The organism is Pedobacter sp. UYP30, from assembly GCF_040547165.1.
Taxonomy (GTDB): Bacteria; Bacteroidota; Bacteroidia; order Sphingobacteriales; family Sphingobacteriaceae; genus Pedobacter.
Map to the genome: position 1 here is coordinate 1 of NZ_JBEPPD010000019.1, position 57,671 is coordinate 57,671.

The 57,671-nt window shown below is 38.3% G+C and carries 51 protein-coding genes (1 of these 51 running past the window's edge); 16 read left to right on the forward strand and 35 right to left on the reverse strand.

Annotation, left to right across the window (positions count from 1 at the left end):
- Positions 1–641 precede the first annotated feature (641 nt).
- The 3 genes from secDF to ABIB40_RS17045 all read left to right on the forward strand — a co-directional run bounded on the left by secDF (position 642) and on the right by ABIB40_RS17045 (position 6,129).
- Positions 642–3,632, forward strand: coding sequence for a protein translocase subunit SecDF (gene secDF, locus ABIB40_RS17035; protein ID WP_354360599.1), 2,991 nt, complete (start codon positions 642–644; stop codon positions 3,630–3,632).
- A 288-nt stretch (positions 3,633–3,920) separates the two neighbouring features.
- Entirely contained in the window at positions 3,921–5,279 is a 1,359-nt protein-coding gene (locus tag ABIB40_RS17040) for an NAD(P)/FAD-dependent oxidoreductase (RefSeq protein ID WP_354360600.1), read from the forward strand.
- On the forward strand, positions 5,266–6,129 hold the full coding sequence (locus tag ABIB40_RS17045; RefSeq protein WP_354360601.1) for a hydroxymethylglutaryl-CoA lyase: 864 nt from the start codon (positions 5,266–5,268) through the stop codon (positions 6,127–6,129). The genes ABIB40_RS17040 and ABIB40_RS17045 overlap by 14 nt, the downstream gene beginning before the upstream one ends.
- Here the strand turns inward: ABIB40_RS17045 and ABIB40_RS17050 are convergent.
- From ABIB40_RS17050 to fbaA, 3 genes are all read right to left on the reverse strand, one after another.
- Positions 6,126–6,548 carry a GNAT family N-acetyltransferase gene (locus tag ABIB40_RS17050; protein ID WP_354360602.1) on the reverse strand — a complete coding sequence of 141 codons (423 nt, stop codon included), beginning with the start codon at positions 6,546–6,548 and terminating at the stop codon, positions 6,126–6,128. The genes ABIB40_RS17045 and ABIB40_RS17050 overlap by 4 nt on opposite strands.
- Complete coding sequence (locus ABIB40_RS17055; protein ID WP_354360603.1) at positions 6,545–7,015, reverse strand: low affinity iron permease family protein; 471 nt, start codon at positions 7,013–7,015, stop codon at positions 6,545–6,547. The genes ABIB40_RS17050 and ABIB40_RS17055 overlap by 4 nt, the downstream gene beginning before the upstream one ends.
- A 128-nt stretch (positions 7,016–7,143) precedes the next feature.
- Positions 7,144–8,223 (reverse strand): class II fructose-bisphosphate aldolase, encoded by a 1,080-nt coding sequence (gene fbaA, locus ABIB40_RS17060; RefSeq protein ID WP_354360604.1) that lies wholly within the window; start codon positions 8,221–8,223, stop codon positions 7,144–7,146.
- Between the two features lie 153 nt (positions 8,224–8,376).
- Between fbaA and accD the strand changes: the two genes are divergently transcribed.
- Complete coding sequence (gene accD / locus ABIB40_RS17065; protein WP_354360605.1) at positions 8,377–9,222, forward strand: acetyl-CoA carboxylase, carboxyltransferase subunit beta; 846 nt, start codon at positions 8,377–8,379, stop codon at positions 9,220–9,222.
- A 265-nt stretch (positions 9,223–9,487) separates the two neighbouring features.
- Here the strand turns inward: accD and ABIB40_RS17070 are convergent, their stop codons facing one another.
- From ABIB40_RS17070 to ABIB40_RS17080, 3 genes are all read right to left on the reverse strand, one after another.
- A complete protein-coding gene (locus tag ABIB40_RS17070) occupies positions 9,488–9,724 on the reverse strand; it encodes a DUF1456 family protein (protein ID WP_354360606.1) in 237 nt (78 codons plus the stop codon).
- 96 nt (positions 9,725–9,820) lie between these two features.
- Positions 9,821–11,125 carry a DEAD/DEAH box helicase gene (locus tag ABIB40_RS17075; protein ID WP_354360607.1) on the reverse strand — a complete coding sequence of 435 codons (1,305 nt, stop codon included), beginning with the start codon at positions 11,123–11,125 and terminating at the stop codon, positions 9,821–9,823.
- Positions 11,126–11,161: 36 nt separating this feature from the next.
- On the reverse strand, positions 11,162–11,377 hold the full coding sequence (locus ABIB40_RS17080; RefSeq protein ID WP_354360608.1) for a hypothetical protein: 216 nt from the start codon (positions 11,375–11,377) through the stop codon (positions 11,162–11,164).
- Between the two features lie 223 nt (positions 11,378–11,600).
- On the opposite strand from ABIB40_RS17080, the gene ABIB40_RS17085 reads away from it, so the two are divergent.
- Genes ABIB40_RS17085 through ABIB40_RS17095 form a run of 3 tightly spaced genes read left to right on the forward strand, consistent with a single transcriptional unit; the run spans position 11,601 to position 13,117 of the window.
- On the forward strand, positions 11,601–12,074 hold the full coding sequence (locus tag ABIB40_RS17085; protein WP_354360609.1) for a ribonuclease H-like YkuK family protein: 474 nt from the start codon (positions 11,601–11,603) through the stop codon (positions 12,072–12,074).
- Between the two features lie 15 nt (positions 12,075–12,089).
- On the forward strand, positions 12,090–12,614 hold the full coding sequence (locus ABIB40_RS17090) for a TlpA family protein disulfide reductase (protein ID WP_354360610.1): 525 nt from the start codon (positions 12,090–12,092) through the stop codon (positions 12,612–12,614).
- Between the two features lie 32 nt (positions 12,615–12,646).
- Complete coding sequence (locus tag ABIB40_RS17095) at positions 12,647–13,117, forward strand: SRPBCC family protein (protein WP_354360611.1); 471 nt, start codon at positions 12,647–12,649, stop codon at positions 13,115–13,117.
- 39 nt (positions 13,118–13,156) lie between these two features.
- Here ABIB40_RS17095 and ABIB40_RS17100 read toward each other — a convergent pair whose 3' ends face one another.
- From ABIB40_RS17100 to mnmL, 6 genes are all read right to left on the reverse strand, one after another.
- On the reverse strand, positions 13,157–13,738 hold the full coding sequence (locus ABIB40_RS17100) for a DUF4468 domain-containing protein (protein WP_354360612.1): 582 nt from the start codon (positions 13,736–13,738) through the stop codon (positions 13,157–13,159).
- Positions 13,739–13,828: 90 nt separating this feature from the next.
- Positions 13,829–14,851 (reverse strand): porin, encoded by a 1,023-nt coding sequence (locus ABIB40_RS17105; RefSeq protein WP_354360613.1) that lies wholly within the window; start codon positions 14,849–14,851, stop codon positions 13,829–13,831.
- A 47-nt stretch (positions 14,852–14,898) separates the two neighbouring features.
- A complete protein-coding gene (locus ABIB40_RS17110) occupies positions 14,899–16,275 on the reverse strand; it encodes an ammonium transporter (RefSeq protein WP_354360614.1) in 1,377 nt (458 codons plus the stop codon).
- A gap of 231 nt (positions 16,276–16,506) precedes the next feature.
- Complete coding sequence (gene nhaA / locus ABIB40_RS17115) at positions 16,507–17,727, reverse strand: Na+/H+ antiporter NhaA (RefSeq protein ID WP_354360615.1); 1,221 nt, start codon at positions 17,725–17,727, stop codon at positions 16,507–16,509.
- A gap of 57 nt (positions 17,728–17,784) precedes the next feature.
- Positions 17,785–19,314 (reverse strand): ammonium transporter, encoded by a 1,530-nt coding sequence (locus ABIB40_RS17120; protein ID WP_354360616.1) that lies wholly within the window; start codon positions 19,312–19,314, stop codon positions 17,785–17,787.
- A gap of 343 nt (positions 19,315–19,657) precedes the next feature.
- Positions 19,658–20,602 carry a tRNA modification radical SAM protein MnmL/YtqA gene (gene mnmL / locus ABIB40_RS17125; protein ID WP_354360617.1) on the reverse strand — a complete coding sequence of 315 codons (945 nt, stop codon included), beginning with the start codon at positions 20,600–20,602 and terminating at the stop codon, positions 19,658–19,660.
- 227 nt (positions 20,603–20,829) lie between these two features.
- Between mnmL and ABIB40_RS17130 the strand changes: the two genes are divergently transcribed.
- Positions 20,830–21,027: an alanine:cation symporter family protein gene (locus tag ABIB40_RS17130; protein ID WP_354360660.1), complete on the forward strand. Its 198-nt coding sequence runs from the start codon at positions 20,830–20,832 to the stop codon at positions 21,025–21,027.
- Positions 21,028–21,092: 65 nt separating this feature from the next.
- On the opposite strand, the gene ABIB40_RS17135 is transcribed toward ABIB40_RS17130, so the two are convergent.
- Positions 21,093–22,511 (reverse strand): APC family permease, encoded by a 1,419-nt coding sequence (locus ABIB40_RS17135; protein WP_354360618.1) that lies wholly within the window; start codon positions 22,509–22,511, stop codon positions 21,093–21,095.
- A gap of 258 nt (positions 22,512–22,769) precedes the next feature.
- On the opposite strand from ABIB40_RS17135, the gene ABIB40_RS17140 reads away from it, so the two are divergent.
- Both ABIB40_RS17140 and ABIB40_RS17145 read left to right on the forward strand, forming a co-directional pair.
- The gene (locus ABIB40_RS17140) at positions 22,770–25,031 is read left to right on the forward strand and encodes a sodium-translocating pyrophosphatase (RefSeq protein ID WP_354360619.1); all 2,262 of its coding nucleotides are present in this window, start codon (positions 22,770–22,772) and stop codon (positions 25,029–25,031) included.
- A 149-nt stretch (positions 25,032–25,180) separates the two neighbouring features.
- Complete coding sequence (locus tag ABIB40_RS17145) at positions 25,181–26,701, forward strand: amino acid permease (RefSeq protein WP_354360620.1); 1,521 nt, start codon at positions 25,181–25,183, stop codon at positions 26,699–26,701.
- A gap of 51 nt (positions 26,702–26,752) precedes the next feature.
- Here ABIB40_RS17145 and ABIB40_RS17150 read toward each other — a convergent pair whose 3' ends face one another.
- The 6 genes from ABIB40_RS17150 to ABIB40_RS17175 all read right to left on the reverse strand — a co-directional run bounded on the left by ABIB40_RS17150 (position 26,753) and on the right by ABIB40_RS17175 (position 33,382).
- A complete protein-coding gene (locus ABIB40_RS17150) occupies positions 26,753–26,980 on the reverse strand; it encodes a hypothetical protein (protein WP_354360621.1) in 228 nt (75 codons plus the stop codon).
- A gap of 289 nt (positions 26,981–27,269) precedes the next feature.
- On the reverse strand, positions 27,270–28,436 hold the full coding sequence (locus ABIB40_RS17155; RefSeq protein WP_354360622.1) for an RsmB/NOP family class I SAM-dependent RNA methyltransferase: 1,167 nt from the start codon (positions 28,434–28,436) through the stop codon (positions 27,270–27,272).
- 37 nt (positions 28,437–28,473) lie between these two features.
- Positions 28,474–29,712 (reverse strand): ABC transporter substrate-binding protein, encoded by a 1,239-nt coding sequence (locus ABIB40_RS17160; RefSeq protein ID WP_354360623.1) that lies wholly within the window; start codon positions 29,710–29,712, stop codon positions 28,474–28,476.
- Between the two features lie 53 nt (positions 29,713–29,765).
- The gene (guaA, locus tag ABIB40_RS17165; protein ID WP_354360624.1) at positions 29,766–31,295 is read right to left on the reverse strand and encodes a glutamine-hydrolyzing GMP synthase; all 1,530 of its coding nucleotides are present in this window, start codon (positions 31,293–31,295) and stop codon (positions 29,766–29,768) included.
- A 146-nt stretch (positions 31,296–31,441) separates the two neighbouring features.
- A complete protein-coding gene (locus ABIB40_RS17170; protein ID WP_354360625.1) occupies positions 31,442–31,897 on the reverse strand; it encodes a deoxycytidylate deaminase in 456 nt (151 codons plus the stop codon).
- Between the two features lie 51 nt (positions 31,898–31,948).
- A complete protein-coding gene (locus ABIB40_RS17175; RefSeq protein ID WP_354360626.1) occupies positions 31,949–33,382 on the reverse strand; it encodes an MFS transporter in 1,434 nt (477 codons plus the stop codon).
- Positions 33,383–33,522: 140 nt separating this feature from the next.
- Here ABIB40_RS17175 and ABIB40_RS17180 point away from each other — a divergent pair, with 140 nt between their 5' ends.
- Positions 33,523–34,143: a LysE family translocator gene (locus ABIB40_RS17180; RefSeq protein ID WP_354360627.1), complete on the forward strand. Its 621-nt coding sequence runs from the start codon at positions 33,523–33,525 to the stop codon at positions 34,141–34,143.
- Between the two features lie 583 nt (positions 34,144–34,726).
- On the opposite strand, the gene ABIB40_RS17185 is transcribed toward ABIB40_RS17180, so the two are convergent.
- From ABIB40_RS17185 to ubiE, 14 genes are all read right to left on the reverse strand, one after another.
- Positions 34,727–36,628, reverse strand: coding sequence for an amidophosphoribosyltransferase (locus ABIB40_RS17185; protein ID WP_354360628.1), 1,902 nt, complete (start codon positions 36,626–36,628; stop codon positions 34,727–34,729).
- A 229-nt stretch (positions 36,629–36,857) separates the two neighbouring features.
- A complete protein-coding gene (gene murI, locus ABIB40_RS17190; RefSeq protein WP_354360629.1) occupies positions 36,858–37,685 on the reverse strand; it encodes a glutamate racemase in 828 nt (275 codons plus the stop codon).
- Between the two features lie 146 nt (positions 37,686–37,831).
- Complete coding sequence (locus tag ABIB40_RS17195; RefSeq protein WP_354360630.1) at positions 37,832–38,407, reverse strand: OmpH/Skp family outer membrane protein; 576 nt, start codon at positions 38,405–38,407, stop codon at positions 37,832–37,834.
- 55 nt (positions 38,408–38,462) lie between these two features.
- Positions 38,463–38,990 carry an OmpH/Skp family outer membrane protein gene (locus ABIB40_RS17200; protein WP_354360631.1) on the reverse strand — a complete coding sequence of 176 codons (528 nt, stop codon included), beginning with the start codon at positions 38,988–38,990 and terminating at the stop codon, positions 38,463–38,465.
- A 92-nt stretch (positions 38,991–39,082) separates the two neighbouring features.
- A complete protein-coding gene (gene bamA / locus ABIB40_RS17205; protein ID WP_354360632.1) occupies positions 39,083–41,638 on the reverse strand; it encodes an outer membrane protein assembly factor BamA in 2,556 nt (851 codons plus the stop codon).
- A 155-nt stretch (positions 41,639–41,793) separates the two neighbouring features.
- The gene (uppS, locus tag ABIB40_RS17210) at positions 41,794–42,534 is read right to left on the reverse strand and encodes an undecaprenyl pyrophosphate synthase (RefSeq protein WP_354360633.1); all 741 of its coding nucleotides are present in this window, start codon (positions 42,532–42,534) and stop codon (positions 41,794–41,796) included.
- Between the two features lie 21 nt (positions 42,535–42,555).
- Positions 42,556–43,359 carry a type IX secretion system protein PorG gene (gene porG, locus ABIB40_RS17215; RefSeq protein WP_354360634.1) on the reverse strand — a complete coding sequence of 268 codons (804 nt, stop codon included), beginning with the start codon at positions 43,357–43,359 and terminating at the stop codon, positions 42,556–42,558.
- A gap of 1 nt (position 43,360) precedes the next feature.
- Positions 43,361–44,242 (reverse strand): NAD kinase, encoded by an 882-nt coding sequence (locus ABIB40_RS17220; RefSeq protein ID WP_354360635.1) that lies wholly within the window; start codon positions 44,240–44,242, stop codon positions 43,361–43,363.
- A gap of 9 nt (positions 44,243–44,251) precedes the next feature.
- Entirely contained in the window at positions 44,252–44,914 is a 663-nt protein-coding gene (locus tag ABIB40_RS17225) for a CBS domain-containing protein (protein WP_354360636.1), read from the reverse strand.
- Entirely contained in the window at positions 44,914–45,678 is a 765-nt protein-coding gene (locus ABIB40_RS17230; RefSeq protein WP_354360637.1) for an alpha/beta fold hydrolase, read from the reverse strand. The genes ABIB40_RS17225 and ABIB40_RS17230 overlap by 1 nt, the downstream gene beginning before the upstream one ends.
- Positions 45,679–45,846: 168 nt before the next feature.
- On the reverse strand, positions 45,847–46,290 hold the full coding sequence (locus tag ABIB40_RS17235; protein WP_354360638.1) for a GatB/YqeY domain-containing protein: 444 nt from the start codon (positions 46,288–46,290) through the stop codon (positions 45,847–45,849).
- A gap of 32 nt (positions 46,291–46,322) precedes the next feature.
- Complete coding sequence (locus tag ABIB40_RS17240; RefSeq protein ID WP_354360639.1) at positions 46,323–47,087, reverse strand: SDR family oxidoreductase; 765 nt, start codon at positions 47,085–47,087, stop codon at positions 46,323–46,325.
- A 60-nt stretch (positions 47,088–47,147) separates the two neighbouring features.
- Complete coding sequence (porT, locus tag ABIB40_RS17245) at positions 47,148–47,924, reverse strand: type IX secretion/gliding motility protein PorT/SprT (protein ID WP_354360640.1); 777 nt, start codon at positions 47,922–47,924, stop codon at positions 47,148–47,150.
- A complete protein-coding gene (ubiE, locus tag ABIB40_RS17250; RefSeq protein ID WP_354360641.1) occupies positions 47,921–48,652 on the reverse strand; it encodes a bifunctional demethylmenaquinone methyltransferase/2-methoxy-6-polyprenyl-1,4-benzoquinol methylase UbiE in 732 nt (243 codons plus the stop codon). Before ubiE ends, porT begins: the two co-directional genes overlap by 4 nt.
- Positions 48,653–49,178: 526 nt before the next feature.
- Between ubiE and yihA the strand changes: the two genes are divergently transcribed.
- The 3 genes from yihA to ABIB40_RS17265 are packed head-to-tail and all read left to right on the forward strand — an operon-like array spanning position 49,179 to position 52,442.
- Positions 49,179–49,796: a ribosome biogenesis GTP-binding protein YihA/YsxC gene (gene yihA / locus ABIB40_RS17255; RefSeq protein WP_354360642.1), complete on the forward strand. Its 618-nt coding sequence runs from the start codon at positions 49,179–49,181 to the stop codon at positions 49,794–49,796.
- Between the two features lie 49 nt (positions 49,797–49,845).
- Positions 49,846–50,712: a UbiA-like polyprenyltransferase gene (locus ABIB40_RS17260; protein WP_354360643.1), complete on the forward strand. Its 867-nt coding sequence runs from the start codon at positions 49,846–49,848 to the stop codon at positions 50,710–50,712.
- A gap of 23 nt (positions 50,713–50,735) precedes the next feature.
- The gene (locus ABIB40_RS17265; RefSeq protein ID WP_354360644.1) at positions 50,736–52,442 is read left to right on the forward strand and encodes a M3 family oligoendopeptidase; all 1,707 of its coding nucleotides are present in this window, start codon (positions 50,736–50,738) and stop codon (positions 52,440–52,442) included.
- Between the two features lie 176 nt (positions 52,443–52,618).
- Here ABIB40_RS17265 and ABIB40_RS17270 read toward each other — a convergent pair whose 3' ends face one another.
- On the reverse strand, positions 52,619–53,383 hold the full coding sequence (locus ABIB40_RS17270; RefSeq protein WP_354360645.1) for a response regulator transcription factor: 765 nt from the start codon (positions 53,381–53,383) through the stop codon (positions 52,619–52,621).
- 92 nt (positions 53,384–53,475) lie between these two features.
- On the opposite strand from ABIB40_RS17270, the gene ABIB40_RS17275 reads away from it, so the two are divergent.
- Positions 53,476–54,126: a DUF1349 domain-containing protein gene (locus ABIB40_RS17275; RefSeq protein WP_354360646.1), complete on the forward strand. Its 651-nt coding sequence runs from the start codon at positions 53,476–53,478 to the stop codon at positions 54,124–54,126.
- A gap of 301 nt (positions 54,127–54,427) precedes the next feature.
- Here the strand turns inward: ABIB40_RS17275 and ABIB40_RS17280 are convergent, their stop codons facing one another.
- Positions 54,428–55,633, reverse strand: coding sequence for an MFS transporter (locus tag ABIB40_RS17280; protein WP_354360647.1), 1,206 nt, complete (start codon positions 55,631–55,633; stop codon positions 54,428–54,430).
- 292 nt (positions 55,634–55,925) lie between these two features.
- On the opposite strand from ABIB40_RS17280, the gene ABIB40_RS17285 reads away from it, so the two are divergent.
- Positions 55,926–57,671: the 5' portion of an amino acid permease gene (locus ABIB40_RS17285; RefSeq protein WP_354360648.1), read on the forward strand. 210 nt of this gene lie beyond the right edge of the window; 1,746 of the gene's 1,956 nt are visible here — the first part of the coding sequence; its start codon is at positions 55,926–55,928; the stop codon falls past the right edge of the window.

The window sequence follows — 57,671 nt, forward strand, 5'->3', positions numbered from 1 at the left end:
TTTTTTTCGTCCAAATCGTCATGCAGAAACCTGCCCCTCTTCGATGTTTTTTGCTCTATTCCCCGCCCATATCCCTGAGCGGAGTGCAAAGATAGGGGAAAAATAGATACCGCTAAAATAAATCAACAATTATTTTTATATCAATAGCATAAAGACCTGAATTACAATATAAAAAAGACCAGTTCGTCAAAATTAGTCGAATGTATTAGACAAGAGTTGGCTGACAAAGATGAAAAATCGCACCTCACATTTTAATATAGCTATAAAATCCTACGAAAAAAAAACGCTCCTGAAATCCTTTCATTTCGATATTCGAAAAAACGAGCTAAATTCTACTACGTATATATATACTACCAACAGCGTCTTCATAAAAGCAAGTTCCGCTAAATAGAATAATATTGCCGTTCTAATTTCGAGATTAAAAAAGTCAGACCAAGAAAGCTATATATACTAAAGTAAGTCATAAACTCAAAGGCTAGATTCCATAGATTTTGCTGAAAAACAACTAATTATCAGCTCGGAAAATTACAGTCGGCCAATTCTTTTTAAATTAATATCCTATGAGCTGCTAAAAATTAAAAAATTGGTTAGCTTTGCCGAATTGTTGAAAACCAAAGAAAAAAATTATTTTATAACAAACTATGCAAGGAAAAGGTTTTATTAAGTTTATAGCGATAGTATTGGCTATAGTTTGTGCCTATGCACTATCATTTACGCTAGTATCCCAGAGCGTAGAAAAAGATGCCAGAAATTTCTCTAAAGGCGATTTATTAAAAGAAAAAGCCTATTTGGACTCGATGAGTGGGGAGAAAGTTTACCCTTTGTTAGGTTTTACCTACCAAGATGTAAAAGCGAAAGAGATTAATTTAGGCTTGGATCTAAAAGGCGGGATGAATGTTACAATGGAAATTTCGCTGGCAGAGCTGGTAAAATCCCTTGCCGATAACCCAGCAGACGCAAATTTCAACAAAGCAGTTCAGCAAGCCCAAGTGCAATTAAATGCGGGTGGCAAAGACTTTATTAAGCTCTTTGTTGACGATTTTGAAAAGTTAAGCCCTGGTGTAAAACTTGCAGAATTTTTCTCAAACCAAGATAACGCGACTAGGTTAAAGCTTAATGCGAGCAACTCTGATGTACAAAAATTCCTATCAGACGAAGCGAAAAGTGCTATTGACAGATCATTTGTTATCCTAAGATCTAGGATTGATGGTTTTGGGGTGGTAAGTCCAAATATGCAGAAACAAGAAGGCAGCAATAGAATTTTGATTGAGATGCCTGGTGTACAAGATAAGGAACGTGTTTACAAACTGTTGCAGGGATCTGCAGAACTTCAGTTTTGGCAAGTATTCCAAGTACAGGAAGTGGCTCCCTTGTTACAAAATATTGATAAAATAATCGCTGCAACTGTAAAAGATACAACGGCTGCCAAAAAAGATACCTCGACAGTTGCAGCTGTTGCTGGCGGAAAATTGGCCGGCTTAGAGAAAGCGGCCAAAGACACAAGTAAACAAGACAGCAAAATTGCGGGCTTAGGCAAAAAAGATTCTACTGCATTACTTGCACAACAAGCAAAATCAAATCCGTTATTCTCTGTATTAAGTGTCCCGACGTATCAAGGACAGAATGGTCAACAACAACTTAGGCCAGGGCCCATTGTTGGTTGGGTGTTGCAAAAAGATACTGCAAAAGTAAACGCCTATTTCAAAATGCCGTTGGTAGCTGCCGCTATTCCTTCTAACATGAAGTTTATGTGGAGCGTTAAACCAATGGAAAAAAGTAAGGTGTTTGAACTTTACGCCATTAAGGTAACTAACGCAGATGGAAAACCAGATTTAAGTGGAGACGCTGTAAGTGATTCCAGGGCAGATTTTGACCAGAAAAACCAGCCAGAGGTTACCATGTATATGACAAGCGAAGGCGCGGCAAAATGGAAAAAGATTACCGCAGAGGCTTCTGCAGATGCACAAGACAAAAAAGCAATTGCCATTGTATTGGATAACGCAGTTTACTCTGCACCTACCGTCCAGAACGAAATTCCAAATGGTGTTTCCTCTATTACAGGAAACTTTACGCAAGACGATACCAAAGATTTAGCAAACATTTTAAAAGCGGGTAAATTACCTGCACCGGCTCGTATTGCAGGTAGCTTTATTGTTGGGCCGACGTTGGGCGCACAAGCCATACACGATGGTTTAATTTCATTTATTATTGCCTTTGTGGTGATATTGATTTTCATGGCATTATATTATCATAGAGCAGGTTGGGTGGCCAACTTTGCCTTGCTGGTCAACTTATTTTTCATCATGGGTATTTTGGTGTCGCTTGGTGCGGTGCTTACCTTGCCTGGTATTGCAGGTATTGTGCTGGTGATTGGCTTGTCTGTAGATGCAAACATTTTGATCTTTGAACGAGTCCGAGAAGAACTCGCACACGGAAAAACCACCAATATTGCCATAAAAGAAGGCTTTAAGCATGCCATGCCTTCCATTATAGATAGTAATGCAACCTTGTTTATACTTGGTGCAATTTTATATTCGTTTGGTAGTGGCCCTGTTCAGGGCTTTGCAACCACATTGTGTATCGGTATCTTATCCTCGCTTTTTGCAGCAGTTGCAATCTCTAGGGTTGTATTCGATTCTTTGATAAACCGTAAGATTGAGGTAAGTTTCGATAACAAATTTACCCACGATGCTTTTAGACATATTGCGTTTAATTTTGTTGGTCGTAGGAAGATCTATTACATCATATCGACCGTGATCATCATCATGGGAACCATATTTTATTTTAAAAATGGCGGCTTAAACTTAGGTGTAGATTTTAAAGGAGGAAGAACTTATCTAGTTCACTTTGATAAAAATGTAAATACTGAAGATGTTAAAGCAAAGCTTACTCCTGTATTTGACAACGAAACGCCAGAGGTTAAAACAGCGGGAGGCGACGACCAAGTTAAAATTACAACCACCTATCATATTGCAGATCAAAGCACAAAAACAGATAAACTGGTAGAAGACGCTTTAAAGAAAGGTATAGCTGGTTTAGACAACAAATACGAAATTGTAAGTTCGCAGAAAGTTACACCTATTATTGCAAGCGATATTGTAAACGGGGCATTTTATGCGGTGCTGATTTCTGCATTGTTTATGTTCTTGTATATTGTGGTGAGGTTTAAAAAATGGCAATATGGCCTCGGGGCAGTTATTGCGCTCTTCCACGACGTATTGCTGGTGCTTTCGTTTTATACTATCTTAGACGGAATCATGCCATTCTCGTTAGAAATTGGGCAGGATTTTATTGCGGCTATTTTAACGGTAATGGGCTACACCATGACGGAAACAGTAGTGGTATTTGATAGGATTAGAGAGAAATTGAAAGAAGCTGGGAAGGTTGATTTGCATGGCAAGGAACGAGAACATCTTATTAACTTTGCGTTGAACAGTACCTTAAGTCGTACCATTTTAACCTCATTAACGGTATTCTTTGTATTGTTGGTGATTTTTATTTTTGGTGGGGATAGCATCCGCGGGTTTATCTTTGCCTTATTGATAGGCAGAATTATCGGTACTTATTCATCACTTTGTATCTCTACCCCAATCGTTATCGATCTAGGTAGCTCTTCAGAGAAGAGAGAATAAAAACTAAGTATAAATTGAAACTTAAGGCATCCTAAAAATAGGATGCCTTTTTTTTTACCCCGATTACAGTTTTGATCAAAATAATCGGTAGGCGACTTGCTAGCGCTAACGACAGGAGCGGCATCTTTTTTTGGGATTTTCTCCCGAAAAAAATACAGTCCCGCACGTGCGGGATGTTAATAAAGCGCCCAAATTTCTATTATATTAAAATTCGAATACTATTGGTGCTGATTTTATAATCTTTAAACCTTTTAGGTAATTCTTTGTTACCCCCTTAAACACAAATTCATGGATTTAATTTTTCCGAAAACAGAAAACCCCAGGGTTGTAATTGTTGGTGGTGGTTTTGGTGGCGTTGCGCTTGCAAAGAAACTCAATAAGAAAAAATTTCAGGTAGTTATGCTAGATAAGCACAATTACCATACTTTTCAGCCCCTGCTTTATCAAGTTTCTACTGGCGGACTAGAGCCTGATTCTATTGCTTTTCCGATAAGAAAAATATTTAAAGGGCAAGAAAACTATATTTTTAGAGTTACCAAAGTAACCGAAATAGTGGCAAAGGAAAAACGGTTGGTTACAGATATTGGTGTGATAGACTATGACTATTTGGTTATTGCAACTGGATCTGATACAAATTTCTTTGGCAACAAGGAGATAGAGGCGAACGCCGTACCAATGAAATCTGTACCCGAGGCGCTTGATTTAAGGAGCATGATTCTACAGAATTTCGAGAAATCTTTAATAGAAAATGATCTGGAGAAAAAAGATGCCCTCTTAAATTTTGTGGTTGTGGGAGGCGGTCCAACAGGTGTAGAACTTTCTGGTGCAATAGCAGAGTTAAAAAAACATGTGGTTCCGCAAGATTATCCCGAGCTAAATTTAGATAAGGTAAATATATATTTGGTAGAAAATTCTCCGGAACTGCTTGGACAAATGTCGACCCAATCTCAGGAGAAATCTAAGAAATTTCTTGAAAAAATGGGAGTTACTGTAATGAACAAAACTAGGGTTTTGGGTTATGATGGATACAAGCTTACGATAGCAGACAAACCTCCGATTTATACCTATACCGTTGTTTGGAGTGCTGGTGTTAAAGGAGAAATCATTCCTGGCTTAGATAAAGCAGAGGTTGTAAAAGGAGGCAAATTTAAATGTGACGAGTATAATAAAATAGAGGGTTACGATGATATTTATGCAATAGGCGACGTCTCTTCTATCGTTACAGATGCGCATCCACATGGCTATCCGGGCGTTGCGCCAACTGCGATACAACAAGGCAAACACCTGGCAAAAAATTTAATTAAATTGCAACAGCACCAACCTATTGAAAAGTTTAGTTATTTCGACAAAGGAACAATGGCTACTGTTGGAAGGAACAAAGCGGTGGTAGATATTAAAAAGCTACATTTCCAAGGTATATTTGCCTGGTACACCTGGATGTTTGTACACTTGATGACACTTGTAGGTTTTAGAAACAAAATTATAGTTTTTGTAAATTGGGCTTGGAGCTACTTCAGTTACGACAGGGGAACTAGACTTATTATTCGCACCTTTGCAAAAGACCGAAGTATAGATTACCGAGCCAAACAACCAGAAGAAGGCGAAACAAAGGCCGAAAAAGAGAAAGAAGCACATGCACCAGCCTGATAAATATAAACTTGTAGAATGCCCAAGAGATGCTATGCAGGGTATAAAAACTTTTATCCCCACGAAAACAAAGATAGACTATTTAAACCTTTTACTTAAAGTTGGCTTCGACACCCTAGACTTTGGCAGTTTTGTATCGCCTAAGGCTATTCCACAACTGGCAGATACCGCAGAAGTATTGGCTGGTTTGGACTTAAGCACTACCAAAAGCAAGTTATTAGCCATTGTAGCGAACGCGCGTGGCGCAAAAGAAGCCTGTCAGCATCCGGAAATTAATTTTTTAGGTTACCCATTTTCTATCTCAGAAACTTTTCAGCAGAGAAACACACATTCAAGCATCGCTCAATCTGCACAAACCGTGGATGAAATTTTAAATTTGTGCGATAAAACCAATAAAAAAGCTGTTGTGTACATTTCAATGGGATTTGGCAATCCTTATGGAGATGCTTGGAATTATGAAATTATTGAGCAATGGGCAACCGAGTTGATCAAAAAGGGAGTTTCCATTATATCGTTAGCCGACACCGTAGGCTCTTCTACCCCATCGCAAATTACGGACATTTTAACAAGTTTGATAAAAAAATTTACAAGTAGCGAAATAGGTATTCATTTACACTGTACCGAAGCCAATGCTTTGGCTAAAATAGAAGCCACGTATACAAGCGGCTGTACCAGAATAGACGGTGCATTAAAAGGTTTTGGCGGCTGCCCCATGGCCGAAGACCGTTTAACCGGCAACATAGCTACCGAACAACTGATGGGATTCTTGGAAGAGAAAGGCCATCAGTTGACGCTAAACAAAGGTTATTGGAACGAGGCGATGGCTTTTTCGACCAAAATTTTTGGTTAAACTGTCTTTACCATTTTATAATGCGTAATTCCAGCTTCTTCGAATTCCTTACCTTCCGAAACAAAACCGAATTTTGCATATAAACTAGTCGCGTCAAGTTGCGAATGCAAATAGATGTATTTGGCATCCTTCGGCAAATCTGATAAAACTTCGGCAATCAGCGCTCTACCTACCCCATGTTTACGAAATTCCTTCAACACGGCAAATCGCTCTAATTTATAGCCTTTATCTGTTTTACGCCAACGACAAGCGCCAACGGGTCTGCCATCTATCAATGCTATAAAATGAGTTGAGTCATCTTCATGCTCCCATTCTAACTCTGGCGGACAGTTCTGTTCTTTAACAAAAACCACATTTCTAATGGCAAAAACTTGGTCTAATTCTTCTTTTTGGGTTACCCTTTGAACTTGTAAACTCATTTCTTCTGTCTGTATTTTTTATATAAAGTAGCTTTCTTCTGATGAATATCTTGCGCAGCATCTATGGAATGCGAACGGAGAATATCTCCATCTTTTTTTGCAAGTTTTGCAAGAGTTGCATAGAAATTATGCAAATTATCTAATTCCTGTTCGGTTAGGTCTTCTATATTTACCATACGATTGCTGGCTCCATCAATCGCTGCAATTAGTTCATTTAATTTTAATTGTATGGCCTTCCCATCTTTATTTTGTGCTTTTTGAATGAGAAAAACCATTAGAAAAGTAATGATGGTTGTTCCTGTGTTGATTACCAGCTGCCAAGTTTCAGAATATTTAAATATTGGCCCGCTAATGCCCCAAACAATTACAATTAACAGCGCAGAAATAAACGCTATAGAACTTCCGGTAAACGTAGTTGCAGCATTTGCGAACCGTTCAAACAATCCGTTTCTTTTACCTTTTTGCATTATTTTGGCTGTATAGCATAGGAACAATAAAAAGCGCCATAAGTTTTATAATCTTACGGCGCTTTGAAGTTAATTCTGATAAAATAAACCCACAGAACCGAAGGGCTTTTCTCGGTGGGGTTTAACAATTAAAATTTGCTGTTTACGTCAATACAGTTTAAGTCTTCGAAAGCAACTTTTAAACGGGCAACAAACGTTTCTTCTGCTTTCCTCAACCAAACACGAGGATCGTAATATTTCTTATTAGGCTTATCCTCACCGTCAGGATTTCCAATCTGAGCCTGTAAAAATGGTTCGTTTTTCTTATAATAACCTAAAATTCCTTCCCAAAACGCCCATTGCATATCTGTATCGATGTTCATTTTTACGGCTCCATAAGAAATTGCTTCTCTAATTTCTTCTTGCGAAGAACCAGAACCACCATGAAAGACAAAATTTATCGGCTTTTCTGGAGAAAGGTTAAACTTCTCTTTTACAAAATCTTGAGAGTTCTTAAGAATAACAGGCTGAAGCTTAACATTGCCTGGTTTATATACGCCGTGTACATTGCCAAAAGCAGCGGCAATGGTAAACTTGGGCGATACTTCACTAAGCTTTTCGTACGCGTACGCAACTTCACTAGGTTGAGTATATAATTTCGAGCTATCTACATCGCTGTTATCTACACCGTCTTCTTCACCGCCTGTAACACCTAGTTCTATCTCTATCGTCATATTCATTTTAGCCATCCTTGCCAAATATTTTGCAGAGATTTCCATATTTTCTTCGATAGATTCTTCTGATAAATCTAACATGTGCGACGAAAATAACGGCTTACCTGTTTCGGCAAAGAATTTTTCGCCATGATCTAAAAGGCCGTCAATCCAAGGCAATAATTTTTTAGCTGCATGATCTGTATGTAACACCACTGCAACGCCATAGTGCTCTGCAAGTAAGTGAACGTGTTTAGCGGCAGACACCGCACCCAAAATACACGCCTGTAACTGATCGTTATTTAAAGATTTTCCAGCGTAGAATTGCGCACCACCGTTAGATAATTGTACCATTACCGGAGAATTAACAGCTTTTGCAGTTTCCATAACCGCATTTACAGTATTTGTACCGGTTACATTTACCGCTGGTAAAGCAAATTGATGTTTTTTTGCTTCCTCAAACAACTCCTGGAGCGCATCTCCATACACAACACCTTTGTAATCTTTTAAACTCATGTTTTTTTCTATTTTTGTTGAGCCCGAAGTTAAAAAAAATAATAATAATCCGTGAATTTGAGAAGCGAAAACAAGGATGAACCTCAATGTTAACAAATAGTTATGTTAAAATAATTTTTCGTTTCTTTGTAATCCAATTTTTTGCAGAATACTATGACTTGGTTCAAGAGAGAAAATAAGGGCATCATTACCACCACTCAAGAAAAAAAAGAGGCGCCAGACGGCTTGTGGAATAAATGTCCAAATTGTAAAAAGGCACTTCATCTTGGCGAATTACAAGAAAACAAATACGTTTGCCACTATTGCGATTATCATTTAAGAGTTGGTTCTAAAGAATATTTTGAAGTTCTTTTTGATGACAATGCTTACACAGAATTGTTTGAAAATCTAACCTCTGGAGATCCACTAGAATTTAATGACAATAAACCTTATACCGAGCGCATTGCCGAAAGCCAGAAAAAGACTGGGTTGAAAGATGCTTTGCGCGTTGCTACAGGAAAAATAGAACATCAAGACTTGGTGATTGCCTGTATGGATTTTGCCTTTATTGGTGGATCTATGGGCTCTGTAGTTGGAGAAAAAATTGCAAGGGCAATAGATTACAGCATAAAACATAAAGTTCCGTTTTTGATGATTTCTAAATCGGGCGGGGCACGGATGATGGAAGCCGCTTTCTCGCTAATGCAAATGGCCAAAACGTCTGCAAAATTAGCTTTGCTAAGTCAGGCTAAAATTCCTTATATTTCGTTACTTACCGACCCAACAACTGGCGGTGTTACAGCATCTTACGCTATGCTTGGCGACATTAATATTGCCGAGCCAGGTGCGCTGATCGGCTTTGCCGGACCTCGTGTAATTAAAGAAACCATTAAAAAAGACTTACCAAAAGGCTTTCAAACTTCAGAATTTGTGTTGGAACATGGCTTTTTAGATTTTATAGTAGATAGAAGAGCTTTAAAGTCAAAACTGGCATCCTTTCTTAAAATGATAAATAACTAGCTTAATCTAAGTTTGGCAAACCATCCTCAGGACGGAATTCCTTCAAGTTGGCTTGGCGGCAAAATTACCTCTTTTGAATAAAACTTATTCTTTCTGTACTGAAAGGTTTAAGTTTTTGGGGTGGTCAGAAAAAGAAAAGCAACTAGAAAAGGAGAAAACTAGTTATACAACTACGAAAAAAATTAAAAAAGGAGTTTGCCGTGCAAACTCCTTTTTTACTGTTCCTTTTTACGTATAATCAAACTCATACATAACTCTTATTAGACTATTTGTCGCCTTCAACGTCTTTACGGCCGCGCTTGTAAATAACCAATCCGTTTAAGAAATTTCGCAAAATCTGATCGCCACAAAGCTTAAAATTGGGATGATCCTCGCTTCTAAAAATATCTCCCAACTCTGCTTTAGTAACCTTAAATCCCACCAAATCACAAATTTCCATAATTTGATCAGTTCTTAAGGATAACGCCACCCTAAGCTTCTTTAAAATATCGTTGTTGCTCATAATTACTTTAATAAAAAACCTTTCTAAGTGCTTTACGCTGTTTTTTCTGTCTATTTTCTTTTATTTAAAAAATAAGTTGTTGTTGGTTTTGTAAGACTAACTGGCAACTTCGATTTTAACTTTTTTGCCTTTAATCTTTTCTCCGCTCAATAAATCTACCGTTGCTTTAACCTTAGCTTTTTTAACGGCAATATAACTGGCCCTGTCTTTAACATCAATCAATCCCAAATCTAGCTTTTCTAGCTTTCCTTTTTGCAGAAACAACCCTACAATGTCAACCTTATTTACTTTATCCTTTTTCCCTAGCGATAGGTATAAGGTTTGCCATTCAGTTTGAGCAAAAGATCCTAATTCCTTTGGGAGTAAAAATTCTTTGGTATCGCTTGGTAAATAATCAACTTCATTACTTTGTGAAGCAAACACAAATACATTACCGTTAGCATGCATTCTTGCCGTACGGCCATTTCTATGCGTAAAAATACTTTCTGAATGCGGCATTTGGTAATGGATGATGTTCTCGATTTCGGGAACGTCTAAACCCCTCGATGCCAGATCGGTTGTGATAAGCACATTAACGGTGCCGTTCTTAAACTTGAACAATGATTTTTCTCGCTCTATCTGCTCCATTTTACCATGAAATATTTCATGTTCTACATTCACATCGAACAAGAAATCGCTTAAATAAAAAATCGTTTCTCGTTCGTTACAAAATATAAGCGTTGGTTTATCTGCTTTGCATATAAGTAATTTTAGCAGCAAATCTTCCTTGCCAATGGAATTTGCATCTAACTGATAAAAATTAATTTGTGGCGCATAATCCTCAGCCTTAGAAAAATCGAGCGTTTTTGGGTTTGTCAACCTAATAAAGCCCGGCAACTTACCCATTTTAGTGGCAGATGTTAGCATATATTGGCCAAGCATACTTAAACGGCCTACTATATAAGCCATATCTTCCTCAAAACCAAACTCTAAAGATTTATCAAATTCATCTAATACAAGTAGTTTTACGGCAGAAGCATCGAAGTTTTTTCGTTCCAAATGAAAAGCTATTCTACCAGGCGTACCGATTAACACGGCCGGTGGAGCGGCAAAATTATTTTCTTCTGTGCGAACGGAATGACCTCCGTAGCAGCTGTTTATTTTAAAATTACTGCCTAATTTTTTAAATACTTCTTCTATCTGCAACGCCAATTCTCTTGTCGGAACAAGAATTAATGCCTGTGTATGAGCAATTTTTGCGTCTAGATTTGCCAAAAGAGGCAGTAAAAAAGCCAATGTCTTCCCAGAACCTGTGGGCGCATTAAGAATTAAATCTCGCTTTTGGTTTATTACCTCTGCCGCAGCTAGTTGTATATTGTTTAAAGAAGATATGTTTAACTTGGTAAGGGAGAATTGATTCATTTCAATTCAAAGGTAAACATTTATTAATTTTTGCGCCTACTTAAAAGATAGCGCCTTATTTTTTAGCACCAAAAATTTTAGTTTTTGATCCAACATCGCCATCATCTGCCCCTCTTTTGCAATGCCGTTGGTTAACCTTTTTTGCACATACTTTACAGATTGGATAAGCTTTCCTGTCCATTCATCTGTAACTTTATAAGTCCTGCTTTTTTGAAGCAACTTAAATTCCGCAATCATTTCGCTCTTCATCATGGTTCCCGCTTTTTAACTCAGCTCTAATTTAGGCATATTTTTTACTATCAACAAAAACAAACTGGTTAAGCAGCGGTGGTTAACATACCACACTTAATACCGCACTAACCTGTTGACAACTAAACAATTGTTAGAAAAAAAAGACATTACTCACACTAGAATTTATAAACAAATAACTTAAATTTAGCAACACGTTAGGTAAACAGTTTAGAAAATACACAGTATGATCTGGAAAAAATTTAGTGGAGAAACGGTTAAGACCCCAATTTTAGAGGAAGTAGAAAGAGCAATTGTTAGAGAAACCCACAACGGGTATAAATTAAAAGTTTGCATTGGGACAGACTCTCAGGTAAAAGGAAAGATTATAGATTTTGCCACCGTGATTGTATTGGTGCGCGAACATCACGGTGGTTTTATGTACATCAACCAAGATAAAAGCCACTTACACATGAGCATTAAAGAACGCATGCTTATGGAGGTTCAAAAATCTATTGAAACGGCGTATTCTGTCTGCGACTTATTAGATTTGTACGATGTAGCCTTGGAAGTACACGCCGACATAAACACAAATCCATCTTTTAAGTCGAATAAGGCTTTAAATGATGCCATGGGATATATTTTAAGCATGGGCTTTATTTTTAAGGCTAAACCAGAAGCATTTGCCAGTTCTACTTGTGCAGACAAAATGGTACATTAATTAAAAAACAAAACAATGAAAAAAATAATTCTAGTTGCAATATGTGCGTGTTTTGGCCTTGCGGCTATGGCACAACATAATGATGGCACTTATACAAAAGTTGGCGACCAAGTTCCAAACTTTACCTTTCAACTGGAAAAAGCAAAAACCACTTCAATTGAAGCTTATAAAGGAAAATTAGTGCTCATAAATTTATTTGCTACTTGGTGCCCGCCGTGTAATGAAGAATTACCCAGGGCGCAAAAAGAGATTTGGGACAAATACAAGAACAACAAGAATTTTGCGTTTTTCGTATTTGGCAGAGAACAGGGATGGGATGTGCTTACGCCGTATAAGCAGAAGAAGGGATTTACTTTTCCGATTTTACCAGATGCCGACAGGGCCATCTTCAGCAAATTTGCCAAACAGTCTATCCCAAGAAATATTTTGGTTGACGAGGACGGAAGAATCATCTATCAATCTATTGGTTATAGCGCGGATGAGTTTGACGGTTTGTTGAAATTAATTTCAAAAAACCTAGACAAAACATCAACAAAATAACAAGTTCTTTGTTGTAGTCTAAAATTATCATTTTGAAGACTTACCGTTTAGAATTTAACCAGAAAATCCCCGTTGATGTTGATGAGGCTTGGGATTTTTTTTCCTCGCCTTTAAATTTATCAGAAATTACGCCAAAATCTATGGCATTTGATGTAACAACACCAAACATCAAAAATACCAAGATGTATCCAGGCTTAATCATAACCTACAAAGTGTCTCCGCTTTTGGGCATCAAACTAGATTGGGTTACAGAGATTACTCATGTTAAAGAAAAGGAATATTTTATAGATGAACAACGTTTTGGTCCGTTTGCATTTTGGCACCACAACCATCATTTCGAAAAAATTGAGGGTGGAACATTGATGCATGATATTTTGCACTACAGCATTGGCTTTGGCCCCGTTGGGCGATTAGCGAATGTAATAATGGTGCACCAAAAAATTAACGAAATTTTTGATTATAGATTTAAGAAAGTAGAAGAGCTTTTTGGGATAATGAAGTAGGTTGTTGTTTTAGAAAGAACCAAACTTTAAAAATATTGGTTACCAGTCAGCCTTTAAAACCACCTTTGGCGTAACAGATGTTCCAGAGGGCACTTGCTTTGCCTCCATAAATCCCTTAAACTCATCGCCCATTTCCTTCGCTTTTGCTGCCGTTGCAGTTAAAATGGCTTTCCACTCTAGGCTCTTTAATTTACTTGGTATGTTTTCTAATGGCTGTCCGAAATTTGTTTTCGGCACAAAGTTGCCGTATCGATCTCTATTGTAAGGTGTATACACAAAATCGGTAAGCCAAAAACGATAGCGGCCATCTTTAGCGTTAAACGTGAATTGATAAGTGACTTGGCCACTTGGATGACTGGCCACCAAAATTGTTTTATCAATAATAAACAACCCTTTAGCGCCAAGTGTATCTTTTTCTGCCACGGTAATTTTTAAATCTTTAGGGTTCTTCTTTTCTAAAAAAGTTCTAGCTCGCTGCAGTAAGCTGTCTTTAGCCAAACCGGCATCATCAACAACAACTTCATAATAAGTATATTTATGGTCATTGCTCATTGTCAATACCTTTTGCGAATAGGCAACTTGGGCGAATAGTGCGAAACCAATGATTAGAGACAATCTCATTTTTGCTAAATAAAGTAGGTGCTAAGTTAACTTACTAAAAAAAGCCGCCGAACACTCGGCAGCTTTCTTTTTAAATCATAATCAAAAAAACTAAAATGCATATACCGCAGCTACAGAAAATTGCCCTGCGTTAGGAACAGACACGCCGCCCTTATCAACAAAAGGTTTATCGCCATTGTGATCTAGCCGTACTTCTGGTATAAAAGTCAGTCCACCAGATTTTAAGTTTGCAGTTAGCGTAACGCCCGTGTAAGAAGTTCCTGTCACATTTCCAACATCTTTGGTTTTAAAATATTCACCTCTTAAACCTACCGCGATGGCATCGGTAACTGAATATTGGGGATATAGCGCAACGCCAGCATAACCACCTGCATTGTTGTTTGCATCATAATTAGCAGCATTTAATCCCAGTTTAAATTTTGGATTAATTTGATACGCTGTTGTCAAATCTTCTATAGTTCCATAACCATTTGGATCTGCACCAGACAATACATTTAAATAGGCGGTCCAGCCCTCCAATGGAGAAACCGTTAATTGGCCACCCACACTAGAAACGCCTCTGGTTGCTTTGTACACATTCCAATCGTTAAATAGGCCTGCCATTAAACTTATCTTATCAGTGAATTTATACGTGCCCTTAATTCCTGCATTTTGAAAAGGGCCATTTGTAAAAAGATAAGAGGTAGAATAGTTAAAATTGCCTACCGGCGATATCACCTCGTAACCAATAAAAGTGCCCATGTATCCGGCGGTCATCGAAAATTTGTCAGTAAAATCGTAATTCACATACAAATTCTGAATGTGGAAGGATGAGCCATTGTTTGCTGCATCGGGGATAGATTGCGATTGTCCTCTCGGACCGAAAGAAAGTTCGCCCACAAAAGATGCTTTGCCAGTTTTTTTCTTCAAAGCCAAATCTAACATACCTATGGAAACCGAATTATGATCGTTGGCAAAAGAAGTGGAAATATTGTCTCCCCTCTGGGCAAAATCATACTTGTAATAGGTGTCTACGGAGCCAGAAAACTCTAATGGCGAGGGAACTGCTTCTTGTGCGCGGGCAGCATACGTACCGACAAGTGCGGGAATAATAAGTAAAGATTTCAGTTTCATAGATGTTTGTTTTTAGTGTGTAATTGGTTGAATTTATCTGTAATTATCTAATAATTAAAATTTTCGATTTCCCTACCATTTTTAACGATTAACGTCCCTTGAGAATATTTTTCATTATGCTGTGTAGCATCCAAACCTTCTTCTTCGTCTTCTGAACTCACCCTGATTGGCTGTATAAGGTTAATGAGCTTAAAAATTGCAAAAGAAACGGTAAAGCTGAATAGAACTACAATTACAACGCCTTTCAATTGTGTAAAAAAGAAGTCTGAGTTTCCATAAAACCACCCGTCAGCGCCACCGCTATTTACTGTTTTTGTAGCAAAAATTCCGGTAAGCAACATGCCCACTATCCCACCTACACCGTGGCAAGGAAATACATCTAAGGCATCATCTAACCGTGTTTTTTGTTTCCAAGAAACTGCCAAGTTTGAAATTACTGAGGCTATAACGCCGATAAAGATGGAGGAAGGAACGCTTACAAAGCCCGCTCCAGGTGTAATGGCCACAAGACCTACTACCGCACCAATACAAAAGCCCAACACAGAAGGCTTTCTTCCCCTAGCTGCATCAAAAAACATCCATCCTAACCCACCGGCACCTGCAGCGGTGTTGGTTGTTAAAAATGCAGAAACTGCCAAACTATTTGCACCAAGAGCAGACCCTGCATTAAAACCAAACCAGCCAAACCACAACAAGCCGGTTCCAATTAATACATAAGGGATATTTGCTGGTGGAATTTCTCTGTGTTCGATATGAGTTTTTCTACGTTTTAGTACAATTGCTCCTGCAAGTGCGGCCATACCTGCTGAAATGTGCACAACGGTTCCGCCCGCAAAATCTAAAACACCCATTTTAAATAGAAGGCCTTCGGGATGCCATGTCCAATGGGCAAGCGGAGAATAGACAAACAACGCAAAAAGAACGATGAATAAAATATAAGAAGTAAATCTAATACGCTCGGCAACTGCCCCAACTACCAAACCAGGCGTAATAATGGCAAACATCAGTTGAAAAACTGCGAACAATGAAAGTGGAATGGTAGCTGCCAAAGGCCAAGAAGGGCTAGAATTTACTCCATGGAAAAACAGGTAAGTCATCGGGTTGCCTATTAGGCCGTGAATCGAATCGCCAAATGCAAGGCTAAAGCCAACAACCACCCATAATACTGTTATTACACCGGCTGCGACTACACTTTTTATCATGGTAGATAAAATGTTCTTCCTGTGCACCATGCCACCGTAAAAGAAGGCGAGGCCAGGAGTCATAATAAAAACTAGGGCGGTAGCGATAAGCACGAAGGCAATGTCTGGACCACTGTATTTACCCTCATCAAAATTGGGCAATAAGGGCACAAAAAGGGCTGCAACTGCGAAAATAGACAGGATAGCAAACGGACCCCACTGGTTGAATAATTTTTTAGCCATGATTTTTAATTCTGTTTAGTAGTTTTTTAAAATTTCTGCTAAATTATAAATTAATTTCAAAAAATGTTATTAAATAATTCACTAAACACGCAAAAAAATAAAAAAAACAAATTTTTAAAGCGAAATACACTTTAAATTTCAATAAAATATAGAATTCATCTTAAAAAGATAACATTTTAATTAAAATAATACGTGATTTCTATAAAACAACTATAAATCATGAAAATTATTTCAGCCCAATCTAGAAGCCAAATTTTCAGAAAATGCTGATTGATTAATCTTAAATATCCTACCTTTTAAAGCAACTTTCTTAATTCCAAGCACAAAAAAGTAAACGACACTAATTATGAGAGACACTGCAACACCTACAATAATTGCGACTTTGGCAATATTTTGAAATTGCTCATTTTTAAACGCCAGCATACCGGTAAAAATAGACATGGTAAAACCGATACCAGCTAAGACTCCCATACCTATAATTTGATTCCATGAAGTATTCTTCGGCAAATTAGCGAGCTTGAACGCCACCATAAGTCTGCTAAATAAGAAAATGCCAAGAGGCTTGCCTATTACCAACCCGGCAATAATCCCCATAGCTAATGGACTTTCTAGTGATTTGGCAAATTCTTTGGGCAATAATATAGCTGTATTAGCCAAAGCGAACAATGGAAGTATTAAGAAATTTACGTAGCCATGAATAGCGCCCTCTATCTTGGGCAAAATATTTATTGGCAAGGCAAATGCAACCAGAACCCCAGCAATACTTGCCTCGATACCAGAATTAAATATCGCCAGCCACAATAATAGAGACAAAACAACATGAATGGCGCCAAATTTTACCTTTAAATAATTTAAGAACAAAAGACTGCTAAATAATAAACCTGCAATAGAGAGAAATATCAAGTTTAAATGTTCTCCATAAAACAACGCTATAACTAGAATTGCTCCCAAATCATCAATAATTGCTAAAGCCATAAGCAATACTTTTAGAGCAATAGGCACCCGTTTCCCCAGCAAGGAAGCAATTCCAAGAGAGAAAGCAATATCTGTTGCTGTTGGGATTCCCCAACCATTGGCATATTCTGTATGAATGTTGAATGCGAGAAAAACAAGCGCAGGAACAACCATACCGCCCAAAGCTGCGCCAAAAGGTAACGAAGCTTTTTTAAACGTTGATAACTCCCCACTAATTAACTCGCGCCTAATTTCCATTCCTGCCATTAGAAAAAAGAAGGCCATCAAAAAATTGTTAATCAAACTTTTAAAATTCTCAGGCAAACTGATTGTAGAATTTTCTGGCACCCAAGTAGACGACCAAATATTTTTATAGATAGATTCTAAGTTAGCGCTGTTTGCCAAAAACAAAGAAAGCAACGTGCAAACGATTAACATCACGCCCGTAAAGCGGGTATCATTAATTAATAATTTTAAGGGATTCAATATTTTTTTCATCAAGATTTATTTTATTTAAAACACCTGGTGCTTGGAGGCAACCAGGTATTTATTTATCTAATCTACGTAACCTAGAACGCCCATTTCTGGAATATCTAGCCCACCAATCTCATCTTCTGGATTCACTCTGATAGGAGTAATTTTATTTGATATCTTGAAGAAAAAATACATCACAACAAAAACAAAGATGCAGCAGGTAACCACACCTATTAGCTGAGCAAAAAACTGACCTGAATCTCCGTAGAACCAGCCCGTAACATTCCCTTTTACGCCATTCCAACCATCACCGTAAGAACCGTCTGCAAATAAACCTAATGCCAAGCAACCCCATGCGCCATTTGCACCATGCACGGCAAAGGCACCCACAGGATCGTCGATTTTAAGTTTTACATCAAGAAAATTATACACATAGACTACTAGAACACCCGCTACCGCACCAATTATTACAGACGATAACGAATTTACAAAGGCACAAGGCGCAGTTATTGCTACCAAGCCAGCTAACAAGCCATTGCAAAGCATCCCTGGATCTGGTTTTTTACGTTGAATATATAATATAGCAAGGGTGGCCAATGTTGCTGCAGTTCCAGCCATCATGGTATTTACAGCAACTATAGAAATTCTAAAGTCGTTACCCGCTAAAGTGGACCCGGCATTAAAACCGAACCAGCCCAGAGCCAAAATGAATGTACCCAACAAGGCCATAGGTATACTGTGCCCGGGTATGGTGTTGACTTTGCCGTCTTTGCCATATTTACCAATTCTAGGACCTATAACAATTGCACCAGCAAGTGCGGCAACCCCGCCAACTAAATGCACTACAGACGACCCTGCAAAGTCGACATCTCCATGCCCTAAGCCAAAATTTGTTCCCAAAGCTGCTAACCAGCCTCCGCCCCATACCCAGTTACCAAAAATTGGGTACACAAACATGGAAATAAAAAAACCAAAGATTAAGAAGGACTTAAAAGACCATCTCTCTGCCATTGAGCCAGTTGGGATGGTTGCAGTAGTATCCATAAATACCATTTGAAACAAGAATAATGCATACACACCTACGTCATAAACCTTACTATTTAGGAAAAATCCGGCATAACCTATAATCCCAAAATCATGACCGAAAAGCGATATTACATATTCGTGCGGAATAACACCCGGAGCTCCACCCAGACTTGCTGCGTTTAGACCGCCCCCAAACATAAAGGCGAAACCACATATCCAAAAACCCATCATACCCACCGCATAAACTAGAAAATTCATTCCCATGGTATGAGCAACATTTTTCTTTTGGGTAAAACCTGTTTCAACAAGCGCAAAACCAGCTTGCATAAACATTACCAAAAACCCAGCAATAAGAGTCCACATAATATTTGTAGCAATCTTATTGTGCCCAACGGCGGCAGCTACTTCGTTTGAAGTCGGGGATCCAGGTTTGGCAGCAGCAATATCTGCTATACCGCCCGTATGAGCACCGGTGGGATCTTGAGCAAAAATATTGCTACAACTAAAAAGCACAACTACCAAGGTTAAAATCATACCGTAAACCAGGTATGAGGGAATTTTCTTCTTTAGGTTTTTTAATTTCATAGTTTTTTCAGTTTAAATGATTTGATTTTAAAATTTTAACAAGTATTAACCTTAATTTTTGATAAAACTACTAATTATTGTAATTAATTAATAATAAAAAAATATAAATTACATGATTAATAACTTTTTTATAAAAATAATAACAAAAAACTATATTTTTTTACACCAAATCTTATTATTATAATATTTATTTGTGTTTTTTATAATTATTTTAATATTATTTTAGTAAAAATATAAAATAAACTTAATATTTATTACAACAATCAGATAAAAAATGAATAAAAACAAGAAAATCTCACAAATATTGTGAGATTTTAACTAAAATAATATTTATTTTAGGTTTTTATATAAATTTAGAGCCTTGAACGACTCCTCTACGCTCTAACTCCTTATCTATGTAAGATTGAATAGCAGATTTATTTAGTCCCCAGTTCGGTGCAATGAGTAAATCCCAATCGGAGATACCAAATAGACGCTGTATTACAATATCCGGTCGTAGCTTGGGTATTAATTTGCAGAGCAAGTCTGTATATTCTTCGAGAGAGAATAGTTTGAAAGGATTTTTTTTGTATTTGGCGCCCATTATGGAACCATCTACTATATGCAAATGATGAAATTTAACAAACTTAATTTGCGGAAAGCGATTTATCTCATCAATGTAAGCCAACATCATTTCTTCGGTTTCCCATGGAAAACCAAAGATTGTATGCACGCAAAGATCTAACTTAGAATTATCTAAAAGTTTAACGGCCGCTACAAATTCTGCATGACTACATCCTCTGTTTATTTGGTTGAGGGTTTCATCATATATAGATTCCATGCCCATTTCTAAGTCTACATCAAACCTATCAGAATAACTTTCTAAAAGCGCGACTTTTTCGGCATCAATACAATCTGGGCGAGTGCCCACAGAAAAACCGACAACATTTTCTGTGTTTACAGAAAGAGCTTCATCATACATCATCTTTAAATAATGCACTGGTGCGTAGGTATTGGTGTTAGGCTGAAAATAAACGATAAATTTATCTGCCCTGTAGGAGGCCTTAGCTCTCCTCATCCCCTCTTCTAGCTGTTCTTTAATCGTCGGCAATTTTCTAGATGGTTCTGGCGTAAAGGAATCTACATTGCAATAAGTGCACCCTCCAAACCCCTTACTGCCATCACGATTTGGGCATGTAAAACCTCCATCTACAATTACCTTAAATACGCGTTGCCCATTATACTTCTCGCGGAGATGCGCACCGTAACCTTTATACCCTTTTATACCTAAATCTACTTGTGTGCCCATTTGTTGCAAAAGTAAGCAAATACTCTCAGGTATTAAATTAAGTCTACCCCGACGCCTGCATCCGTATATCGTAAATTAGAAAAAAGGTTAACAAGAGAAAAATTCGTTTGTAAAAAACTATCTCAATAGGTAAGAATTAAAGCATGATATTTCTAAAAAATCAAACAAAAGAGCCATAAAACCTTACCAAACGCTGGTTCTTTAATTTTTTTATAGCATCTTGGCAAATTGACCGGAATCAAAAAAAACATAAATTTGTAGAATGTACCCTTGGCGTAAAGTTTAGAGACATAGCGCCAAATGGTACTGTGTATGGCGGGCCGATGTATTATCTTACAAAGGGATTAAAAGAGAAAGGCCTTACAAATCTGGGTAAATTTTTAGCAGTCGTTTTTGCAATCTTCGTTATAGGCGCAACGATGTAAAAAATTTATAGAAACTTAACGCTTGCAAAACTGCATAGTCTCAACTAACGAATGAAACTAATAAATTAAACTTTCTCTACCTTTTTGGTTATATAATAAATAGGAATTCCTGCCAACATAATAGCAACGCCCCAGCCGCAAGTGCTTGTTTTAAAAATAAGCAAAGCGATGCATATTGCTGTGGCAACGACGATGTAGACACTAGGCAGAAATGGATACCCAAAGGCTTTGTAGGGCCTATCTGCATCTGGCATTTTTTTGCGAAGAATAAAGATGCCTATAATTGTTAGTATGTAGAAGATCAATACTATGATGATCACAAAATCTAGCAAATCGCCATATTTACCCGTAAGACAAAGTGCTGAAGCCCAAAAACACTGGATCCAAAGCGCCCATGCAGGAACTTCAAATCGGTTAAGTACACCAGCTTTCTTAAAAAACAGCCTATCTTTCGCCATGGTATAGTATACCCGCGCGCCTGCCATAATTAAGCCGTTGTTGCAAGCAAAGGTAGAAACCATAATCATCACGGCGATAACAATCGTTCCTTGCGCACCAAAAACTGGTTGTGCGGCAGCAACAGCAACCCGATCATCTGCAGCAGTGGCTATTTGTTGAAGAGGCAAAACTGCCACATACATTATATTGGCCAAAATATAAATTAAACTCACTATAAATGTGCCTAAAAATAAACTTAAACCCACGTTACGTTGCGGGTTTTTTATTTCGCCTGCAATAAAAGTTACACCATTCCAAGCATCGCTACTAAATAAAGAGCCAACCATTGCGGCGGCAATCCCCGAGACTAGAGCCTTCCCTCCAATGGCAGACCAAACTCCAGCTTTCAAATCGAAAGATCTTGGACTCCATGCATTTGCCCAATTTGCATTCCAGATATCGGCTTTTGCAGCTAAAGTAAATCCAAAAATAATTAACCCGAATAAAGACAGGATTTTGATGATGGTTAACACCGTCTGTAAAATCTTACTGTCTTTAACCCCCCTACTGTTTATGTAGGTTAACAAAACAATGGTACCGATAGATACCAATTGAGCTGCATTTAAACTGAATGATCCTGCTGAAAATAAAATATGTTTATCGCTAACCGGCGAATAAAGATAGGCGGCGAATTTGGAAAAAGCCACGCCCACCGCAGCAATGGTACCCGTTTGTATCACTGCAAAAAAACTCCATCCAAACAAAAAGGCAACCAATTTATTATAAGCTTCTTTAAGGTAAACGTATTGACCGCCTGCATTAGGAAACATTGCGCTAAGCTCGCCATAGCTAACGGCAGCTATCATGGTTACAATAGCGGTAACAATCCAAATGGCAATTAACCAGCCCGCAGAGCCAACCTGCCTTACAATATCTGAACTCACAATAAATATACCCGAGCCGATCATAGACCCGACTACCAGCATTGTGCCGTCAAAGAGGCCTAACGCACGTACAAAAGAGTGTTCTTCAGATTGCTTTTCCATTGGTTGTTGGTTTGTGCTAAATTATTTAAAAATTTAATCATTTCACTTTTTGGGCAAAAATTTATAAAAAATAATTTATTTTGCCCCTTGTAAGATTTGCTAGCTCTAGTAAAATAATTTATTACCTTGCTAAGCTTTCTTAAAATAACAAACGAGTTACCTTGATCAACGCAATCGTTCTTAAAAAAAGCTTTAATATTTTTTACCTTTTATGATTTCGAAAATAACCTTAACCAAATATTACACAATAATTTAACTATGGATTTTTTACAACAGAATTTAATTTATACCATTCCTGCACTTGGACTTGTAGGTATTCTGGTAATGCTCTTTAAAAGCGCTTGGGTGAGCAAACAAGATGCGGGCGATGCCACTATGCAAGAACTGGCAGGCTACATTGCCGATGGAGCTATGGCTTTTTTGAAGGCCGAATGGCGTGTGCTTAGTATTTTTGTAGTGATTACCGCTGCGCTTTTAGCCTACTCTGGTTCCATTACCGAAATTAAAGGAATAGCTATGCATTCTAGCTGGATCATTTCAATTTCGTTTATCATTGGCGCAGTTTTATCGGCAACAGCCGGATATATTGGAATGAGAGCGGCCACAAAAGCAAATGTGCGCACCACTCATGCAGCAAGAACGAGCTTAAAAAAGGCATTGAAAGTGTCGTTTACTGGCGGCACGGTAATGGGTTTAGGAGTAGCAGGATTGGCTATTTTAGGCTTGGGAAGTTTGTTTATCATATTCTTAAAAGTTTTTAACGTGGTTACCGTAGATAGCAGCGAAATGAGAACTGCTATCGAGGTGTTAACTGGATTCTCACTTGGAGCAGAATCTATTGCGTTATTTGCACGCGTTGGCGGAGGAATTTACACTAAGGCAGCAGATGTTGGTGCCGATTTGGTTGGAAAAGTAGAAGCCGGAATTCCAGAAGATGATGTTAGAAACCCTGCAACCATTGCAGATAATGTAGGAGATAACGTAGGCGATGTGGCTGGTATGGGCGCAGATTTATTCGGAAGCTATGTAGCTACAATTCTAGCAACGATGGTTTTAGGACAAGAGGTTGTCTTAAAATCGGCAGATAAGTTTGGCGGCATGTCGCCGATTCTATTGCCTATGGTAATTTGCGGTCTTGGCATTTTGTTTTCCATTGTCGGAACCTTGTTTGTAACCATAAAAGACGAAAATTCTAGCGTGCAAAATGCCTTAAACCTTGGTAATTGGTCGTCTATTCTAATTACCGCAATTGCCTGCTATTTTATAGTAACCTGGATGTTGCCAGATACACTTGTATTAAGAGGTTATGAATTTTCGAGCATAAACGTATATTACGCTATTCTAGTTGGGCTAGTTGTTGGCACCATAATGAGTGTGGTAACAGAGTATTTCACTGCAATGGGAAAAGGCCCGGTAAATTCAATCATTCAACAATCATCTACCGGGCATGCCACAAATATTATTGCCGGCTTAGCTGTAGGAATGAAATCTACGGTAATTCCAATTTTGGTATTGGCAGGTGGCATTATGGCTTCGTATCATTTTGCGGGCCTGTACGGAGTTGCCATTGCAGCCGCGGGTATGATGGCAACCACAGCAATGCAACTGGCAATTGATGCCTTTGGCCCAATTGCAGATAATGCAGGTGGAATCGCAGAAATGAGTCAACTGCCACCAGAAGTGAGAGAACGTACGGATAATTTAGATGCAGTTGGAAATACTACTGCAGCTACCGGAAAGGGCTTCGCTATTGCTTCTGCAGCGCTTACTTCTTTGGCCTTGTTTGCTGCATTTGTAGGCATTGCTGGCATCTCTTCCATAGATATTTATAAAGCACCAGTTTTGGCAGGCTTATTTGTAGGCGGAATGATTCCATTTATATTTTCTGCGCTTTGTATACAAGCAGTTGGTAAAGCAGCCATGGACATGGTCCAGGAAGTTCGCCGCCAATTCCGCGACATACCGGGTATTATGGAATATAAGGCAAAACCAGAATATGATAAATGCGTTGCCATCTCTACCAAAGCCTCTATTAGAGAGATGATGATGCCTGGTGCAATTGCACTTATTACGCCAATTATTATAGGTTTTATTTTCGGCCCAGAGGTTTTGGGTGGTTTGCTTGCAGGTGTAACTGTTACCGGTGTGTTAATGGGGATCTTTCAAAGTAACGCAGGTGGTGCTTGGGATAATGCAAAAAAATCTTTTGAGCAAGGTGTAATGATTAATGGAGAAATGCACTACAAAAAATCAGAACCGCACAAAGCTTCGGTTACTGGAGATACTGTTGGCGATCCATTTAAAGATACGTCTGGTCCTTCCATGAACATTTTAATCAAACTAATGTCTATCGTGTCGCTGGTTATCGCCCCTTATATTGCTGTAAAAAGTGATGTAAAGGTAGAAGGAGTGAAAATTAAAACTGAAATTGTTTCTCCAAATTCAACCGCTAAAACAATTATCATCAAAAAACAAGTTGTTGCAAGCAAGGTAGAGGTTGGATCTGCAAAAATAGATTAAGAGCAAAACAACCAATTCAGTTACTTAAAAACCAGGAAAAAACTGCAAGAAACTTGCCAGATAGGGAGCTCAATAGAGAATCCCTATTTTTTTTACCAACTTTTTTATTTACGTTTGAAACTATCGAAAACTAAAACCGACAAAACTATATGAGCTTATTTGCAAAAAAATCAATTGCAGTTTTACTAGAGGAAGCTTCGGAATCAGAAAAATCACTTAAAAGAACCCTCTCAGCCGGATCGCTGGTCGCCTTGGGAATTGGAGCTATTATTGGCGCAGGTCTCTTTGTACGTACAGCATCAGCTATCGCACAGAATGCAGGGCCATCTGTAACTTACGGATTTTTACTCGCATCCTTAGGTTGTGCTTTCGCGGGATTGTGCTACGCAGAACTTTCTTCATCTATTCCAATTGCGGGTAGTGCATACACGTATACTTATGCAACCATGGGCGAATTAATGGCCTGGATTATTGGTTGGGATTTAATTCTAGAATATGCGGTAGGTGCCGCGACTGTTGGTATTGCCTGGGCAGAATATTTTAACAATTTATTGGTTGAAGTACTTCATGTGAGCCCCGTCCCCTATCAATGGTGCCACTCTCCTTTTCAAACTAGCGTAGACGGAGTGAGCGGTATTGCAAATCTGCCGGCCTTATTCATTGTAACCATAATAAGTTTACTTTTAATTAAAGGAACACAAGAATCTGCTTTTGTTAATGGAATCATTGTTATTGTTAAAGTAGCCATTGTCATATTAATTATCGGGTTTGGCTGGAATTACATCAACCCAGTTAATCATACTCCTTTTATCCCGGAGGCAACTCAATATACAGATAGAGAAGGATTAACCTTTAATTATGGAGGTTTTTGGGGGATTTTGGGTGCAGCAGGCACGGTATTTTTTGCTTTTATAGGTTTTGATGCCGTTAGTACCGCAGCTCAGGAAACGAAGAATCCAAAAACAGCTATGCCAATTGGAATTTTGGGATCTCTTGTCATTTGTACAATATTGTACGTGTTGTTTTCTTATGTTTTAACTGGCCTCGCTCCAGTAGAGTTCTTTAGAACCAGTGGAAAAGAAGCTTCTGTAGTAGCGGCAATAAACGTCTATATGCCGGGCTATCATTGGTTAGGAACCTTAGTAACCATTGCTATTTTAGGTGGCTTTTCTTCTGTAATATTGGTAATGCTTTTAGGCCAAAGTAGGGTGTTTTATTCTATGAGTACCGATGGGTTAATGCCAAAAATGTTTAGCGATCTACACCCAAAGTTTAAAACTCCTTACAAAGCCAGTTTAATGATCTTGGTGTTGGTAGCGCTCTTTGCTGGTTTTGTTCCTGGTGACATTGTTGGAGATATGACCAGCATTGGAACTTTGTTTGCCTTTATATTAGTTTGTATAGCTGTGCTGGTTTTACGTAAAACAGAACCCAACATGAAGAGAGAGTTCAAAACACCTTGGGTACCTTTTGTACCCATTATGGGAATTTTGACTTGTACAGCGATGATTGCCGGACTGCATTGGTCTAACTGGTTAAGGTTACTCGGTTGGTTGGCTATAGGCTTTGTAATATATTTCACATACAGCAAAAAGCATTCTGTATTGGGCAAAACTGGTAAAACGGTTGAACCAAAAGACCCACCTAAACCAGAGTACCCAGAGATATAATAAAAAACATTAAGGCCTTCGCGACATGCGGAGGCCTTTTCTTTTTAACGATTATTTTTTTCTTCGAGTTCTTTCCCTTTTTTTCCAGCCTTTTTTTAGTTTCTTATAGGATTTCTTATCTACTTTGCTCTTTTTCTTGCTTCGCGATACGCCTTTTTTCTTACGTGCGTTTATGTTGTTTACTAAAGAGTTTTTAACGCCTAATTTATTTTTCTTCGCTTTTTTCTTAGATTTTTTTGTCTCCTTTTTCGAATTACTTTTCTTAGATTTTTTAGCCATGACGATTTTTATCCTTTAAACATTAATTTTGAAAAATAGTTCTTTCGGAATAAATGGCCTTTCGAAAATTGTATCAAAAAAGCAAAACACATCTCAGGTGTGTAAGTTGGAAACCATTTTAAAAAATTGCGTCCACGAAGAAAGTTTGTTTATGTCGAGTAAAAAAACTAAATCACAATAAACGAAAGTTTATAAATTTGGTTAAAATAGACTGGAATCCTTTTTTTTAAAGAAACATTAATGGCAGGTTAGTGATATGCTCAACTTGCAAAGTTTTTAACTTGCACCTTTATTGTTCTTCCCCAATAAACCTAGCAACAAACATGGTGTCGGCGGCCTGTTCATATCCTTTCATAAGTTCCATGCGCTCCAATTTTAGCGACAGGTTATTTACGCAGTATGTTACTATTTGTTCGTTTTCTTCTGCAAATGCCGAACATGTTATATAAATAAGAGGCTTGCCTGGTTTTAAATATTTCGACACATTTGTAAGAATACTTTTCTGAATTTTAGCGTATTGAGCAATCTTATTTTCATCAAAAAAACTGAGCATTTCTGGCGTTCGCCCCCAAGTACCAGAGCCGGTGCAGGGTGCATCTACAATAATTCCATCAAATTGATAATGATGTAAAATCTGCGCGTTGTTTACTAGCAGATCTAACTCTTTCCGTTGATATTTTTTCAACCCAGCAAGGCGAAAGCGAGTTTCTAAATTCTCTAAAACCTGCGGACGGAGATCGCTTACCAATAAATCTATTTCTTGTTCTAGGCTATGAAGAAGTAAGCTTTTACCGCCAGATGCCGCACAGCAATCCCACCACTTGTCGTGTTTTACTGGCTTAAAATAAAGACCAGTCTGTTGCGATGAAAAATCTTGCACCTGATAAGTTCCGGCTTCTAGCACATGATCTAGTTTAGTGCCATTTAAAAATGCTAAAGTTGTAGAAGTAATCTGTTCGAACGCAATTTCTCCGGTTTCTAAGCGATTTAACACACCTGTCTTATCCGATTCTCGCACACGAATAAATAATTTCGGCTGAACAAAAAACGAGCTGTAAAAAGCATTAGCTGCTAGGCTTTCTGAAAGCTTTGCATTAAATGGGAAGACATCGCTCAAATCAAAATCGGCATATTGTGATGCAATGATTGCCAACTTCTCATCTAAAGGTAAAGAACACTTGTCTATAAGAGCTGGCAAATTACCTTCGACAACCAAACTCAGATCACAGTGGCACAAAAAATCGGCAACGGCAAGTCTTTCATGCACCGCTAAATATCTCAAGGATTTCCCCAATCTAAAAAAACTGTAAATGTACCTGGTTGCCCATCTTCTATCTGACGAGCCCATTTGTTTATTTTTCCTGTAATAAACAGGTAAAAAACGATGTAAAGGCATTAGGCCATCATACGCGGCCAAGATTTGATCGAATGCTCTAAGCTGATGTTCTAACTTCATGAATCAAATTTGAAATAAACATAACAGATGACATTGGTTAGTTTACAACCTCAAGAGAAAAATTATGATAACGCAACAACATTACGTGGGTATTTACATAGCCAGTTTTTGGATTGTATACAAAATTGAAACTGTTGTGCAAACCTTTATAAGAATCTTTGGTGATGTATTCGCGGTAATCGGCACCATGTTTGGCCAACAATCTTCCAACATAAAAACCAACATCAAATCCCTTAAACGCATATTCGCCAGGTTCGAAACCGTAACGAGCGCGATAACCCTTTATAAACTTTACAACACTACTGCTTTTGTAATCTATTTTATAAGAGCTAGTAAGAATGGTGTTTAAATTTTCGAGCTGATCTATCGGATAATTTTGCTTCAACCAAACAGGATGGCCGAACAGGTTGATGTCGTACTTTGTTCGAGGGTTATTTTTTAAACGAAACAACTTTTCTATGGTGGGCAAAACAAAAGCCCTATCGGCAGATGTTACCACTACTGCATATTTTTTTCCTTTAACCATATTTCTTTCAAAAGCATAGGTTGAAGGATATTCCTGTAGAATAAATCGACTTCCTGATGCCTGTTTAAAAAAATTTCTAATTGGCGCCGCAAAATTTTCATCAGCGGTTTTCTTGGTATTAATTAACACCACAATGGTATTTGCAGGCTCGTAGTGTTTTGAAATGTATTCGGCCAATTTTGTGGCATGTTGATCTAAACTGCTTGCAATAGAAACCAAATTTGGATTGTTAAAATCTACAGGGTTTGAAGCTGCCAATGGAGAAATGATGGTTGCATGATGCGTTATGCTATACTCGGTTACGGCTTTAATTTCCTTTGGAAAAACTGGCCCAACAATCAAATCACTATTTATAAAACCTTGGTTTTTAACTAATGTGGCAATATGAGCCTGGTCATCTTCGGTGTCGAATACATTTAGTTTAAAACTTAAACCAAAAGTTGCAGCCGAATCAATCCCCATATTAAATCCCTGATAAAAATCTATGGGCATTGCATGCCGTTCTACGTCTGCCTTAGTAGCTGTTTTCAAATTTATCCTATTCAAACCGAATGGAATCAACAATGACACATTTGCTTCTGTAAAACGCTTTTTGCTCGGCTTCTTATCGTTGCTATCTTCAGTAGCTTTTTCTGTTTCCTTAGTAGTTTGCGGTGTTTTGGTTTTTTTTGTAGGACGTATTTTTGAGGAACAGCCCGCAAAAAGCATGCTTGCAACTATAAATAAAACATAAATTAGTTTAAACTTCATTATTAATTTTTTGCAAGAAGGATTCATCATTCAATTTGAAGAGCGAGCATATTTTACTCCCACTCTATTGTTGCAGGTGGTTTAGAACTTATGTCATAAACAACTCTGTTAATTCCTTTAACCTTGTTTATAATTTCATTACTTATTTTCCCCAACACGGGATAAGGCAAATGACACCAATCGGCTGTCATCCCATCTACAGATTCTACAGCACGCAGGCAAATAACGTTTTCGTACGTTCGTTCGTCTCCCATAACACCTACAGACTGCACAGGCAGAAATATAGCTCCCGCCTGCCAAACTCTATCATATAAGCCTGCAGCCTTTAGTTCTGCTATATAAATGGCATCGGCATCTTGCAAAATTGCAACTTTCTCGGCAGTAACATCGCCCAATATCCTAATCGCTAAGCCTGGTCCCGGGAAAGGATGTCTGCCTAAAATATCGTCTGCAATCCCCAAGGTTTTTCCAACACGCCTTACCTCATCTTTAAACAAAGTATTAAGTGGCTCAACAACCTTCAGTTTCATAAAATCTGGTAGGCCACCAACGTTATGGTGAGATTTTATCATTGCCGAAGGTCCGTTTACCGAGATAGATTCTATTACATCTGGATAAATAGTGCCTTGTCCAAGCCATTCTACACCACTAACTTCATGCGCAGCATCATCAAAAACCTCTATAAAAACACGGCCAATCGCCTTCCGTTTCAATTCAGGGTCTTTGACGCCTGCCAACTGACTTAAGAACCGATCTTTTGCATCTACGCCCTTTATATTTAGACCCATGTGCTTATATTGATCCAGCACCTGTTCATATTCTCCTTTGCGTAGCAAGCCGTTATCTACAAATATACAATGTAAGTTTTTGCCTATTGCTTGGTGAAGCAACACCGCTGCAACACTGCTATCTACCCCGCCAGATAATCCCAAAACTACCTTATCGTCTCCTATTTTCTCTTTTAAATTTGCTATTGTTGTTTCGATAAAGGCTGCAGAAGTCCAATTTTGGCTGCAACCACAAATATCTACCAAAAAGTTTTCTACCAATATTTTGCCCTCTATGCTGTGGGTTACCTCTGGATGAAATTGTATTGCGTAGGTTTGTGAATCTTTAATTTGGAACGCCGCTACCTGTACGTTATCTGTACTTGCAATAAGTTCAAACTCGGCAGGCACCTGCTTAATGGTATCTCCGTGGCTCATCCAAACCTGAGAATCTATATGGATGTTCTTAAAAAGCTTATTCTCTTGATTTAACCAAGTTAACTTTGCCCTTCCATATTCTCTTATAGATGATGGTTGCACCTCGCCACCCATTTGCTGGGCAAAATACTGTGCACCATAGCAAACAGCCAGTACAGGATATTTTAAATGAAAAGCAGATAAATCTACTTGCGGGGCATCGGCCTGTCTAACGGAATATGGACTTCCAGACAGAATGACGCCCTTTACCGAGTCATCAAACTCTGGTATATTGTTAAATGGATAAATCTCGCAATAAACGTTTAGTTCGCGCACTCTACGTGCAATCAGCTGGGTATACTGCGAACCGAAATCGAGGATGATGATTTTTTCAAGCATGGGCAAAGCTACCAATTTGCAGGGAGATTTTATAAATAATTTCTCAGGTGAAGGCTGGAGTTGGGGAGTTGTTGATGCGGGGAGTCGTTGTCTCGTGGAGTCATTAAGTCGTTGGGATTGCCGATTAAACAACTAAAACGCTACGCCTAAACAACTAACTGCCTTACTTCTACCCCAAATTTCTGTAGAAAATCTACGCCTTCATCACTTTGCAACCCTTTATACGCAGCATAAGATTTAGAATAATAAACTAATTTAATCCCAGAGGAGAGAATTAGTCTTGCACAGGCTATGCAAGGCGAGAGCGTAGTATATAAGGTTGCCCCTTCTACTTTAGCACCATTTTTTGCTGCATACAAAATGGCATTTTGCTCTGCGTGTAAGGCCAAAGAGCAACTGCCCTTGCTATCTCTAGCACAACCATCGTTTGGCCATTCCTCATCGCAATTGTGCGTACCCGCTGGTGGCCCATTGTAGCCAATGGATATTATGCGCGTGTCTTTGGCAAGCACAGCGCCCACATGTGCCCTCACACAATGCGAGCGGTCGGCCAATTCCATGGCCAACTTCATATAGATTAAATCGAAACTTGGCTTCTCCATAATAAAAAAAGCCACGGCATTTATCCGTGGCTATACATTTAACTTAAATTCTTAGTGTCCGCCGGCAACCTTTTGATCGAAACTGATCCCTTGTTTTCGCAGCAGACCGGCTACACGCCAGCCATAAAACGCTAAATAGCTAAAACAAATTACTCCAACAAAATAACTGTATTGGATACCGGTAAATTCTGAAATATAACCTTGGAAAAAACTAACTAAGCCACCGCCCATAATCATCATAATCAAGAAACTACTTCCTTGACTGGTATGCTTGCCCAGTCCGCTTACTGCTAGGGTAAAGATACAAGGCCAAAGCGTGCTACAAAACAATCCAACGCTCGTAAAAGCATAAACACTTACCATCCCAGAGGTAGTCATACCTATCATTGTTGATAAAATACCAAATGCAGAAAATATAACCAGCATACGTGCAGGATTTCCTTTGCTGGCAAAGTCAGCCCCAATTAACACAAGTATGACTAGTGCATAAATATAAAAATGGCTTAACTCATGTTTGGCAATAGCGTTAACAAGTAAGAATACACCAAAGGCCAAGTAAGGTGCAACAAACCTTAAAATCTTTTGTTTAGTCATGTCATTTGTGAAAGCCTCCACAGCTCCAGTCCAGCGGCCAATCATTAAACTAGCCCAGTACAACGAAACGTACGGCGCAATATCTTTAATGTCAAAACCTAACTTTGTTTCCATGTAAGCAGGTAAATTACTTGCTGTAGAAACTTCCACACCTACATACAAGAAGATGGCGACCATACCCAAAGCCAGTTGAGGATAATTTAGTGCAGAGCCCTTTATTTTGACATCTTTATCTTCAGTTTCTAACAAAGCTGGCTTATCTGGCAATGAAGAGAATTTCAAGAAAACCGCCACCGCTAAAAATGCAACACCCAAAACCAAGTATGGAATTTTAACGCTTTCTATACTAATCGTAGTACTACCTGTACCTACTGACCCAAAAATGGCAAAGCTGACAATTAGAGGGCCAATGGTAGTACCAAAATTATTGATACCTCCTGCCATAATTAGCCGCTGTGATCCTGTTTTTAGTGGGCCTAAAGCAATGGCTAAAGGATTTGCTACAGTTTGCTGTAAAGAAAAACCAAGCGCAACTATAAATAACCCAGATAACATTAAAGGAAAAGAATGCAGGTTTGCAGCCGGATAAAACAATAGCGTTCCTAATGCTGAGATGCCCAGCCCGAGCGCTAAGGAATTTTTATATCCCAAGGTATTTACAATGTCTTTGCCCATAACTACCGAGATACCGTTGTAAATGAGCGCGCCCACGGTATATGCAATATAGAAAGCGAGCGACACCAATTGGCTCTCTGCCTGGGATAGATTAAAAGCTTGCTTAAAAACGGGAATTAAAATGTCATTACTGGCCGCTACGAAGCCCCAAAAGAAAAAAACTGTAGCTAATGGAATAAACTGTGCCCACTTGGTCTGTGTTTGGTCTGAATTCATGGTTTATATAAAGGTTTTACGCCGATAAACTTAGATAAAAAAAACGTAAATCGTTTAATCTGTTACGTAATTATTAAAATAAAAATTAATGTTTTTAGCTATAAAATTGCATATTCGCACTTAAACAAAAGAAACAGTAAATGTTCGAAGCCATTTTATTGGGTATAGGTGCTGGGTTAATTTCGTCCTTTTTAACTGGCCCGGTGTTCTTTGCCATGATAAAGACCAGTATAGAAAAAGGTTTCAAAGCTGGTTTTTCCTTGGCTATCGGGGTAATTGTAAGCGATGTTATCTTAATTGCCATTGTACTTTTTGGAACGCAATTTTTTGAATACAAAGCTGAGTTTGACAAATATGTAGGTATTATTGGTGGCGTTTTTTTACTTGCCGTAGGCATTTATTATCTCGTATCTAAACTTACGGTAAACTATAAAAACAGGTTAGAGAAAATAAACAAACGCGGCTATTTGATAAAGGGTTTTTTGATGTGCATCCTTACGCCTTCTACTCTTATGTTCTGGATTATTGTTAGCGGAATTATTTCTGTAAAGCTAAACAACAAGCTCGACGAAAAGTTGCTGTGCTTGTTTATTGCGATGGCAACCCAGTTAAGTATAGATGGCGGCAAGTGCTATTTCTCTAGTAAATTGAGGTACAAAATTAAAGAAGGCGCACTTAAAAAGCTTAACAAAATAGCCGGAGTTATCATTATTCTATTTGCCATTTGGCTAATTGTAAAGACTTATTTAAAGTTCTACTAGGCTAAGTGAAGTGATACGTTGTACGTTTTGAGTTGTACGAAACACCTCTTCTGGCGCAAATTTAAAGCCAAAGGCAAAAGCTATCGCAGACTGCGCTTTTAAGAGACCTTGATGAAATATTGAGCTATCAAAATAAGATTGTTTTAGAAAAGTCCATTTAGACTTTTTATTGGGTGTCAAACCAAATAAAAATTTGCGCTTAATCTTATAGATTATGCTAATTAAATACCCCGGTCTGCGACAACCCCTCTGAAAGAAGGGAATTTCCCTCATATCTTTTATTGTGAGAAACTCTAAATTTTCGAATCTAGACTTATCCCGTAAAACGACTAATTTTTTCCTTCGCATTAGTCTTTCAGCGTGTGGCTTTAGACTCTTTTCTTTGCTCCTTATTCGTTGTCCTAGTACGCCCCACCAATCCTCAACACTCGTATCTGCTCCGTGCCTTTGTTCGTTACAAGTTAAACAGAGATTGCTTCATACCTCGCAATAACGCGGTATGAATAAGGAATTAAGTCTTTCAACTAGCTCCAAAACAATTCGACCCTCAACCTCAGTCTTAGCCTTAACCTCGGTATAAACCTCAATAAGCTCTCTGGTTATTTCCTTCTTTCCAATTGATAAAAGCCCTATTTACCACCTTATTACCGCCTGGAGTTGGGTAATTTCCAGAAAAATACCAATCGCCTTTGTTTTTGGGGCAGGCAACATGCAAATTTTCTAGGGTTTGATAGATTACCTCTACTTCGGCTACCGTGTCTTTTGGAGTAATGATTTCCGCTATCTTCTTAGAGATTTCTTCGGGTGAAAACGACTTGTAAATTTCTTTAACATGGTTTATAATTTCTTCTTTGGGCAACAACATAGATTCGATGCATTTTTGGTACACATCTTCTATTAATTGCCACATCCCACGTTCGGTAAGCAACTGAATTGCTGCATCAAAAGCTACAAATTGTCCCATACGGCTCATGTCTATGCCATAACAATCTGGGTAGCGAATTTGCGGTGCAGAAGAAACAATGATGATTTTTTTGGGATGCAGACGATCCACAATCTTAATGATGCTCTGCTTTAACGTGGTGCCTCGCACAATAGAATCGTCTAACGCAACTAGCGTATCTTGCATATTTCTTACAATGCCATAAGTTGTATCATACACATGGGCCACCATTTCTCCGCGATCTGCATCTTGCGCAATAAAGGTGCGGAGTTTAACGTCTTTTACCGCGAGTTTCTCTACCCGTGGGTTTATAGACAACAACTCGTCTATCTCTTCGTCGCTCAGCTCATTACGCTTTTCTAGCATCGTCTTTTTCTGATGATTGCGCACATATTCATGCACCCCCTCTACCATTCCAAAGAAAGCAACCTCTGCCGTGTTTGGAATGAAAGAAAAGACAGTATTTTTTAAATCGTACTTTACAGCACTTAAAATCTGGTCGCAAAGCAACTGGCCAAGTTTTTTACGTTCCCTATAAATTTCTACATCGCTACCTTTAGAAAAATAAATGCGCTCGAAAGAACAAGAAAGCCTCTCTGTGGGCTCGCGAAACTGCTCCATGCTCACCTCACCTGTTTTCTTAATAATTAAGGCATGGCCAGGTTCTATTTCTTTTACATTTTTAAACTGGATATTGAAAGCCGTTTGAAGCGCAGGCCGTTCTGAAGCAGCAACCACAATCTCGTCATCGTAATAATAATAGGCTGGACGGATACCGGCAGGATCTCTCATGATGAAAGAATCGCCATTGCCCACCATACCGCAAATGGTATAGCCGCCATCCCAAGTTTTGGCAGAACGGCGCAAAATGTTTGCAATGTTTAAGTTGTTTGATATTTTCTTGGTGATTGTTACATTGTCATCGCCTTCCTTTTTGTAGGCATCAAACAACTCCTGGTTCTCATCATCTAAAAAATGCCCAATTTTTTCTAAAACCGTAACCGTATCTGCCTTTTCTTTTGGATGCTGACCAAGCTCGTACAATTGCTCTAAAAGCTCATCTACGTTGGTCATGTTAAAATTACCCGCGATAACCAAATTTCTGGTCATCCAGTTGTTCTGCCTTAAAAACGGGTGACAACTTTCTATGCTATTCTTCCCGTGGGTACCGTACCGCAAGTGTCCCATCAATACTTCACCAATAAAACTTACATTCGCTTTAAGCCACTCTGGGTCTTGCATCAGCTCTGGCTGGTTTTCTTGAATGTCTACAAATTTCTTTTGCACATATTCAAAAATGTCCGCCACTGCATTAGGAGCCATACTTCTATACCTGCTAATGTACCTATGCCCAGGCTTCATATCTAATTTAACGGTTGCAATGCCGGCGCCATCTTGCCCTCGGTTATGCTGTTTTTCCATTAAAAGATATAACTTGTTTAACCCATAAAGTGCGGTGCCGTACTTTTGGTGGTAGTAAGAAAGTGGTTTCAGTAGCCGAATAAAAGCAATTCCGCATTCGTGTTTTATCTGATCACTCATGTTGTGGTTTTAGAGCCGCAAAGGTATCTTTTTAAAACTTTACAACCTAACCAAAACAACGTTTTTACAGCAGTATGGTTTTTAGTTCTGGTTGAGGTGTGGAGACGTTTGGTCGTGAAGGTGTTGAGGCGTGGAGATGTTTAGTCGTGGAGGTGTTGGGGCGTAGAGTCGTTTGCTTGCTTACTTAAAACTTATCACGTAAAACGCACCACTTTCCCCATATCTTTCTCTAATCCAAAATTACCTTGTTTGAAGTGATTAATTCGCCAAAAAAATGGGAGCCATGTTGGTTAAAACTCGACAAATCTCCACTGGTATAAAATTTCTTTTCTCGTGTCTTACTCAGCCTTTTTTCCATTTCTGGGTGACGGGCTAAATAATCGGCCAGACTATTTGCCACAATACTTCCCTGAGATAAAATTTTAATGTTTGAAGGAAAAAAATTCTCCAATTTTGGCAAAAGCAAGGGATAATGCGTACAGGCCAACAGCACACAATCTATTGCTTCATCTTGCGCAAGTAAAGCGCTACAATATTCTTCTACAAAAAAATCAGCGCCTGGTTGTAAATACTCGTTGTTTTCTATTAAAGGCACCCACATTGGGCAACTTTGCTGAAAGACGTTTAACTCGGGGAAAAACTTTTGAATTTCTAACAAATAAGAGCCAGAATTTACTGTACCGCGTGTGCCCATAATGCCAACACTTTTGCTTTCTGTAAAACCACCTATAATTTCGGCCGTAGGCCTAATTACCCCTAACACCCTTTTATTTGGATACTTTAAGGGCAAGTCTCTTTCTTGGATGGTTCTTAGCGCTTTCGCTGATGCCGTGTTGCAAGCTAAAATAATCAACTCACAGCCCTGAGAAAAGAGCCAATCTACACACTCTAATGTATATTTATAAATAACATCAAAAGGTTGATCGCCATACGGGGATCGGGCATTGTCACCAAGGTAAATATAATCGTACGCAGGCAACCTATCTGCAATGGCTCTAAAAACAGTTAAACCTCCGTACCCAGAATCAAATATCCCAATGGGCGCATTTTGTAGCATATTTTCTAATGTTTACACGAAAACCAAAGATAAATCTTTTAAACAGCATTAGAAATCCTTTTTTAACGGCGCTGAAACCAGGTCATAAAAAAACAGGCCTAATATTAATTAGACCTGTTCTCTAAATTCAAGCAATATTTAACGCCCTATTTCTTTGGTGCTGCTGCCTTGGCGGTAGCCGAAATGCCTAGCTTTGTTTTAACCGCAGCAGTAATGTCATCTCCGCCTTCCCAATAAACCAAGTTATTTCCTCCTTGGCCATTTGCAATATCAAATACGTAAGCCAAACCTTTATCCTTAGCTACAGCAGAAATTGCGGTAGCCACTTTGGTTTGAATGGGCTGAAAAAGTTCACCCTGTTTAGTGCTAACTTCTTGAGACGCTTTTGTGCGTGCATCTGTAACACGTTTTTCTAATTCTTGCAACTCTGCACCTGCAGTTTCTAATTGTTTTCCAACTGCTTCTTTGTTGGCTTCGCTCAGGGTTTTTTGTAAAGCTTGAGCAGCCGTCATCTTGGTTTGATATTCTTTAACCATCCCATCTATTTCTGCCTGTTTTGCTTTACCTAAAGTTTCTAAGGTAGCTTGGGCGGCTTTCGCTTCTGGAAGGTTAGAAAATACTTCTTCTGAATTCAGGTGACCGAATTTTTGTTGTGCACTTGCCATATTAGTTGTTAGCATTAATACAGCGGCTACAAATAATACGTTAATTAATTTTCTCATTTCTATTATTCTTTGGTTGTGTTGTTTTCTTTTTAAAATTTAAGGGGCGAATATACTAATTATTTGTACCGGGTTTGTATCCTAATTTAACAATAACTTCTTTACTAAGATCATATCCCGTACTTGCGTAAATCATCATAGTAGATTCGCTGCTTTTGTCGAAAATAAAATCCAAGAATTTAGATTTTGCAATCTCTTTTACTGCATCAGATACCCGTTCTTGAATGGGTTTGAGCAGTTCAACTCGTTTCTGAAACAATTCTCCGCTTGGACCAAATTTCTCTCTCTGAAATTCTTTTGCTTGTTTTTCTTTCTCTATGATTTCGTTCTCACGACGTTTCCGCATATCATCGGTTAACAAAACTCTATCTGCCTGGTAAGATTTGTACATCTTATCAATATCGGTAAAGTTTTGATCTACCTGCTGTTGCCATTGTTTAGAGGCAACGTCGAGCGTGTTCTGCGCCGCTGCATATTCTGGTATCTGTTTTAAAATATACTCTGAATCTACATAAGCAAATTTTTGGGCGAAAGCCCCTGCTGAGCTAAAAAGCAGGAAGGCTACAAAAAGATATTTTTTCATTTGAGTGTATGTTATGTGTGTAAAACAATTAGAAGTGCTAGGCAAATCTATTTAATTCTCTTACACAAGTTATGCCAAAAGCTTACAAATTCTTAAAGTCCACCTAATTGTTGTGCTATGCTAAATTGGAATTGCCCTTTATTGGCATCTTTAACACCAGGAATTTTATCAAAGCCATAACCATAATCTATACCAAGCAAACCAAATATAGGTAAGAATATTCTAGCTCCTACCCCTGCCGAACGACGAATGTTAAATGGATTAAAGTCGCCAAACTTATTCCAAGTGTTACCACCTTCTGCAAATGCCAGAACAAAAGCTGTAGCTTGTTGGCTAGTAATAACCGGGTATCTAGCTTCTAAAATATATTTTGCATAAAGCGGGCTACCAGAATTTTGGGCAATTCTTGGGTCAGACCCTACCGGGATAACCGAGTTGTTTGTATAACCACGCATTCCTATAATTTCTGATCCTTGAAGGAAATCGAAGCCTTGCATGCCATCGCCACCCAATTTAAAACGCTCGAAAGGCGATTGGCCAACTGCCTTTGTATATTGGCCTAAGAAACCAAATTGAGCTTGTGCTTTAACTACTAAGTTTCCTGCTACGCGCTGAAAGAATTGAGAATCGAATTTCCATTTATGGTATTCTGTAAAACGATACCGTTCTTTATCAGACGCAGTTGCATAATTGGTTTTATTAAACAACGAATATGGTGGCGTTGCTTGGATGGTAAACTTTAACAATGAACCAGATTTTGGAAATATTGGTGAATCTCTCGAATCTCTACTTATTTCTTGTGTTAAGTTGATGTTGTATGAAGTACCCGTGCTAAATAAAAAGCCGTTGTAGTTCTGTAGAATATATTGTTGGAAACTTAACGCATGGCTCAATTGAAAATAATTATCTGGCCAATTTAATCTTCTACCCAAACTTACTGTAACACCGTTTAAGCGAATTTTCTGATCTAATGGGCTTTCTTGGTTTGGGTTATAATAGTTGGCCGGTACATTCTGCGAAGAAGTAAATGCGCTTATCCCAAAACTTACTGGTTTTTTTCCACCAAACCAAGGTTGAGAGAAAGAAAAGCTATACGATTGGTAATATTTTCCGTTTGTCTGCCCTCTTAAACTCAATTTTTGTCCATCGCCTTTTGGTAAAGGACGATAAGCACTTCCGTTGAATAGATTTTTTAAAGAGAAGTTATTGAAGGTTAGGCCTAATGTACCGATAATACGTCCACCACCAAAACCTCCAGAAAGTTCTATTTGATCTGATGGCTTTTCTTCTACCTCGTAGGTTATATCAACAGTACCATCAGCAGTATTCGGATCTACCTTAGGATTGGTTTTTTGTTCGTTAAAATTACCGAGCTGGCCAATTTCTCTAATTGTACGTATTAAATCAGATTTGTTAAATTTCTGCCCAGGTTTTGTTCTTATTTCTCGCAACACCACTTTATCGTTTGTAATGGTGTTTCCGGTAACGCCAATTCTATTGTTGGTGTATTGTGGTCCTTCTGCTATATGTAATTCTATATCAACCGTGTCTTTGTAAACGTTTTTAACAGGATCTATATTAAATGTAAGATATCCATTATCCGTATACAAACTGTTAATGTCTCCACCGTTTTCTCCACCACCGTTCAATTTCTTACTTAGTCGCTCCTCACTAAACACATCTCCTTTTTCTATCGTTAACACCTTACTTAAAACACTATCTGGATAGATGGCATTTCCAGCCCAAGTAATCTTTCCAAAGTAATACTTGTTTCCCTCGTAAACATTCATCAGAATATTTACCTTTTTGTCGTTGTATTTATAAATACTGTCGCTAAGCAATTCGGCATCATAATAGCCCTTATCTTGCATTTTGGCGATCATCTTTACCTTATTTTCCTCATATTTTTGCTTATCAAACTTACCAGAACCCCAAAACCTCCACCATTCAAATTGTTTCGGGTTTTTTAAGAATTTTCTAAGTTTCGCCGCAGAAAATTCTTTGTTTCCGGTAAAATCTAAATGTTGTACCTTAACCCTATGGCCTTTATTAATATTCACCTCTAATACTACACTATTCTCTGCATTTGGGTCTTTGCGGGTACTGTAACTGATCTTAGTAAAATAGAAGCCCTTATCTAACAGGTATTTTTTAATAATACCAGAGGTGGTATTGTAAAGGTTATCGTTTACAATTTTGCCCGGCTTATCATTTAGTTTTTCTTGAAGCGCTGTTTTAGTCGATTTCCCAACACCTTTAAGATCTATCGAACTTAAGCGAGAAAGCTCCACAACAGCAATGTCAAAATAGACGGTATCACCTACTATTTTATCTACATTAATTTTAACGTCGTCAAACAAACCTTGCGCCCAAAGTGTTTTTATCGCATCGGCCGTTGCCTCACCAGGCAACACTACTTTATCGCCCTTGTTTAATTTAGATAAAGTAACCAGCACATCTTTATCGAGGTATTTAGTGCCGGTAATTTTTGTACCACCAATAATATACTCTTTCGGACTGAAATAATCTATGTCTAAATTACCCACTTTTAAAGAAGGGGTTGCAGGAGCTTGGCCTGATGGGCGAATTTGAGAAAACGCTGGTAGGGCAAAAATTAAAAGGATAAAAACCTGAAATATTCTTTTCATTAAAATACGTTGTTCGGTAAAAGGCACGAAGATAGCAATGTTTTTTAAACGATGGTTTTTGCCGTTCGTTTGGCATGCATCCATTTTACATTTTCATGCTATAAACATGGCGCTAAGTTAGTTTAAAGGCTTGTTAAAAAGTGTTAAAAGAAAAATTAGTTTAATTGTTCGCTAATTTTTCCGAAACGGCGCTCGCGTTTTTGATAATCTACAATGGCCTCGAAAAGATCTTTACGCCTAAAGTCTGGCCACAAAACATCGGTAAAATAAAACTCGGTGTAGGCCATTTGCCATAGAAGATAATTGCTAATTCTATGCTCTCCACTCGTTCTAATCATTAGTTCTGGATCTGGAATATTTACCGTAGTAAGTTTAGATGCAAACAACTCCTCGGTAATTTGGTCAACTTGAAGTGTATTTTCCTTTACGGATTGGGCAATTTTTTTGGTTGCGGCCAAAATTTCCCATTTTGCACTATAGCTTAGGGCCAGGGTAAGCGTGCATTTTGTATTATGGGCAGTTTTACCCATGGCTTCGTTTAGATCATCTATGCATTCTTGAGGTAGCGATTCTATGTCGCCAATGGCATTTAGCTTAACCTTATTTTTATTTAACGTTTCTGTTTCCTTATTTATGGTTGAGATAAGAATTTGCATCAATGCATCTACTTCTTCTTTTGGCCTATGCCAATTCTCTGTAGAAAAGGCATAAAGTGTCAAAAATTCTATGCCTACGTCTACACAGCCCTCTACAATATCTTTTACAGATAAGACGCCCTGTTCGTGACCGAAAATGCGCATTTTACCTTGATTTTTTGCCCACCTGCCATTGCCGTCCATTATTATAGCAATGTGTTTCGGCAAACGATTAACGTCTATTTGTTCTTTAAATCCCATTTTTCGAATTACAAAAACTATTTAAAAAGAATAGCATTTTGCGGAAACAAAGGTAATAGATATGCCAACACTAACAAATAGGTAAGTATCTCTTTTTCTAAAGTCGCCTCGTTGCGTTCCTGGTATCCCAGCTTTGTTTAGGGATGGGTCTGAAAAGTTAATAAATTCTTCGCCATTCTTTACCAATGCTGGGCTTGCGCTGTAAAGCCCGCTTACATCGTCTAAATAATCTGTAGTTGGGGTTCGATACCCAATTTCAGAAAAAACGCTAAATCCGCCGTTGCGCTGATATCTTAAACCCAAGCCATAAGGAATGGTTAATGTCTTTCTAGAATACGGTTTATCTTGCCCCTCTGTTCTCAGTTCGGCCAACTTGTAACGAGTTCCATCGTATTTTACAGTTGGGTCAAACAAGAGTAGGCCAACACCAGCAAATATATATGGGGTTAACCTGCGCTCGTTGCCATTTAATCCAAAGCCAAAAAAATTAAAATCGCCAATGGCACTCAATTCATTCATCCCTGTTTTAAAAGCCAGATTTCTATTTCTAAATTGTGCATTGTTAGAATTTGCATCTTTACCAGCGATCTGCCCAAAAGTATAATTAAGGCGGACGCCTAAATATTCTGAAAAATTTCTTTTTACATATAATCCTGCAGATATACCGCTCAACAACAATGGGTTATTTTGATTTAAATCGCCCATATAGCCGGCGCCACCTGCTGCCAACCCCAGCTCCCAATTGCTATAACGCGGCTGCGCATAAACAAGGCTGGTTATTAAAAAAAACAGCATTAACAAAAATAATTTTTTTAGTCTTGCCATGCTAATAATTCCGGGTATCAATGCCCCAAAGTAATTTTTTTCTCAGCGTTTTCAAATAACTCTCGTTGTTTAAACGTATGAGGTTTAGGCCAAAAGAAGCACGTTTTAAAGTAATTTTCACAGACCGTTCTACAGTTACCGTTCTACTATCGCATGACACCAAAAACTTAGATTCCCTTGCCTCCACCTCAAAAGAAAGGGTATTTGCATCGGGCAACACAACCGGCCTAACATTTAGGTTATGAGGAGCAATTGGCGTAACTACAAAGTTTTCTGAACCGGGATAAATAATAGGCCCACCGCAGCTTAGAGAATACGCTGTAGAACCTGTTGGGGTGGCAATTATCAAGCCATCTGCCCAATAAGAATTTATAAACTCACCGTTCATGCTGGCGTGAATAATCATCATTGCCGATGTGTCTCTTCTATGGATGGTTACATCGTTGAGTGCAAAATTATCTTCGCCAAAAAGCCCATTATCAGACTCTAGCGTCAATAACGACCTGCTCTCTAGGGTAAACTCTCCCTTAATCAGTTCGTTTAGTGCATTTTTAATCTCGTTTTTACCAACGCTTGCCAGAAAACCTAAGCGCCCAAAATTTATTCCTATTACTGGTATGCCAGAATCTTTAATGAGCGTTAGGGTATCTAACAAAGTCCCGTCGCCACCAAGTGTAAGCAATACATCTGCTTGAGCCTTTAATTCTTTATTGTTATGAAAAACGGTTGTATTTTTTGGCAAGTTAATTTTATCCTGCAAAAAATGCTTGAATCTGGCATAAATTACCGGGTAAATTTTAAAACCCTCCAATTGGTCAAAAATTTCTTGAACATAAGGCAAAACCGTGTCGTTGAAATTTCTTCCGTAAATTGCTATCCTCATAAAATGGCCTTAAACATTTAAATAGTTCATAAAAGAGTCGAACCTCTCTTGGCTTCCATCATCTATTTTGATGTTGTTGTACACTTCTTTTACATGATAATTATATCTTTCAAAAGAGGCTACAAGTCCGGTAATATCTGTTTTATTTATTTTAAGCGTTAATTCTAAACGCGTTGTATCTGCAAAAGCGTTTACCGATGAAGACAGTACCTGTGCGTTATCTGCCTCTACAATTTGGGCAATATGCGCCAAAGAATTATCTCGATTACCAATTTCTAACACAATAATTCCTCCTGTTTCGGTTACAGCAAATTGTTCTCCAACGGCATCGATAACATCGTTTATAGAAATTACGCCCAAATACTTTTTTTGTTGATCAAGCACAGGCACGGCGGTTAGCTTCATTTGGCTCATCAATCTAATCACATCATACGTGTGTGCAGCGCTCAGCACAAAAGCATTTATCAAAGTTGAAGGTATGTCTACCACTTTGACTGAATGATCCGCAACTTCTAGCAAATCTTCTTCCATTAACAAACCCAAAAACACACCTTTGTTTACAACTGCGAGGTGTTTAAGCTTAAACTCGTTTAACCTATCTAGGGCAACCTGAACAGTTTGCTCTGGCTTTAACGACGGAATTTGATTTGATATAAGTTCTTCAGCAAACATTATTTAAGTAAAATCCTATTTAAAAATTTATCTAAATACTCATTAAAAACAGTGGGATGTTCCATCATGGGCACATGGCCACAATTATCAACCCAATTTAATTCTGAGTTTGGCAACAGGGAATAAAACTCTTCTGCCACCTCTGGCGGTGTAACGGTGTCGTTTCTGCCCCATATTAAGGAAGTGGGAATGGTAATTTTAGAAAGTTCTTTCGACATATTGTGTCTTATGGCCGATTTAGCAAGTGTTAAAATTCTAATAACCTTTGACCGATCGTTTACTGTAGCATAAATCTCATCTACCAATTCCTTGGTAGCAATTGTGGGATCGTAAAAGGTAAGCTCTACTTTCGTTTTTATATACTCATAACTTTCGCGCCGCGGAAAAGAGCCACCAAAAGCATTTTCGTATAATCCAGAACTGCCTGTTAACACCAAAGCCTTTACAAATTCTTGATGAGAGGTGGTAAAAACTAAACCAACGTGGCCACCTAGTGAGTTACCTATCAAAACCACCTGACTAAGATTTTTAAATTTTAAAAACCTATGTACATACCTAGACAGCGCTTTGACTCCCAAAGTTAAAACAGGTAGTTCATAAATTGGCAAAATAGGCACCAGTACGCGATAATTGTTTTTAAAATGATCAATTACATTCTCCCAATTGCTCAACTCTCCCATTAGTCCGTGTAGCAATACCAACGTTTCTCCAGTTCCAACCTCCACATATTTAAATCCGTCTTCTTCGATAATTTGGTATTTCATAGATATGTTACTAGTATTTGCTACTAAGGTAGTAGAGTAAATTTAAATTATTGCATCTAATCCTGTTTTTTCTTTTAAAGCAATGAAAAACAGCAGCTCGCAAAACAGGAGATTTTTTTTTAAAGTTCGGGCATTAAAGAAGTGCAATATACTTAGACAACGGGAACGTTATCCTAATTTTTCCTTTACTACTTCTGAGATGAGTTTCCCATCGGCTTTGCCTACCAACTGTTTGTTAGCCAAGCCCATTACCTTGCCCATGTCTTTCATATTTGTTGCGCCAGTCTGTTTAATAAATTCATCTATAGCCGTTTCTATCTCTGCTTTAGACATCTGCGTTGGCAAAAACCGGCTAATTACTTCCATTTCTTCTGCCTCTACCTGATATAAATCCTCTCTGTTTTGCGCCCTGTAAATATCTGCAGATTCTTTTCTCTGCTTAATGAGTTTTTGAAGAATCTTTAATTCGCCTTCTTCGTTAAGATCAGCTGCATCTTTCTCTGTTTTGGCCACTAATAACGCTGCCTTAATAGCCCTAAGGCCTCTTAAAGCTGCATTGTCTTTTGCCAACATTGCGGCTTTTATTTCTTGATCTATTGTTGTTGAAATCATTTTTTGTTCTAGTGTTATTTAAGTTAAAACGTTTAATTTTCTTTCCTCTTTATAATCGTTGCCGTGGCCTGCGCCGTTGGCATTACCAAAATATCGTTGATGTTTACATGCTTTGGTCTGCTGGTTACGTACCAAACCGCATCCGCAATGTCATCGGCAATGAGCGGTTCTAAACCTTCGTACACCTTTTTGGCGCGATCAGTATCCCCATTAAACCTCACCATAGAAAATTCTGTTTCTACCATTCCCGGATTTACTGCCGACACCCGGATTCCATGCGGCAACAAATCTATCCTCATGGCTTTACTTAGCGCATCTACAGCATGTTTGGTTGCACAATATACATTTCCGTTTGGATAAACCTCTTGACCTGCGATAGATCCAATGTTAACGATATGGCCGTTCGCGTGCCCAACCATCCATGCAGAAACAATCCTTGTAACGTACAAAAGCCCTTTTACGTTGGTATCTATCATGGTATCCCAATCGTCTATCTTCCCTTTGTTAATAGGGTCCAATCCGCGACTTAAACCTGCATTGTTTATCAACACATCTACTTTTTTCCATTCTTCTGGTATGGCTTCTAGCTCGGTGCTGAGGTTTTTTTCGTCCCTCACATCAGCAACAATAGAAATTATCTTTACATCGTATTTATCTGCCAAATGATGAGAAATTTTTTCCAACTGTTCTTTACGCCTAGCTAGCAAAATAAGGTTAAAACCATTTTGGGCGAAGATATGTGCACAAGCCTCACCTATTCCAGAGGTTGCGCCGGTAACTAATGCTATTTTTTCCATTTTTTATTCTTTAATGTAATTGACGAAACAACAGTTAAAACCGATTTTTGATTTCCTAGTTTATTGAAAAATCAAACTAAAAGTAAGCTGTCTTTGCGTTAATTTATTTATTGGTGTAGCAAAAGCGGTATTGCTATGTTGCAACACATCATTAGGGGTATAGGATAGTTTAATTTCTGGAGAAACTTTTATGTATTCGAAATAAAAATCCATACCCAGAGCTGCCTCGTAAGAGAAAAAACTCTTGTTTACCTTTAAATATTTATTTAATGGAGATTCGCCGTCATCAAATGTTTTCTTTTTAGAAGCAAGGTCAAAAGACATTTTTGCTCCACCCAGAAAGTAGGCCCTAACATTATTTACCTTATTAGATTGAAGTTTTAATGATAAGGGGAGTTCAAATAAAGTAGCTTGAATTTTTTTTTCTATAGTGGCATCGAAATTCCGCACCTGCCCATTTTCAAACGTAATTGGTTCCGCAGTTTCGTAATCATACCTAACGATACGATCAGAGAGCACTAAGGATGGGGTAACGCGCAACTGAAAGTTTTCAGTAATCCGCCGTGAAATCAAAAAGCCAAGCCCAAAGCCGGGTTTCGGGGGGCTCGAAATCGCGTTTATGGATTGAGTTACCGGAAAAGGCGACTCATCTGTAAGGTCGAAATATCGTTCTCGCCAATTTGGATTCTTTAAAATCTTATATTCTGCAGATATATATTGGAAAACATAACCAAAACTCCAATCTTCATCGTCTACCGCATTAGACCAATTTTGCGCTTTGGCAGATAGATGAAGCGTGCCGATGGCAATGATGAGAAAAGCTAACTTTTTCTTCATTTTATGCCTACATAAATAGAGCTTATACCGAAAGTAAGCTCTTGCTGTTTAGTGCTTTTGAATCCAATTTTTTGCAGCATAGAAAGAAAGTCTTCGCCATCTGGAAAGGCTGCAACCGATTCTGGCAAATATTCATAAGCACGTTTATCTTTAGAAAAAACCTTTCCAAAAAATGGGGTAACCTGTTTAAAATAAAACTGATAGGTTTGCTTTACCGGAAAAACCTTGGGTTTCGAAAACTCCAAAATCACAATTTTACCGTCGGGCTTTAATACTCTGTACATATCGGCAAGCCCTTTCTCTAAATTTTCGAAATTGCGCACACCAAAAGCAACAGTAATGGCATCGAAGGTATTGTCTTCAAACTGCAACCATTCAGAATCTCCAAGCTGTACAGAAAAAACAGTTTGCAGGTTTCGTTGGATAATTTTTTCTCGAGCAACATTCAGCATCCCTTCAGAAATATCTACGCCAACTACTTTTTCGGGTTTGAGTTTTTTGATGGCCTCAAATGCAAAATCGCCGGTACCTGTAGCAACATCCAACATCACTCTGGGTTGTATGGATACCAACTCTTTAATCGCCTTTTTTCGCCATAAAATATCTATACCGAGCGATAGAAAATGATTTAGGAAATCATAGGTGCCAGAAATATTGTTAAACATGGTGGCAACCTGGTCTTTTTTGGTTGCGTTCTCTAATTGATATGGTGTAATTTGTTGTTTCATGCTTGTTGCCAAAGATAAGTTTGACTCAATTGTTAAGTAATTTAAAATTTGCCCGCCCTTTGCCTCTCGCTGTCCTATCCGGACGGGAGTCTTAATTTTTCTTGATAAAAATTAACAAAAAAACCAAGGCTGGCACCCATTTGGGTAAAAATTCGCCAAGCTGTTTAATGTCGATGATTCGAGGCCTTTCCCTTTACCTAATTCCAGCCCACGGCTGCGAATCCTCTTCGCTGCAATAACTCGTAAGGTTTTTGCAAGCTGCTTTAGACGTTTTTCCCTCCAAACAGTTGCTAGGCCAATCCCAACGAGTTGGCTATAGCATTTGTTTAATAAAGTGTAGGTTGCAGTTTTACCAAAACTTTATCCTCGACACCCATATGAGCTTTTTGCCATTCACATCGCAAATATAAAGAAAAACTAGAGGAGTGTGAGCGCCGAGCGCCGAAGCTCCAAAATTTACATTATTGCTAAACTTAGCTAGCAATTGATCGGCATTACAGTAAAAACAAATTTCTACCTTTGTAAAATGATTATTAAAAAGGCAAGTTTTGTTTGCAGCAACACACAAGTATCGGCTTTGCCAATTCCTAATAAGCCAGAGTATGCATTTATAGGAAGATCTAATGTGGGTAAATCTTCGTTAATAAACATGTTGGTTAACCAGCACGGCTTGGCAAAAACATCTCAACGGCCGGGCAAAACGCAGCTTATCAATCATTTTTTAATTAATGAGGAATGGTACATTGTAGATTTACCCGGCTATGGTTATGCAAAAGCATCTAAAACGAGTAGAGAAAAATGGGAGAAATTTATTCGAGCCTACCTCACGAAAAGAGAAAGCTTGCAATGTATTTTTGTACTGATAGATAGCCGATTAGAGCCGCAGCAAATAGATTTAGAATTTTGTTATTGGCTTGGCGAAAAACAAATTCCATTTACGCTTCTATTTACAAAATCCGATAAACAGGGTTCTGGCATTACTGGCAAAAATGTTGGCGCTTTTAAAAAGAAATTAGGCGATTGGTTTGAGGTAATCCCAACAGCCATTGTAACCTCTGCAGAAAAAGGCACGGGTAAAGACGAGGTGTTAAGTTTTATCCACGAAGTAAATAAAGATTTTGCAATGCCAATTATTGATTATTAAAAATGACGCTCGATAAAATTAGTGATCGCTCTCTCAGTATTAACTGTTTATGAAAAAATATTTTTCGCTGGTGCTTTTTGCACATTCTATATTTGCGTTACCTTTTGCCATGATTGGCTTTTTTCTTGGGGTAACCACCACAGAAAGTCCGTTTTTATGGCAAAAACTAATTCTGGTGTTGCTCTGTATGGTTTTTGCCAGAAATTCTGCCATGGCCTTTAACAGGTATTTGGACAGAGCCATCGACGCCAAAAACCCCAGAACGCAAATGCGCGATATTCCGGCTGGCAAGGTTTCTGCAAACGAAGCTTTAACCTTTGTAATTATTAATTGTGCGTTATTTATACTTGCCACGTTTTTTATCAATAGGCTTTGTTTTTTCCTTTCTCCCATTGCCCTATTTGTGGTCTTATTTTACAGTTACACCAAAAGATTTACGGCTCTTTGTCACTTTGTATTAGGGCTGGGATTATCTCTTGCTCCAATCGGCGCTTATATTGCAGTAACAGGTCATTTTGCGCTGGTCCCAGTATTGTATTCTTTGGCCGTGCTTTTTTGGGTAAGTGGTTTCGATATTATTTACGCCTTACAAGATGAAGATTTCGATAGAGAAGAAGCACTGTTTTCTATCCCATCTACGCTTGGAATAAAAAACGCCCTCAATGTTTCAATACTGCTCCATGTACTTTCTGCCGCCTGTGTAATTTTACCAATTTTTTTAATGCCGAACACCTTTAGCTGGGTTTACTATATTGGAGTTTTCTTTTTTTGTAGCGCATTAATTTATCAGCATTTATTGGTAAAACCAACCGACATAAGCAAGGTAAACCGGGCTTTTGCCACTACAAATGGCATGGCTTCCGTTATCTTTGCACTTTGTTTCTTAATTGACGCCCTATTAAAAAACTTTAGTTAATTTTTCATCTAGACCATTTATCCATGCAAATCGCAAAAAAACAACGCAACTATATTCCCGAAAATTTAAACATGACTTGGGAAAGCTTAGAACCAATTTTAAATGAACTTACAACAAGAGATATAAATAGCGTTACTGAGTTAGAAAAGTGGCTTCAAAATCGCTCGGAATTAGAAGCTGCTTTAGAAGAAGATTTTGCTTGGCGTTACATTAAAATGAGCTGCAATACTGCAAATGAGCAATTGGTTAAAGATTTTCAATATTTCGCCACCGAAATTGAACCGAAAATATCTCCTTTGGGAAATGAGCTAAATAAAAAATTTGTAGACAATGCTTTCGCGGATGAATTAGACGAGGAAAAATACTTCGTTTATAAAAGAGGCATCACCAAAGCCTTACAACTTTATCGCGAAGAAAATATTCCACTTTTTACCGAACTACAAGTAAAACAACAAAAATACCAAGCCATTACTGGCGCTATGTCGGTAGAAATAAATGGCCAAGAATATACACTAGAGCAGGCCTCAATTTTTATAAAAGATGTAGACCGAAGCGTTAGAGAAAATGCATGGAAAACCATTCAAAATAGAAGATTGGTTGACAAAGACGATCTAAATGTACTATTTGATGAGCTTGTCAAATTAAGAAATCAGGTTGCCCTTAATGCAAACTTCGAAAACTATAGAGATTATATGTTCCAGGCTTTGGGGCGCTTTGATTATACCGCACACGATTGCTACGATTTTGCCAATGCCATAGAGCAAGAAATTGTGCCAATACTGAGAGAACAGGCAGAAAAACGTCAACAAGCATTGGGTTTAGAAGAACTGCGCCCTTGGGATATGGATGTAAGCACCAGCGGGAAATCTGCTTTGAAACCATTTAACAATGGTGCCGAGCTCATCGATAAAAGTATCGCCTGCTTTAATGCCATCGACCCAAAACTAGGCGAAAAGCTTGAAGCCATGAAAGCAAATAACTTGTTTGATGTTGAAAGTAGAAAAGGCAAAGCACCAGGTGGTTACAATTACCCATTGGCAGAAACCGGCGCACCATTTATTTTTATGAATTCGGCAAACTCTTTGCGAGACTTAACCACCATGGTGCACGAAGGCGGCCATGCGGTGCATACTTTTTTAACTGCAAATTTAGAACTCAACGATTTTAAACATTGTCCATCAGAAGTTGCAGAACTTGCCTCTATGAGCATGGAACTGATTTCTATGGATTTTTGGGATGTGTATTTTACCGATCCCGCAGAACTAAAGCGCGCCAAAAAAGAACAATTGGCAGATGTGCTAAAAACGCTGCCATGGGTTGCCGTTATAGATCAATTTCAACACTGGATTTATACCAATCCGGAGCATAATGCTGCAGATAGAGAAGAGACCTTTAAGCAAATTTATGCACGTTTTGGTGGCGGCTTTGTTGATTGGACAGATTTCGAACAACAATTTGGCAACGTTTGGCAGAAACAACTGCACCTGTTTGAAGTACCATTTTATTACATAGAATATGCCATTGCACAACTTGGGGCAATTGCCGTTTGGAAAAACTACAAAGAAAATCCTACACAAGCATTAGAGCAATACTTGGCTGCATTATCTTTAGGCTACACCAAACCGATGAACGAAATTTACGAAACTGCCGGAATAAAGTTTGATTTTAGTGCTGAGTATGTAAAGGAACTGGCAGATTTTGTAAAAGAAGAACTGGCGAAGTTGGATTAGAAGAAAATCGTTGTTAGGTACGAAGCAATCTTAATGCACCAGCAAGGCGAGATTGCTTCGTACCTCGCGAGGACGATGGGAAAAATTTATAGAAACTGAATTTTTGCAAAGTTGCATAGTTTCAACTGACGAATGAGCCCAACGAACGCGATCTGCAACTAAATCTTTAAAAAATGTTAAATCAGCTGCATTAGCTCTCCAATACGGCAAGCCTCGTGAGAGTTTTTTACCATTAATTTTTCTAAAATATTCTGGCGATGCCTATTTACCGTATTCGTGCTAATGGATAATAAACCTGCAATCTCTTTACTTATTTTTCCAACTCTTATGAGTTTTAAAATTTCTTTTTCTCGTGGCGATAAAAGGTTAACCGATTTTTGATTGTCGGGCTTTATAATTTCCCCCGTAGCAGAATTTAAGATTAAGCGATGTGGCTTTTGAACCGCAAAATCATCATCCAAAAAATTATAGAGGCAAAGTGCAAGCCAAAGACTTCCATTTGGCAAATTAGAAACATAAAACATACGGTGCTTAATTAAAATATACTTTCCCATTTGGTCGAGCATTCTAATTTTGCTGCTCACGTAATAATTGTCTCTTTCGGCCAAAGGCATGTTTCTTATCATATTAAAAAACTGTAGTTCAAGCAAATGCTTATCCATAAGGTCGTCTGGATGGATTCGATTTAATATTTCTCTTTCCCAAATCGAATTTATTTCTTCGGACTCTTGCCGCCGAGAAAGACCCAACTCTTCAGCTATACCGCCATGATAAATGTAGCTCCTATTTGCTTTCATATCGCTAAGAACAGCGATTGAGTTCTCTATTTGAGCATACATAAACGCCATATACCGATAGTGAGACAAACCAATCTGCTTATCATTATCATCGCTAAAAACCTGAGATAAAAGCTTTTCATTTAATGCACTTAAAATATTCATCGGGTATGGTTATTAATCAGCATTGACCGCTACTTGGCAGTGTTATACATTTGTTAAATTAATACTTTTATGGTTATTAACTCAAAAAACAAATGAAAAAAATTATTTTAAGCATCATTACAGTCGCAATGGCGCAAATAGGATTTGCCCAAACCTTAGAAAAAATGCAGTGGTTTAACGAGCCGAAACAATGGGAAATAAAAAACAAGACCTTAAGCATGTTTGTAACACCGCAAACCGATTATTGGCGGATTTCTCACTACGGTTTCACGGTAGATGACGCACCATTTTATTATACCACGTACGGTGGCGAATTTGAAGTTAAAGTAAAGATAACTGGCGACTATAAAGCTCGCTTTGATCAAATGGGACTAATGATAAGGATTGACCATGAAAATTATATCAAAACAGGAGTTGAATTTGTAGATGGAAAATACAACCTAAGCACCGTTGTAACCCATAAAACAAGCGACTGGAGTGTAACTACCTTAGATAAAACTCCTGATTTTTTGTGGATCAAAGCTGTTAGAAGATTAGACGCTGTAGAAGTTTTCTATTCTTATGATGATAAAACTTATTTGCTGTTGCGAAACGCAAATCTTCAAGATAACCATCCTGTTATGGTTGGTTTAATGGCTGCCAGCCCAGATGGAAAAGGCTTTAATGCCAAATTCGAAGGTTTCCAGGTAAAGCATCTGCCAGATCAAAGACGGGTAGAATGGCTAAAAAAGAACGCCAATTAGGCATTTCCGATGGTGGCTTAGGATAACATCATCTAGCAAAAGACAGAGCTGGCCAAGCTAGATTAAAAGTTTAGGGTTTAGGGTTTAGAGAGAACTTCCCCGAGCAAAAATTGTGTTAGTTTCTTTTAAATGCTTTGGGCGCTTTTGCCCGCTTTCCACTATATCTTTCTTTGGCAAAAAGAGCCAAAGAAAGTATGCCGCTTCAATCGGGAGCGCTAGCGTAATGGAAATAGAAAAAAGAAAAAATCGCCCTATCTTTATTCCTTGCTCCTTACTCTTTGTTCCTTAGGTAATTTAGTTTTCAAGATAAATGTCCGACTGCCGAATTCCGACCTCCGATTTCCCTTTCATCTTTCCTTTTAAATCTTAATATCAAAAACATCACTATACTAGACAACACAATCATAATGAGGTAGCTGTAACCTAAATTAAGTTCATCTTTTGCGGGTACTAAACTAACTATGCCATAACTTAAAAAAGAAACAATTACATAAGTAATGCCACCGGTTAAACCACCAGAAATGCCTCCATTCTTTGGGAATTTTGACAAGCAAAAAGTAAAATAATTGTTAAAAGTGAAGCCAGCACAGATGTGAATGATAAAAGCAAAAGCAATCATCGAATATAAATTGCTTATAAAATGCACGCTTATAATCATCAAAATCGCAAAGCCAGCTTGCAGCGCTATATTAGCTGCCATACGTTTAAAAAACGGCTTATTTATGGTTGCTTTTCCTATAAAGCCGCCAACCATCCAAGCAAAGCCCAAAATTAGCGAGCTGTATCCGGCAACTATTGGGGTTAATTTTAGATGATGCTCAATAATAAACGGGCCAGTCATGTTATAAACCATTACCATACAATATGCCAAACCAAGCATCACAATACCCAAACTGAAGCTTGTAGTTTTTATCATATTTAAATAGATACGCGCAATGCTTTTTAATTTAAAAGCAGTAAAATAAACGAGCGTTTCACCTCCGAAAAGGATTTCTAAAACCACAAAAACCGCAGCAAAAGCGCCTAGAAAATAAAAGTTAGACTCCCAACCAAATGCAGTTTGCAAATAACCCCCAATAAATGGCGCAACAATTGGCCCGGTAGACCAAATGATGGTAAATAAACTTAGGTAATGTTTTAACTTTTCGCCCTCAAATTTATCTACAAAGTAAGCACGCTTGGCAACAACTATAGCACCTGCCGTAATGCCATGTACTACACGAAGTAAGTAGATAAAATAAATATTATGTGTATTTGCAATGAGCAGACTTGCCAGAGCAAAAACAACTAAGGACCATAATCCTATTCTATACCGTCCAAAGCTATCTAAAACACTCCCAATAAAAAGTTGAGATACGCCATAGCTGATTAAAAATATACTTAAAGTAAGTTGTACATCTACATCACTTACCCGCATTTGGCCGGCCATGGTGGGTAGCGAGGGAATATAAATATCGGTAGCAAAGCCAGAAAGTGGAATTAAGCCAAAGGATATCAACGTTGCCATCGATATATTTTTCTCTTTCGCTTTTGTTAAACTTGATTGCATGGATTTCTCTCTTCAGATTTGCCCTCCGAAAAATTGCTCGATGGGTTAAATGGGCTGCAAAAATACCACTTTACGAAACAAAAATATGCCCTAATTCTTTTAATGACATTATCCATAGGATTAGACAGGCGAGCGGCGAAGCCTTTAAATTTGTAGTCGAATTGTAACCATTGCAAACGAAATACTCCAAACAATGCCTGTTTTTACACGATATTTTTTATGTTTGAGAAACACAAGAACCAAACCATCGATGTTCGACAATCTTTTTAGAAAGAAATCTATTGACAAAATATTAAAAGATGCGGCCAATGGATACGGCGACCACGAAAATTCACTAAAAAAAACGCTTGGCGTAAGAGACCTAACCGCTTTTGGTATTGCTGCCATTATTGGCGCAGGGATTTTTAGCACCATAGGCAAAGCCAGCGCAGATGGCGGCCCCGCAGTAATCTTTTTATTTATATTTACTTCTTTAGCGTGTAGTTTTGCTGCATTTGCCTACGCCGAGTTCGCGTCTATGGTTCCTGTTTCGGGGAGCGCCTACACGTATTCGTATGTGGCATTTGGAGAATTGGTAGCTTGGATAATAGGTTGGTCGCTTATTATGGAGTATGCCATTGGTAACATAACCGTGGCCATTTCTTGGTCAGATTATTTTACAGGGCTACTCTCTTCTATTCGAATACCGGCACTGGGGATTGATGGAATTAATATTCCGAGCTACATGACCATGGATTATTTAACAGCATCTAACGGCCATGAACATGCGCAAGCTTTAATAAATGCAGGAAAAAACTTAACGGCACTTGATCCTGCAACTGCACTTGCAAATAGCGCTTGGCTGGCTGCACCAACTATTGGCGGATTCCACTTAGTGGCAGATTTGCCAGCTTTAGGAATTATTATTTTAATTACCTGGTTGGTTTATCGGGGCATGAGAGAAAGTAGAAATGCCAGTAATGCCATGGTGGTTATAAAACTCGCTGTAATTTTACTGGTACTGTCTGTTGGTGTTTTCTATGTAGATACTAAAAACTGGCATCCCTTCGCTCCAAACGGCGTTTCTGGAGTTTTAAAAGGAGTTTCGGCAGTTTTCTTTGCCTATATCGGTTTCGATGCCATTTCTACTACGGCAGAAGAGTGTAAAAATCCACAGCGAGATTTGCCACGTGGCATGATGTGGGCAATTATTATTTGTACTGTTTTATATGTTGCAATTGCCTTGGTTTTAACCGGAATTGTTAAATCCGATACATTGGGCGTCGGCGATCCGCTAGCATTTGTATTTGATCAAATAAACTTAAAACTAATGAGCGGCATTATTGCTGTAAGTGCGGTTTTCGCAATGGCGAGTGTATTATTGGTTTTCCAAATGGGGCAACCACGTATTTGGATGAGCATGAGCCGAGATGGTTTGTTGCCAAAACGGTTTTCTAAAATTCATCCAAAGTATAAAACACCTTCTTTTGCAACTATTGTGGTGGGATTTGTGGTGGCGGTTCCATCGCTTTTCATGAATCTTACCATCGTTACCGACCTCTGTTCTATAGGTACGCTGTTTGCGTTTGTATTGGTTTGTGCAGGGGTTTTGGTTTTACAAAACAAGCCAGATGTAAAGCGTGGGAAATTTAAAATCCCTTATGCAAATAGTAAATTTATCATCCCTGTTTTGTTTGTTGCTTCCATCGCCTTTGGCTTTTTAAAATTTGGCAAGCAAACCAAAGAGTTCATCTTCAATACGCCAAGAACGGTAGAAACCATCAGTTTGGTCACCTCATTAAACAACCACGAATTAAAAGTGCTGAAAGAAGAGATTGTCAATAGCGCAAATCCAAAAATTAGATTGGACAGATCTGTTGATGCAGAATCTTACCTAAGTAGCCTGCCTCCAACACGGTATGAGCAATTTATATCGGCTTCTAAACTACCCATCGAAAAACGCTATGAAAGTGGCTGGGGATTGTTTAAACACAAAATACCGATGTGGATATTTTTA

What these genes read in the sequence shown, in the direction of transcription:
- secDF (WP_354360599.1), top strand. Translation starts at nt 642, where the DNA reads ATGCAAGGAAAAGGTTTTATTAAGTTTATAGCGATAGTATTGGCTATA.
- ABIB40_RS17040 (WP_354360600.1), top strand. Translation starts at nt 3,921, where the DNA reads ATGGATTTAATTTTTCCGAAAACAGAAAACCCCAGGGTTGTAATTGTT.
- ABIB40_RS17045 (WP_354360601.1), top strand. Translation starts at nt 5,266, where the DNA reads ATGCACCAGCCTGATAAATATAAACTTGTAGAATGCCCAAGAGATGCT.
- ABIB40_RS17050 (WP_354360602.1), bottom strand. Translation starts at nt 6,548, where the DNA reads ATGAGTTTACAAGTTCAAAGGGTAACCCAAAAAGAAGAATTAGACCAA.
- ABIB40_RS17055 (WP_354360603.1), bottom strand. Translation starts at nt 7,015, where the DNA reads ATGCAAAAAGGTAAAAGAAACGGATTGTTTGAACGGTTCGCAAATGCT.
- fbaA (WP_354360604.1), bottom strand. Translation starts at nt 8,223, where the DNA reads ATGAGTTTAAAAGATTACAAAGGTGTTGTGTATGGAGATGCGCTCCAG.
- accD (WP_354360605.1), top strand. Translation starts at nt 8,377, where the DNA reads ATGACTTGGTTCAAGAGAGAAAATAAGGGCATCATTACCACCACTCAA.
- ABIB40_RS17070 (WP_354360606.1), bottom strand. Translation starts at nt 9,724, where the DNA reads ATGAGCAACAACGATATTTTAAAGAAGCTTAGGGTGGCGTTATCCTTA.
- ABIB40_RS17075 (WP_354360607.1), bottom strand. Translation starts at nt 11,125, where the DNA reads ATGAATCAATTCTCCCTTACCAAGTTAAACATATCTTCTTTAAACAAT.
- ABIB40_RS17080 (WP_354360608.1), bottom strand. Translation starts at nt 11,377, where the DNA reads ATGATGAAGAGCGAAATGATTGCGGAATTTAAGTTGCTTCAAAAAAGC.
- ABIB40_RS17085 (WP_354360609.1), top strand. Translation starts at nt 11,601, where the DNA reads ATGATCTGGAAAAAATTTAGTGGAGAAACGGTTAAGACCCCAATTTTA.
- ABIB40_RS17090 (WP_354360610.1), top strand. Translation starts at nt 12,090, where the DNA reads ATGAAAAAAATAATTCTAGTTGCAATATGTGCGTGTTTTGGCCTTGCG.
- ABIB40_RS17100 (WP_354360612.1), bottom strand. Translation starts at nt 13,738, where the DNA reads ATGAGATTGTCTCTAATCATTGGTTTCGCACTATTCGCCCAAGTTGCC.
- ABIB40_RS17105 (WP_354360613.1), bottom strand. Translation starts at nt 14,851, where the DNA reads ATGAAACTGAAATCTTTACTTATTATTCCCGCACTTGTCGGTACGTAT.
- ABIB40_RS17110 (WP_354360614.1), bottom strand. Translation starts at nt 16,275, where the DNA reads ATGGCTAAAAAATTATTCAACCAGTGGGGTCCGTTTGCTATCCTGTCT.
- nhaA (WP_354360615.1), bottom strand. Translation starts at nt 17,727, where the DNA reads ATGAAAAAAATATTGAATCCCTTAAAATTATTAATTAATGATACCCGC.
- ABIB40_RS17120 (WP_354360616.1), bottom strand. Translation starts at nt 19,314, where the DNA reads ATGAAATTAAAAAACCTAAAGAAGAAAATTCCCTCATACCTGGTTTAC.
- mnmL (WP_354360617.1), bottom strand. Translation starts at nt 20,602, where the DNA reads ATGGGCACACAAGTAGATTTAGGTATAAAAGGGTATAAAGGTTACGGT.
- ABIB40_RS17135 (WP_354360618.1), bottom strand. Translation starts at nt 22,511, where the DNA reads ATGGAAAAGCAATCTGAAGAACACTCTTTTGTACGTGCGTTAGGCCTC.
- ABIB40_RS17140 (WP_354360619.1), top strand. Translation starts at nt 22,770, where the DNA reads ATGGATTTTTTACAACAGAATTTAATTTATACCATTCCTGCACTTGGA.
- ABIB40_RS17145 (WP_354360620.1), top strand. Translation starts at nt 25,181, where the DNA reads ATGAGCTTATTTGCAAAAAAATCAATTGCAGTTTTACTAGAGGAAGCT.
- ABIB40_RS17150 (WP_354360621.1), bottom strand. Translation starts at nt 26,980, where the DNA reads ATGGCTAAAAAATCTAAGAAAAGTAATTCGAAAAAGGAGACAAAAAAA.
- ABIB40_RS17155 (WP_354360622.1), bottom strand. Translation starts at nt 28,436, where the DNA reads ATGAAGTTAGAACATCAGCTTAGAGCATTCGATCAAATCTTGGCCGCG.
- ABIB40_RS17160 (WP_354360623.1), bottom strand. Translation starts at nt 29,712, where the DNA reads ATGAAGTTTAAACTAATTTATGTTTTATTTATAGTTGCAAGCATGCTT.
- guaA (WP_354360624.1), bottom strand. Translation starts at nt 31,295, where the DNA reads ATGCTTGAAAAAATCATCATCCTCGATTTCGGTTCGCAGTATACCCAG.
- ABIB40_RS17170 (WP_354360625.1), bottom strand. Translation starts at nt 31,897, where the DNA reads ATGGAGAAGCCAAGTTTCGATTTAATCTATATGAAGTTGGCCATGGAA.
- ABIB40_RS17175 (WP_354360626.1), bottom strand. Translation starts at nt 33,382, where the DNA reads ATGAATTCAGACCAAACACAGACCAAGTGGGCACAGTTTATTCCATTA.
- ABIB40_RS17180 (WP_354360627.1), top strand. Translation starts at nt 33,523, where the DNA reads ATGTTCGAAGCCATTTTATTGGGTATAGGTGCTGGGTTAATTTCGTCC.
- ABIB40_RS17185 (WP_354360628.1), bottom strand. Translation starts at nt 36,628, where the DNA reads ATGAGTGATCAGATAAAACACGAATGCGGAATTGCTTTTATTCGGCTA.
- murI (WP_354360629.1), bottom strand. Translation starts at nt 37,685, where the DNA reads ATGCTACAAAATGCGCCCATTGGGATATTTGATTCTGGGTACGGAGGT.
- ABIB40_RS17195 (WP_354360630.1), bottom strand. Translation starts at nt 38,407, where the DNA reads ATGAGAAAATTAATTAACGTATTATTTGTAGCCGCTGTATTAATGCTA.
- ABIB40_RS17200 (WP_354360631.1), bottom strand. Translation starts at nt 38,990, where the DNA reads ATGAAAAAATATCTTTTTGTAGCCTTCCTGCTTTTTAGCTCAGCAGGG.
- bamA (WP_354360632.1), bottom strand. Translation starts at nt 41,638, where the DNA reads ATGAAAAGAATATTTCAGGTTTTTATCCTTTTAATTTTTGCCCTACCA.
- uppS (WP_354360633.1), bottom strand. Translation starts at nt 42,534, where the DNA reads ATGGGATTTAAAGAACAAATAGACGTTAATCGTTTGCCGAAACACATT.
- porG (WP_354360634.1), bottom strand. Translation starts at nt 43,359, where the DNA reads ATGGCAAGACTAAAAAAATTATTTTTGTTAATGCTGTTTTTTTTAATA.
- ABIB40_RS17220 (WP_354360635.1), bottom strand. Translation starts at nt 44,242, where the DNA reads ATGAGGATAGCAATTTACGGAAGAAATTTCAACGACACGGTTTTGCCT.
- ABIB40_RS17225 (WP_354360636.1), bottom strand. Translation starts at nt 44,914, where the DNA reads ATGTTTGCTGAAGAACTTATATCAAATCAAATTCCGTCGTTAAAGCCA.
- ABIB40_RS17230 (WP_354360637.1), bottom strand. Translation starts at nt 45,678, where the DNA reads ATGAAATACCAAATTATCGAAGAAGACGGATTTAAATATGTGGAGGTT.
- ABIB40_RS17235 (WP_354360638.1), bottom strand. Translation starts at nt 46,290, where the DNA reads ATGATTTCAACAACAATAGATCAAGAAATAAAAGCCGCAATGTTGGCA.
- ABIB40_RS17240 (WP_354360639.1), bottom strand. Translation starts at nt 47,087, where the DNA reads ATGGAAAAAATAGCATTAGTTACCGGCGCAACCTCTGGAATAGGTGAG.
- porT (WP_354360640.1), bottom strand. Translation starts at nt 47,924, where the DNA reads ATGAAGAAAAAGTTAGCTTTTCTCATCATTGCCATCGGCACGCTTCAT.
- ubiE (WP_354360641.1), bottom strand. Translation starts at nt 48,652, where the DNA reads ATGAAACAACAAATTACACCATATCAATTAGAGAACGCAACCAAAAAA.
- yihA (WP_354360642.1), top strand. Translation starts at nt 49,179, where the DNA reads ATGATTATTAAAAAGGCAAGTTTTGTTTGCAGCAACACACAAGTATCG.
- ABIB40_RS17260 (WP_354360643.1), top strand. Translation starts at nt 49,846, where the DNA reads ATGAAAAAATATTTTTCGCTGGTGCTTTTTGCACATTCTATATTTGCG.
- ABIB40_RS17265 (WP_354360644.1), top strand. Translation starts at nt 50,736, where the DNA reads ATGCAAATCGCAAAAAAACAACGCAACTATATTCCCGAAAATTTAAAC.
- ABIB40_RS17270 (WP_354360645.1), bottom strand. Translation starts at nt 53,383, where the DNA reads ATGAATATTTTAAGTGCATTAAATGAAAAGCTTTTATCTCAGGTTTTT.
- ABIB40_RS17275 (WP_354360646.1), top strand. Translation starts at nt 53,476, where the DNA reads ATGAAAAAAATTATTTTAAGCATCATTACAGTCGCAATGGCGCAAATA.
- ABIB40_RS17280 (WP_354360647.1), bottom strand. Translation starts at nt 55,633, where the DNA reads ATGGCAACGTTGATATCCTTTGGCTTAATTCCACTTTCTGGCTTTGCT.